48 protein-coding genes and 1 pseudogene (1 of these 49 running past the window's edge) are annotated in these 57671 nt (G+C 47.2%); 9 read left to right on the top strand and 40 right to left on the bottom strand.

Features of this window, described 5'->3' with window-relative positions:
• A protein-coding gene (locus tag ACO1NU_RS02410) for a metallophosphoesterase family protein (protein ID WP_448816858.1) crosses the window boundary here: on the top strand, positions 1 to 941 show its 3' portion. It extends 181 nt beyond the left edge of the window; 941 of the gene's 1122 nt are visible here — the last part of the coding sequence; its start codon lies off the left edge, out of view; its stop codon occupies positions 939 to 941.
• Positions 942 to 1040: 99 nt separating this feature from the next.
• On the top strand, positions 1041 to 2630 hold the full coding sequence (locus tag ACO1NU_RS02405) for a M1 family metallopeptidase (RefSeq protein WP_448816857.1): 1590 nt from the start codon (positions 1041 to 1043) through the stop codon (positions 2628 to 2630).
• Here the strand turns inward: ACO1NU_RS02405 and rhaM are convergent.
• The 10 genes from rhaM to ACO1NU_RS02355 form a co-directional block, all read right to left on the bottom strand.
• The gene (rhaM, locus tag ACO1NU_RS02400) at positions 2627 to 2920 is read right to left on the bottom strand and encodes an L-rhamnose mutarotase (RefSeq protein WP_448816856.1); all 294 of its coding nucleotides are present in this window, start codon (positions 2918 to 2920) and stop codon (positions 2627 to 2629) included. The genes ACO1NU_RS02405 and rhaM overlap by 4 nt on opposite strands.
• Before the next feature lie 36 nt (positions 2921 to 2956).
• On the bottom strand, positions 2957 to 5962 hold the full coding sequence (locus ACO1NU_RS02395) for a DUF4982 domain-containing protein (protein ID WP_448816855.1): 3006 nt from the start codon (positions 5960 to 5962) through the stop codon (positions 2957 to 2959).
• Positions 5963 to 5967: 5 nt separating this feature from the next.
• Positions 5968 to 7113 carry a glycoside hydrolase family 88/105 protein gene (locus ACO1NU_RS02390; protein ID WP_448816854.1) on the bottom strand — a complete coding sequence of 382 codons (1146 nt, stop codon included), beginning with the start codon at positions 7111 to 7113 and terminating at the stop codon, positions 5968 to 5970.
• A 27-nt stretch (positions 7114 to 7140) separates the two neighbouring features.
• Positions 7141 to 7926, bottom strand: a complete 786-nt coding sequence (locus ACO1NU_RS02385; protein ID WP_448816853.1) for a rhamnogalacturonan acetylesterase — start codon at positions 7924 to 7926, stop codon at positions 7141 to 7143.
• A 30-nt stretch (positions 7927 to 7956) separates the two neighbouring features.
• Positions 7957 to 9858, bottom strand: coding sequence for a rhamnogalacturonan lyase (locus ACO1NU_RS02380; protein WP_448816852.1), 1902 nt, complete (start codon positions 9856 to 9858; stop codon positions 7957 to 7959).
• Between the two features lie 153 nt (positions 9859 to 10011).
• On the bottom strand, positions 10012 to 12879 hold the full coding sequence (locus ACO1NU_RS02375; protein WP_448816851.1) for a glycoside hydrolase family 2 protein: 2868 nt from the start codon (positions 12877 to 12879) through the stop codon (positions 10012 to 10014).
• Positions 12880 to 12937: 58 nt separating this feature from the next.
• Positions 12938 to 14548, bottom strand: a complete 1611-nt coding sequence (locus ACO1NU_RS02370; protein WP_448816850.1) for an arylsulfatase — start codon at positions 14546 to 14548, stop codon at positions 12938 to 12940.
• A gap of 25 nt (positions 14549 to 14573) precedes the next feature.
• Positions 14574 to 15863, bottom strand: coding sequence for a rhamnogalacturonan acetylesterase (locus ACO1NU_RS02365; RefSeq protein WP_448816849.1), 1290 nt, complete (start codon positions 15861 to 15863; stop codon positions 14574 to 14576).
• 84 nt (positions 15864 to 15947) lie between these two features.
• Positions 15948 to 17294 (bottom strand): glycoside hydrolase family 88/105 protein, encoded by a 1347-nt coding sequence (locus ACO1NU_RS02360; protein ID WP_448816848.1) that lies wholly within the window; start codon positions 17292 to 17294, stop codon positions 15948 to 15950.
• Positions 17295 to 17421: 127 nt separating this feature from the next.
• Entirely contained in the window at positions 17422 to 19854 is a 2433-nt protein-coding gene (locus tag ACO1NU_RS02355) for a hypothetical protein (protein ID WP_448816847.1), read from the bottom strand.
• A gap of 326 nt (positions 19855 to 20180) precedes the next feature.
• Between ACO1NU_RS02355 and ACO1NU_RS02350 the strand changes: the two genes are divergently transcribed.
• Positions 20181 to 20369, top strand: coding sequence for a hypothetical protein (locus tag ACO1NU_RS02350; protein ID WP_448816846.1), 189 nt, complete (start codon positions 20181 to 20183; stop codon positions 20367 to 20369).
• A 14-nt stretch (positions 20370 to 20383) separates the two neighbouring features.
• Here the strand turns inward: ACO1NU_RS02350 and ACO1NU_RS02345 are convergent, their stop codons facing one another.
• Entirely contained in the window at positions 20384 to 21604 is a 1221-nt protein-coding gene (locus tag ACO1NU_RS02345; protein ID WP_448816845.1) for a family 1 glycosylhydrolase, read from the bottom strand.
• A 110-nt stretch (positions 21605 to 21714) separates the two neighbouring features.
• On the opposite strand from ACO1NU_RS02345, the gene ACO1NU_RS02340 reads away from it, so the two are divergent.
• Positions 21715 to 22848 carry a glycosyltransferase family 1 protein gene (locus ACO1NU_RS02340; RefSeq protein WP_448816844.1) on the top strand — a complete coding sequence of 378 codons (1134 nt, stop codon included), beginning with the start codon at positions 21715 to 21717 and terminating at the stop codon, positions 22846 to 22848.
• A gap of 74 nt (positions 22849 to 22922) precedes the next feature.
• On the top strand, positions 22923 to 24815 hold the full coding sequence (locus ACO1NU_RS02335; RefSeq protein WP_448816843.1) for a family 1 glycosylhydrolase: 1893 nt from the start codon (positions 22923 to 22925) through the stop codon (positions 24813 to 24815).
• 28 nt (positions 24816 to 24843) lie between these two features.
• Here ACO1NU_RS02335 and ACO1NU_RS02330 read toward each other — a convergent pair whose 3' ends face one another.
• The 5 genes from ACO1NU_RS02330 to ACO1NU_RS02310 form a co-directional block, all read right to left on the bottom strand.
• Positions 24844 to 25713 (bottom strand): manganese catalase family protein, encoded by an 870-nt coding sequence (locus tag ACO1NU_RS02330; RefSeq protein WP_448816842.1) that lies wholly within the window; start codon positions 25711 to 25713, stop codon positions 24844 to 24846.
• A 117-nt stretch (positions 25714 to 25830) separates the two neighbouring features.
• Positions 25831 to 26706, bottom strand: a complete 876-nt coding sequence (locus ACO1NU_RS02325; RefSeq protein ID WP_448816841.1) for a cyanophycinase — start codon at positions 26704 to 26706, stop codon at positions 25831 to 25833.
• A gap of 193 nt (positions 26707 to 26899) precedes the next feature.
• Positions 26900 to 27163, bottom strand: a complete 264-nt coding sequence (locus ACO1NU_RS02320) for a hypothetical protein (RefSeq protein WP_448816840.1) — start codon at positions 27161 to 27163, stop codon at positions 26900 to 26902.
• Positions 27164 to 27305: 142 nt separating this feature from the next.
• The gene (locus tag ACO1NU_RS02315) at positions 27306 to 28466 is read right to left on the bottom strand and encodes a baeRF7 domain-containing protein (protein WP_448816839.1); all 1161 of its coding nucleotides are present in this window, start codon (positions 28464 to 28466) and stop codon (positions 27306 to 27308) included.
• Between the two features lie 58 nt (positions 28467 to 28524).
• A complete protein-coding gene (locus ACO1NU_RS02310) occupies positions 28525 to 28752 on the bottom strand; it encodes a hypothetical protein (RefSeq protein WP_448816838.1) in 228 nt (75 codons plus the stop codon).
• A 229-nt stretch (positions 28753 to 28981) separates the two neighbouring features.
• On the opposite strand from ACO1NU_RS02310, the gene ACO1NU_RS02305 reads away from it, so the two are divergent.
• Together ACO1NU_RS02305 and ACO1NU_RS02300 are read left to right on the top strand one after the other, a co-directional pair.
• On the top strand, positions 28982 to 30136 hold the full coding sequence (locus ACO1NU_RS02305; protein ID WP_448816837.1) for a zinc-dependent alcohol dehydrogenase: 1155 nt from the start codon (positions 28982 to 28984) through the stop codon (positions 30134 to 30136).
• 11 nt (positions 30137 to 30147) lie between these two features.
• Positions 30148 to 30636, top strand: a complete 489-nt coding sequence (locus tag ACO1NU_RS02300) for a hypothetical protein (RefSeq protein ID WP_448816836.1) — start codon at positions 30148 to 30150, stop codon at positions 30634 to 30636.
• A gap of 62 nt (positions 30637 to 30698) precedes the next feature.
• Here the strand turns inward: ACO1NU_RS02300 and ACO1NU_RS02295 are convergent, their stop codons facing one another.
• The 24 genes and pseudogenes from ACO1NU_RS02295 to ACO1NU_RS02180 form a co-directional block, all read right to left on the bottom strand.
• Complete coding sequence (locus ACO1NU_RS02295; RefSeq protein ID WP_448816835.1) at positions 30699 to 31760, bottom strand: sensor histidine kinase; 1062 nt, start codon at positions 31758 to 31760, stop codon at positions 30699 to 30701.
• A gap of 101 nt (positions 31761 to 31861) precedes the next feature.
• The gene (locus tag ACO1NU_RS02290) at positions 31862 to 33583 is read right to left on the bottom strand and encodes a PAS domain-containing protein (RefSeq protein WP_448816834.1); all 1722 of its coding nucleotides are present in this window, start codon (positions 33581 to 33583) and stop codon (positions 31862 to 31864) included.
• A gap of 71 nt (positions 33584 to 33654) precedes the next feature.
• A complete protein-coding gene (locus tag ACO1NU_RS02285; RefSeq protein ID WP_448816833.1) occupies positions 33655 to 34065 on the bottom strand; it encodes a hypothetical protein in 411 nt (136 codons plus the stop codon).
• Positions 34066 to 34147: 82 nt separating this feature from the next.
• A complete protein-coding gene (locus tag ACO1NU_RS02280; protein WP_448816832.1) occupies positions 34148 to 35095 on the bottom strand; it encodes a glycosyltransferase family 2 protein in 948 nt (315 codons plus the stop codon).
• Positions 35096 to 35212: 117 nt separating this feature from the next.
• A complete protein-coding gene (locus tag ACO1NU_RS02275; protein WP_448816831.1) occupies positions 35213 to 36106 on the bottom strand; it encodes a polysaccharide lyase in 894 nt (297 codons plus the stop codon).
• Positions 36107 to 36174: 68 nt separating this feature from the next.
• Positions 36175 to 36657, bottom strand: a complete 483-nt coding sequence (locus ACO1NU_RS02270; protein WP_448816830.1) for a glycosyltransferase — start codon at positions 36655 to 36657, stop codon at positions 36175 to 36177.
• Positions 36654 to 37097: an oligosaccharide biosynthesis protein Alg14 gene (locus tag ACO1NU_RS02265; RefSeq protein ID WP_448816829.1), complete on the bottom strand. Its 444-nt coding sequence runs from the start codon at positions 37095 to 37097 to the stop codon at positions 36654 to 36656. The genes ACO1NU_RS02270 and ACO1NU_RS02265 overlap by 4 nt, the downstream gene beginning before the upstream one ends.
• Before the next feature lie 31 nt (positions 37098 to 37128).
• Positions 37129 to 37323, bottom strand: a pseudogene (locus ACO1NU_RS02260) (DapH/DapD/GlmU-related protein); the annotation flags it as partial.
• 350 nt (positions 37324 to 37673) lie between these two features.
• Positions 37674 to 38633: a glycosyltransferase family 4 protein gene (locus tag ACO1NU_RS02255; protein ID WP_448816828.1), complete on the bottom strand. Its 960-nt coding sequence runs from the start codon at positions 38631 to 38633 to the stop codon at positions 37674 to 37676.
• Between the two features lie 10 nt (positions 38634 to 38643).
• A complete protein-coding gene (locus ACO1NU_RS02250; RefSeq protein WP_448816827.1) occupies positions 38644 to 39876 on the bottom strand; it encodes a hypothetical protein in 1233 nt (410 codons plus the stop codon).
• 17 nt (positions 39877 to 39893) lie between these two features.
• A complete protein-coding gene (locus ACO1NU_RS02245; RefSeq protein WP_448816826.1) occupies positions 39894 to 40904 on the bottom strand; it encodes a glycosyltransferase in 1011 nt (336 codons plus the stop codon).
• Between the two features lie 24 nt (positions 40905 to 40928).
• Positions 40929 to 42260, bottom strand: coding sequence for a flippase (locus ACO1NU_RS02240; protein ID WP_448816825.1), 1332 nt, complete (start codon positions 42258 to 42260; stop codon positions 40929 to 40931).
• A 22-nt stretch (positions 42261 to 42282) separates the two neighbouring features.
• Positions 42283 to 44655, bottom strand: coding sequence for a GumC family protein (locus ACO1NU_RS02235; RefSeq protein WP_448816824.1), 2373 nt, complete (start codon positions 44653 to 44655; stop codon positions 42283 to 42285).
• A 1-nt stretch (position 44656) separates the two neighbouring features.
• The gene (locus ACO1NU_RS02230) at positions 44657 to 45442 is read right to left on the bottom strand and encodes a polysaccharide biosynthesis/export family protein (RefSeq protein ID WP_448816823.1); all 786 of its coding nucleotides are present in this window, start codon (positions 45440 to 45442) and stop codon (positions 44657 to 44659) included.
• A gap of 326 nt (positions 45443 to 45768) precedes the next feature.
• On the bottom strand, positions 45769 to 46959 hold the full coding sequence (locus tag ACO1NU_RS02225) for an ATP-binding protein (protein WP_448816822.1): 1191 nt from the start codon (positions 46957 to 46959) through the stop codon (positions 45769 to 45771).
• 2 nt (positions 46960 to 46961) lie between these two features.
• Positions 46962 to 47972: an ATP-binding protein gene (locus tag ACO1NU_RS02220; protein WP_448816821.1), complete on the bottom strand. Its 1011-nt coding sequence runs from the start codon at positions 47970 to 47972 to the stop codon at positions 46962 to 46964.
• Positions 47965 to 48378: an anti-sigma regulatory factor gene (locus tag ACO1NU_RS02215; protein WP_448816820.1), complete on the bottom strand. Its 414-nt coding sequence runs from the start codon at positions 48376 to 48378 to the stop codon at positions 47965 to 47967. The genes ACO1NU_RS02220 and ACO1NU_RS02215 overlap by 8 nt, the downstream gene beginning before the upstream one ends.
• On the bottom strand, positions 48359 to 48766 hold the full coding sequence (locus ACO1NU_RS02210; RefSeq protein WP_448816819.1) for an STAS domain-containing protein: 408 nt from the start codon (positions 48764 to 48766) through the stop codon (positions 48359 to 48361). The genes ACO1NU_RS02215 and ACO1NU_RS02210 overlap by 20 nt, the downstream gene beginning before the upstream one ends.
• A 13-nt stretch (positions 48767 to 48779) precedes the next feature.
• On the bottom strand, positions 48780 to 49634 hold the full coding sequence (locus ACO1NU_RS02205; RefSeq protein ID WP_448816818.1) for an STAS domain-containing protein: 855 nt from the start codon (positions 49632 to 49634) through the stop codon (positions 48780 to 48782).
• Between the two features lie 94 nt (positions 49635 to 49728).
• Entirely contained in the window at positions 49729 to 50178 is a 450-nt protein-coding gene (locus ACO1NU_RS02200; protein WP_448816817.1) for a BLUF domain-containing protein, read from the bottom strand.
• Between the two features lie 52 nt (positions 50179 to 50230).
• A complete protein-coding gene (locus ACO1NU_RS02195) occupies positions 50231 to 51352 on the bottom strand; it encodes an acyltransferase family protein (RefSeq protein ID WP_448816816.1) in 1122 nt (373 codons plus the stop codon).
• Positions 51342 to 52529, bottom strand: a complete 1188-nt coding sequence (locus ACO1NU_RS02190) for a glycosyltransferase family 4 protein (RefSeq protein WP_448816815.1) — start codon at positions 52527 to 52529, stop codon at positions 51342 to 51344. The genes ACO1NU_RS02195 and ACO1NU_RS02190 overlap by 11 nt, the downstream gene beginning before the upstream one ends.
• A gap of 170 nt (positions 52530 to 52699) precedes the next feature.
• Complete coding sequence (locus ACO1NU_RS02185; protein WP_448816814.1) at positions 52700 to 53884, bottom strand: helix-turn-helix domain-containing protein; 1185 nt, start codon at positions 53882 to 53884, stop codon at positions 52700 to 52702.
• A gap of 790 nt (positions 53885 to 54674) precedes the next feature.
• Positions 54675 to 56075 carry a UDP-glucose 6-dehydrogenase gene (locus tag ACO1NU_RS02180; RefSeq protein WP_448816813.1) on the bottom strand — a complete coding sequence of 467 codons (1401 nt, stop codon included), beginning with the start codon at positions 56073 to 56075 and terminating at the stop codon, positions 54675 to 54677.
• Between the two features lie 514 nt (positions 56076 to 56589).
• On the opposite strand from ACO1NU_RS02180, the gene ACO1NU_RS02175 reads away from it, so the two are divergent.
• Complete coding sequence (locus ACO1NU_RS02175; protein WP_448816812.1) at positions 56590 to 57357, top strand: WecB/TagA/CpsF family glycosyltransferase; 768 nt, start codon at positions 56590 to 56592, stop codon at positions 57355 to 57357.
• 34 nt (positions 57358 to 57391) lie between these two features.
• Positions 57392 to 57671 (top strand): GDP-mannose 4,6-dehydratase (locus tag ACO1NU_RS02170; protein ID WP_448816811.1); only part of this gene is annotated, 280 nt, incomplete at its 3' end.

Below are 57671 nucleotides of genomic sequence, written 5' to 3'. Positions count from 1 at the left end.
CAGGATCGGTCCGGAATACGGATTTTCAAAAGGTGGTTGTGTCTAAGATGATCAGGCAATTTGATGCAGATGAAGAGGGGAATCCGATGTTCCTGTATCACCTGGGAGACGTTGTTTATAATTTTGGTGAAGCAAGTGAATACCCTCATCAGTTTTTCGAAGCGTATTCGGCTTATCCAGCTCCTATTTTTGCGATTGCAGGCAACCACGATAGTGACGTAAATCCCCAGTCTTCAGAGCCATACACCAGTTTGCAGGCATTTTGCAGCGTCTTTTGCGATACCGAGTCGCGGGATATCTCTTTCTGTCAGGACCACAAGAGGCTCAGCTCCACGCAACCAAATGTGTACTGGACACTTGAAACACCGATGGTGACGATCATCGGCTTGCATAGCAATGTGCCTAAGTATGGCATTATAACCGACGAGCAGAAAGAGTGGTTCATTGGTGAACTCAAACACGCCTCCCGGCTTTCCGATAAGGCGATCTTTGTATGCCTGCACCATGCGCCATACTCCGCGGACATCAATCACGGTTCAAGTCTCCCGATGATCACTTTCCTGGAGGAAGCTTTTACTGAGTCAGGGGTTATTCCTGATATGGTATTCAGCGGGCATGTACATAATTACCAACGCTTTATTAAAACGTATGAGAGTAAGAATGTCAGCTTCATCGTTGCTGGCGCGGGAGGTTATGATGAGCTGCATCCCATTGCAGATCCGGAAGATCAGGCATATACCGACCAAAGCCCCTTGTTCGGGAATGTGCGCCTCCAGAACTATTGCTTCAGTCAGCATGGGTTTCTAAAACTCGCTGTAGCCAGAGAGAAAGATGGTTTGAAGGTCACTGGAAAGTACTACACGATACCACATCATATGCCGGGGGACAGTGATCTTCCGGCGATTCTTTTCGAGACCTTTGAAGTAACAATCGCCCGTTAATTTTTCTAACTTGCGGCATTGCCAGTTTATACGATGAAATTTTACTACCTCTGTCTTTTAGCTTTATTCACCCTGCCTTGTACTGTTAAGGCGCAACTGATGGTACCAAAGGTTACATTTAGTCGCGCGGACTCGCTGAGGGGACAATTAACCGCGTTGAGGTCATGCTATGATGTAAACTATTATCATTTGGATGTGAAAGTGGATCTGGAGGACCGTTCCCTCAGAGGGTCAAACGAATTCAGATTTACCGCCATAGAAGATTTCAGCAGGCTGCAGCTCGATCTTTTCGCTAATCTGAAGGTGGAAAGAATCATGTATCAAGGAAAGGAGCTCCCCTTTAAAAGGGAGTTTAACGCTGTATTCGTGGACTTTCCTGAGAAGATCAGAGAGGGGCGTAAGGACTCGTTTACGGTTTATTATTCAGGTAAACCGACGGTTGCGAATAAAGCGCCATGGGATGGGGGAATGGTGTTTGCGAAGGATCCGGGTGGAAAACCATGGGTCTCGACGGCTGTACAGGGTATGGGTGCCAGTGCCTGGTGGCCAACGAAAGACCATTTATCTGACGAACCAGACAGCATGCTGATCAGTGTGCAAGTACCCAGTGGACTAAAGAATATATCGAACGGACGATTAAGGGGCGTAACAGAGCAGGCGGACGGATACAGCCGCTATGATTGGATTGTAAAGAGCCCTATAAACACTTACAATATCGCGTTGAACATTGGGGACTACGTCCATCTGAGCGATTCGTATGAGGGAGAAAAAGGCACTTTGAGCCTGGACTACTGGGTATTGCCCTCTAATGTCGAAAAGGCGAAGACTCACTTCGCCAATAATGTAAAACCCATGCTGAAAAGCATGGAGTACTGGTTCGGCCCCTATCCTTTTTATGAAGATGGCTTCAAGCTCATCGAGACGCCGTATCTCGGGATGGAACACCAAAGTGCGGTTGCTTACGGGAATGGTTACCAAAATGGCTATCTGGGGCGCGACCTGTCTGACACGGGATGGGGAAAGAAGTGGGATTTCATCATCATTCATGAATCAGGGCATGAATGGTTCGGCAATAATATCACGTGTTGCGACATTGCTGATATGTGGATTCACGAGAGCTTTACCAGCTATTCGGAAGGCCTTTTTGTGGAGAGCATGTTCGGGAAAAAAGCCGGAGCGGAGTATATTGTGGGAACAAGACGGCAGATCTTAAATGACGTGCCAATCATCGGCCACTATCACGTTAACAAAGAAGGGTCAGGGGACATGTACTCGAAGGGGGCCAATATGCTTCACATGATCAGGGCTATCATCAACAACGACAGCAAGTGGAGAATGATTCTACGGGGTCTGAACAAAGAGTTCTACCATCAGACGGTGACCTCGCAGCAGATCATAGATTACATTAGCAAGCATGCCGGAATGGAACTGGCTCCTATATTTGAGCAGTACCTGCAGTTCACGAGTCTCCCAAAGCTTGAGATGATCAAAAAGGGGAGTGAAATATGGGGCAGGTGGAAAACAGATGTTAAAGACTTTTCCATGCCTGTAAGAATACGAAAAAAGGGAGCTGAGTATCAGTTCGTGACACTCAGCTCCGGGGCTTACGGTCCGGTAAAGATCAAAGGACTGACTTTGCAGAATATAGAGGTTGATACCACGAACTTCTATATTGAGCTTGCCCGTTAATCCATATGAAAGACCTGCATTAGTGGTATACTGACGGGCGAGTTATCCGGATTTGTATCCATAATATCGGCCATATAGGACCACCAGCGTTGAACGACTTCTGTAGCTCCCAGGTCCTGAGAAGACTGTTCGCCGCGCTGCTTTTGAATGGCAAAGAGAATATTGGTTTCTTCGTCGAGAAATATGGAATAGTCGTATATCCCGCTGCTTTGCAGCAGATCCTTCAGCTCAGGCCATATCGCCTCGTGACGCTTCTGATATTCTTCTTTACATCCGGGCTTTAGTTTCATTTTAAATGCGACACTTTGCATAATTGGTTGTTTGGTTTATATAGTTGCCGGCTTTAATAAGCCAGAGTTCTCGGTTAGTCGTTCATAGATTTCCACTTCAAGGATACTGATGCGCCCTCTGGAATTTTTATCATCGCGGGCTACCCCGTCATCGAGCTTCTTGCCCGTCAATTCTACTATTCCGAACATGTCCTTCGCTTCAGCTTTCGAATCGAGAAGTTCGATCTTAAGGCTTTTGCCGACTGTTGGCTGGAACCTGACAGTACAATATCCCAGGCTTCTTTGCGTGGAATCTCTGTAAACCTCTTTACCGTCCACAGTAATGCGCAATGGATAGCTTCTCGTACGGAAGTTGTTCATCTTCAATGTCACTTCACTTATTGGAGCGGAACGATCGAGGATGTAGTTGATCCATGCGGTAGCCAGGTTTCCGTCGTTAAACCAATCAGACAATTCGTTATCGTCATAGCTCATTTTCGCTTTATCCTGATTCGATCCAGCTTCTGCCTTCACGACATGAAGGGCCTTTCTGGAGGTGACGTAAGACGGGTACGAAGGTGTTGCTCCTCTTCCGAGGTAGACCGGAAGCTCTGATCCCGGTAGCTCCCTGGACAGGCCACCGGCATTTTTGACCTCAGCAGAGCTAAGCGTAATATCTGACGTTTGCAGTCCTTCAGCTCTCGCTTTTAACTTGATCTTACCGGGCTTTGTTGAAGAACGGATGATCACTCTGTTTATTCCACCTTCTACCGGCAGGCTCTTAGACAGGATGTAGTTGTCTGGTCCCTGCGCTATTCCTCCGCGCCATTCGGCGGGACCGTTCAGTTCGAAATTGATCATATTGAGTGCAGTAGGACAGCGATTGCCTTCTGCATCTACAACTTCCACATCTACCAGTACGAGGTCAGCACCATCTGCTTTGAGGCCGCCCGGCCCCTGGTGCAGCGTCAGACGAATAGACTGAGGTTTTCCGGCTGTGGAGATATCCTGTCTGCAAAGCTCCTTCCCTGCCTGATCATACCCTACTGCAGTTAATTTACCCGGCGTCCAAACGATCTGATCAAATGTGTACAGGAAGCGGCTGCTTTGTTTACCCTGGCCAAGAGACTGACCGTTCAAGAACAGTTCAACCTTTTCAGCACTTGAGATCACATGAATGTTCTTTCTGGTTCCCGGTTCGTAGTTCCAGTGGCCGATGATGTGTATGCGGGGTTTCTCTATGTCGACCCAGCCGTCCCACATCACCTGATGAGCATAGTAGCCATCTTTGGGCAGTCTCATGGGGTCTACCTCACCGCTTCTCCGGTAGTTCTCAGCTCCGCGGAAGTGCGTGTTAGAATCTGAGAAAATAATATTTACCCCTCCCGCGCTGGAGCGTTCTCCTGTTCCCGGGCGCTCTGTCCAGTAATCAAACCAACGTCGCACATTTTCTATAGCGTGGGAGTCCTGATTGCGGTTATAGATACTCGCATCCTGCCCTTTATACAAGGGCCCGTCTCCGTCCTTATGGAAAGGAGGTGAATATTCGTCCCAATATTTTCGAAGTCCCTCATCTCTGGAGTATTCCATTGCCCACATCGGTATGTGGGCACTTTTATTGATATAGAGCATTTCACCACCGTACTCCGCGACTTTGCTGTCGAGCATTTCTCTGGATCCGACCGCTCTTCCGCCATGGGGATCATAGCGGTCGCGGATTTCTTTCATCTCCTGCATATGCGCCTCGCTGATCGACTCATTACCTGACTCATAGAACAGAATACTTGGATTATTCCGGTTGTAAATGATAGCATCGCGCATGAGGGCCGTTCGCTGCACCCATCGGGTCCCTTCTACATCCTTCTCAGCGTCGCCCGCCTGCATAGCCTGGACGAGACCTAATCTGTCACATGACTCGATATCCTGCTTCCAGGGAGTGATATGCATCCAGCGGACAAGATTCGCATTGTTTTCGACCATCATCCGGTTGCTGAAGTCGGACATCCATGCAGGGACAGACATCCCCACGGCAGGCCACTCGTTACTGGTACGCTGGGCATATCCTTTCATCTGCAGCACACGATCGTTCAGGCGGACCATTCCTCCGGAGAAGTCTGTTTTGCGAAAACCTGTGCGGGTTGCGACTGCATCAATGACCTTCCCCGAAGACTTCAGCCGGGTTACGACGGTGTACAGATAGCCGTATCCCCAGCTCCAGAACTCAAGCTTCGACAGCCTGGCTGAAGCATGTACGACCTTTGTTTCACCCGCAGCTATTTGAACATCATCTCCATGGAATACCTTCAGAGATTTCCCTTTCAGATCCATAACTTCCACTTCGTAGGTAAAATTCCGCGTCTCCGGGTGATCGTTCCTGATCTCAGACTGAGCGGTTATAGTAGCCGATTTGCCGGGAATGTCGTAGTCCTGAGCATATATATATACGCCCTGTGTTTTCAGATTCGAATACAGCGGAAGCGTTTGGTAAAGCTTGTCGGCGATATGCAAGTAGACATTTTTCGGAATTCCTCCGTAGTTCGCATTGAAGTTCTTATCGATCCATTGGAATTTCGTGTTGGTAGCCACTTCCTTATAATCCCAGGAATTATCGATCCGCACAGCGAGGACGTTCTCCTTTCCGTCATATTTCACCTGATCTGTTATATCGAACCCAAAGGCCATTGCTCCGTTTTCATGTTTACCGATATACTCGCCATTCAGGTAGAAATCGCCGGCCTGACGAATGCCTTCAAACTCTAAGAAGACCTTACGATTTGCCTGTCCCGCCGGTAACTTGAACCGTTTCCTGTACCAGACTATACCTGTTGTATGCTGATCTATGGCCACCTTAAAGGCGTCATCTTCATTAAAAGCACGCGGCAGTGTAACAGATTTCCAGGGAGAATCGTCAAAATCCGAGTTCTTTGCCTCCGTTGGATCACCGACCATATACTTCCAGCCAGCATTAAAATTATATTTGCTCCGCTGAGCGTAGACAGCATCTGCAAGCAGAAATAAACAACAAAGACAGGCAAGAAAGACTTTTCTGTTGAAGAACATCATGATGTCTATTTTTTGAGCTTGTAAACTTCTGTTCCGGCTAAAAGAAAGCAACCCAGACCATAATCTTCAAAATCAGGCATAGAGGTATAGCTTACAGGCTGACCATCCTTGGGCTCCTTACCGGTTCCCTGTACATACCCGAGGAAGCCGTTTTTATGGACCGCCTCACTGCTCATGGCATTCCATGCTCTGATAACAACCGGCAGGTACTGCTCACGACTGAGAATCCCTTTGTTGATCCCCCATGCCATACCATACGCAAACAAGGCGGTTCCTGAGGTCTCTTTGCCTCCGAAATGGCCGGGATCATGAAGGCTGACGTTCCAGAAGCCGTCGGCACGCTGAACAGGGAGAAGAGCCTGCACCAGATCCTTATAATCCTGCAGATATTCACTATAGTGGGGATCCGACTGCGGAAGCAGATCAAGAGTCCTCACCAATGCTGCTACTACCCAGCCGTTTCCTCTGGACCAATAGCAATCTTCGCCGTTAGGCTCGGTATATGGAGGCACGAAATCTTTATCTCTCCACCAGAGCTTGTCTGCCGGATTATAAAGTCCTTTGCCACCGTGTTGATACTTTGCGAAGCTGTAGAGATCATACATCTTATCAAAATACCGGGTATCATTATGCAATATCCCCAGCCTGGTAAAAACGGGCATGGCCATTTGCAGCGCATCAATCCAGTGCCAGTCGTCTGATTTTGGGCTATTGACCATATTGTCTATGGTCGCTTTGATATCAGCAAGGCGCTCCGGGCGGGGATCAATCAGGTAGAGGTCAATATAGGTCTGACCACAGGCCTGGTCATCAGCGTTTCTGGTAGTCGTTCCATTTCGCAGGCCCCATTTATGTTTTTCTCCCCATTCCACGGCGTAATCATAGTAGGCTTTCTTTTTATCGATGCGGTAAAGATCCATGAGGCCTTCATAGTACACTCCCCTCGTCCAGATATTACTGGGGCGTACCCTGTTGGTCATGATCTCCTTACCCGGGTCCGGCCACTTCTTCATGAAATAGTCGTTCGTCGCACGCATCACTTTTAGAACGCGTTTTTTATTGGGTAGCTTTTGAGCTTCAGCTGTAATTGCACATCCTGTTAAAATCAGAATGGCGACAATGGCAGATAGCCTGCATGGGAGTATTTTCATGGTTGTATTTTTTTATTGATTAGCCTTTTATTTCCGGAACTTGTAGAGTCCTATTCGCTTTTGCTTCTTGAGTCCCTTCAATACGGATTCCGCGTTTATTCGTGCACCTTCAGGGTTGGTATGGGTATGATCGGTAGGAAAAAGCCCCTTCACCTGAGCAGGTCCCATCTTATCGTATCGTGCAGCTGTGATCCCGTTAAGATCAATAAAATATGCACCCTCCTGTTCTGCGACCTGTTTGGCCCAGAGTCCGAAGTCTTTGTCTGCTCTTACGACCTTTCCATCCTTCCAGCTATTTCGGGGGATCATAGACAAAACAACAGGAATAGCTCCTTTGGATTTTGCTTCCCTGATAAAATGGCGAATATACCAGCCATAGGTATGAACTGTTTCGGGCGTCCCGTCCGGCCAGACGAGGTCCTTTGTTTCTTCTCCAATACCTCTCAATACGCCCCGGTATCCACCTTTGGTTGTATCGGGCACACTGCCTTCATTATGCCCAAATTGCATCATGAGGTAGTCGCCGGGCTTAAGCCTCGAGTAAACAGTGTCCCATCGTCCCTCTTTTAGAAAAGTCCGGGTACTCCTGCCAGCCATGGCGTGATTGCGAACGCTGATCCGGTTGGTATCAAGCAAGTCCTGAATAGCTGTCCCCCAACCCATGAAAGAGGGGTTGCTATTACGGACAGTAGAATCACCGATAATATAGAGTGTTGGATGTTGCGGTAGCGTAAAACCTGCAACGGTCAGGGCTAGAACAATGAGAATAAACCATTGATGCGGATATAATTTGCGGCGACTAAATTTCTTCATCGATTATTGATTGCTTAAGGATGAGTGTTGCTATTTTTTTCTTGTATGAAGCTTAGGAACGCTTATGTGAGGCCGTGGAGGGGTCTTCATGTTAGGACCGATGTAGAAGCTTGTGTGAGGCGGCTGGTTGTAGGCCACATTCTGCCAGGCTATGCTTTGGCGATATTGCGGATCATGCATAAAGGTATATAGTCTGTTTTTTGCGGGAATGGTCGTAGTAAAGATTCGCAGCTCTTTCCCATCACGCGTTCTATATATAACTTCTTCACGCCAGTCACCGAGTAAGTCGGCACTCAGGGCAGGTGTTGATTTCGTGCCGTTGTTGCTCACACAGTCATACCTGGCAGCATCAAATAAAACATTTGACTTACCGGCAAGGTAATCCCATTTACTGATTGTAGTGCTATTAAGAAGCTCGCTGAGCATATCGTCATCCCAAAAGACTCCGAAGTTTACGGATGGATTGGTCTCGGAAATTTTATTTCCTTTTACGTCGAACATGCCTGTAATTCCTGCGCCTAGCACCCAGGATTCAAAACCCTCATAGCGGGGATCAACGTCGAGAGATAAGCCCCGTCCCGGGCCTTCGCCATCATCACCTGCCTTTATTGATGCCTTCTTCCAGATAACCTCACCTGTTCGTGCATCTCTGAAGCTCGCACCAGCGTCGTCAAATCTTTCCTGGATATCAAATACTTCCAAACCTGGTCTTGAAGGATCCAGATCGGAGACATGCAGGGCATCACCATGCCCTAGTCCCGTGCTGTAGAGGCCCTGCCCGTTATCATCCAAAGTCATAGCGCCGTATACAATCTCATCCTTGCCGTCAGCATCTACGTCAGTTATGGTCAGGTTGTGGTTGCCTTGGCCGCGGAACTTCCGATTTTCCGGAGTGGCGTCACTATCAAAAACCCAACGGCTTTGCAGCTTCTTGTCTTTGAAATCCCAGGTAGCAATTACCGATCGGGTATAATACCCTCTGCACATGACTAAACTGGCATTCTTGCCATCCAGGTAGGCCACTCCTGCAAGAAAACGATCCATTCTATTTCCTCTTCCATCTCCCCAGATCTCCTTCAATTCTTCGGGTTCAGGATCTGTTTTTTCGGGATGGCGGCCAGGTATATATTTTACTGTACTTATCTCAGCTCCGGAAAGACCATCAAACACGGTAAGGAACTCCGGCCCTTTTAAAATATAGCCTCTGCTATCGCGCCAGTCCTTTGTTGAATCGCCGATACATTTTCCCTGTCCGTCAATAGTGCCGTCGGCTGTCTTGCAAGCGATCTCCGCCTTGCCATCTCCATCCAGATCATACACAACGAACTGCGTATAATGCGCTCCCTCCCTGATATTTCTGCCGAGATTAATCCTCCACAGGAAAGTACCGTCCATTTTGTAGGCCTCTAAGATCGGAGCAGTGGTAAAGCCTGCATGAGAGTTATCTCTGCCTACTCCTACCTGATGCACAATGATCTCATATTCTCCATCACCGTCGAGATCGCCTACCGAGGCATCATTTGGCGTATATTTTTCGGGAGTTTGTAGCGGAATGGATAAATACGGCAGAGCGGGTGCATGAGCGGATAGTGTATAAGAAGTGCTTGCTTCGGCTTCTTTTCCTTTGATGACTGTTCGGACGAAATAGGCGCTTGATCTGCTGATATCGGCTTTTTTATCTTCGAAGTCGGTGGTCTGCCTAAGCGGTTGCGTGTTTAATTTGACGGGTATACCGCCCGCGATTGTTCTATACAGGTTGAAGGCGATATCTTCAGGATCCGTTCCAAGTAAACGCCAGCCCACATATACTACGCCGCCACCTTTATTCACCGCTATTACGCCGCGACCGAGGTTTTCCATCGTACGCTGGGCATGGGAAAAAAGGGAACACATGACCAGCATTACAGTCAGGACTAATGACTTAGGTTTCATATCTAGGTTTTAATGATAATTATTAGTCTTTTGGTTAGTACGTCACGCTGATTGCATGGGCAGTATTGCATCGGTTGGCGGCAAGCCCGGAGATCAAAACAACTGGCAGAATCTTCAGTATGGATTCTGCCAGCTTGTTCTACAGCGGCTTGATTAATCCGTCAGAATGTTCTCTTTTGGCATTACAAACTGCTTGTTTTCAGTCAGCGGTTTCGGCAGGCCAAAGTAGAAATACAATGTTCTCTTTGTGCTTCCTGCGATCTTGTTTGGCTCGCTCTGCGGGCCGAGCGCAGAGGTGTTATAGTTAATGTTCAGCGCCAGCTTGCTTCCGACAGGTGGAATCCTGTCGAGGAAGGAGATATCACCCGACGGCAACTCGGGAGACGGCTTCGCACCTGACACCGCATAAAAGTCGAATAAGCGTACGAATAAGTTCTCATCAGCACTTGCGACGGTGAACTTACCCTGCACGGTGTTGAGTTCCATCCAGGTAATATCATCGTAGTATCCCTTGAACTCTGGATAGATCCACGGAGCACTGCCGGTATGAGTGTTGTTGTATCTATTCTGCCACACGTTGTGAGTTACACCCTGCATCCTGTTCTTCCAGACCCGGTAAGGACCACGTCCCAGCCATTTAGCTCCTAAGACAAAGTTCTCTGGATAGTTAAACGTAACACCCGCAAACGGATAGGTCCCGTTCAAGGCGTATTCATATGTCATCTCCAGCCAGCCGCTGCTATGCATTTTCCAGCGTACATATTTCATGTCGCCTGTATAGCTTGCTTCCACAACATGTCCATCCTCTTCTTTGAAATGTCTTATTGCGGAGAAGGTCGCGTTACCAGTAACTAATACCGGACCGTTAGTAAAGGATAGTTTTGCACTGAAATCATTCGCAAGATCGGCAAGTCTGCCATTCTTCTTGTTAATAGAGACGGAGATACCACTTGCTTTCATAGTGATTAAGGTGTCAGACTCGGATATTGAAACTGCATCTGCACCGGATGTCACAACCATATTTTTAAGCAGCTGGGTATTTGTCTTGACCTTCCACACCCATTTATAGAGTTCGTTTCCTGACGGATCAAACGCCGCTAATGTAAGTGCATCATAGCTCTTCCAATCGCCTGGCAACTTCAGCTTCAAAGTGCCCTTTGCAACCGGAGCAATAGACGGGGCACTTAAGTTACCCTCCTTTTTCACGGCATAGCCACTTGTTTCGTCTTCGCGGGCTTTGAAGTTCACCAACTCCCATTTGAAGGTACACTGATTTAAATTGGTATAGTGGAAACGGTTTTCAACCGGGATATCACCTTTAAAGTTTTCAGGAAGGTTTTTCAACGTAATCTTAACAGGTGAATATATTTCTCTGATTGCATTGAAGCTTCCCTCTTTCTCTCTGTGAGGTCCAACGAGACCATCCGGTGCATTAACCCCGTTTACGTCAATAATGCCGTTCTGATCCGTCCGCACAACACCTTCGTCGGCGAGATCCCAAATAAAGCCTCCTGCACCTTTTTTCGAATTCCAGTGCAGATCCCAGAATTCGTTCAGGGCAACTGCCCCTCCTCCGTCATCCTGAGCGTGCAGGAACTCGGTAGGCATATAGATATTGGTATCGGCAAGTATTTTTTGTGTGCTATAGAAGTCCTCATAATGGTTGCAGTCAATACCACCGAATGCGTTACCCGGTTTGTGGTGAGCATGGATAACAGGCCTGTTAGAAAGATCGTACTTACCGTACTCTTTATCCAGGTCGAAGTTATGTCCGCCTTCATTTCCATTGCTCCAGATAATGATGGAAGGGTGATTAACATCCCGTATAACCATCTCCTTTACAAGAGGTAAACCCGCCTTTGTGCTATAGGCTTTCTGCCAACCTGCAAGTTCATCAAGGACATATAAGCCCAGTGAATCACAGTATTGCAAAAAGGCCTTGTCCGGAGGATAATGAGAGCAACGAACGGCATTCATGTTCATCTCCTTGATGAGCTTCACATCGTTGAGATCTATTTCATTGTTGACCGATCTGCCGGTTTCCGGCCACCAGACATGGCGATTAACGCCTTTCATTTTGATCTTGGTACCATTTACATAGATACCGTCGCCTTTGCGAACCTCTATGGTTCTGAAACCGAACTTTTCTGAGGTTTGGTAACTGAGCTTGTCCGCATTACGGATACTCACATCTGCCCTGTAGAGATTGGGTGTTTCGGCTGTCCACTGAAGGGGCTTGCTAACCTTAGTTCTGAGAAGCACAACGGAGTCTCTCCCCTGAGTTTTGGCGCTTGCTGTACCGACTACCCGCCCTTTCACATCTTTAATTTCAACCCGGATATCACGTCCAGCCTCCACATTCCGCAGGAACACGTTCATTGCGAAAGCGCCATCTGCCTTTGCGTCGATAGCCGTGTAATCTATATGCTCTTTTGGAAGTGCCTCGAGATAAACGGGACGAAAAATCCCCCCAAAGATCCAGTAGTCTGCAAGACGTTCTGCGTTATTGACCGAATTGTCTGCAGACATTTTACTCACCATCACCTCTATCTGATTGGGTTTATCGAAATGAAGTTTATCGGCGATATTATATTTGAATCTGTAGAAAGATCCCTGATGAACAGGTCCCGCCAGCTTTCCATTAATTTTCACTTCGGTATCGGTCATAGAGCCTTCGAAAACGATGAATACATCCTTTGCCTTCCAGTCCGACGGAACGGTAAACTGGTGTTTGTAAATCCCCTTTTCATCGGCAAACCGGAAGTTCTTTCCGTAGGTAACGTAATCCCGTCCATAGTTATATGATCCGAATCCCTGCTGTTCCCAATGAGAAGGAACCTCTATTTTAGACCATACACCGCTTTTCCGACCGCCTGTACACCAGAAGTCCCACGTAACCGTGTTCTTGTTATCTGTACCTGAAATATAACGGATCTCCTTCGTCTCTGCTTTTTGCGCCCAACCCGGAAGTGAGAGCGAAGCGGCTAAACATACTGTCAGAAAGTTCTTTCTAAAACTCATTGTGTTTATAATTATCGTATAGTTTGTGTGCAATTCTTATTTAGTTCGGCAAGAGTGATCAAAACTTATCTGTGGCACGTTGCGTGAGTTGCTCAAACGGTATCACTTCCGATCTTGCTGCCCATTTCTCGTAAAGTTCACTCAGCTCTTTTACCTTGTCCGGATTCCTGCCACTCAGATCGTGAAGTTCAGAGCGATCTGCTTCCATATCGTACAAATGCCATCTATTATCCGGGAAGTTGGAAACCAGCTTCCATTTTCCCCTGCGTACTGCCCGGTTGCCTTCATGTTCAAAGAACAGCGCATCATGGCCAGCCCAGCGCTCGCCCTTCATCAGGGGAACAAGGCTCAGACCTGAAGTTGGCTTTACCGACTTCCCTTTGAAACTCTCCGGGTAACTGCCGCCGGCAAGATCCAGGCAGGTTGACATCAGATCTATAATATGCCCCGGCTGTTCACTGACTGTTCCCGGCTTAACGATAGAAGGGCCAAAAGCCAGAAACGGTGTTGCTGTTCCTCCTTCATACTCCCAGTGTTTAAAAAGGCGAAATGGCGTGTTGCTTAAGTTCGCTCCATGAAACCCGTAGGCTGTAAATGAATCGGCAGGACCTGCAGGTCTCTTGCTTGCCTCTATAATGGAGGGTAAAAACCCATTGCCCCGGATACTTTCGTTGCTCGCACCATTATCTGAGAGGAACATGATGACTGTATTATCATCCTCGCCTATTTCCTTTAACCTTGTCCTTAGCCGACCGATATTCCGATCCATACGATCGATCATCGCCGCATAGACCGCCATACTCTGGTCCCAGTTTTCCTGCTCGGCTTTTGACAGCGTTTCCCATGCGGGAACACGTTCATCTCTGGCTGAGAGCTCCGCGTTTTCATTCAGAATACCTTGCTTTTTCATCCGCAGGAAGCGCTCTTTACGAAGCTGATCCCAGCCTTTCAGGTATTTGCCTTTGTATTTGGCAATGTCTTCAGGTAATGCGTGAAGTGGCCAATGTGGCGCTTGATAGGCCAGGTAGAGAAAGAAAGGTTTCTTTGTTGAACGTTTTTCTTCTATGAAGCGAAGGGCATAATCTGTATAGGCATCTGTGGAGTAATATCCATCCCCCGGCTGTACTGGTTTATCATCAAGCGCAATGGTTATAGTTTGATTAGGGCGATAAGGGGCAAGGCCAAAATAACTCCCCGCACCATCAATCAGGCCAAAATATCGATCGAACCCTCTTTTCAAAGGCCAGTTATCGGGAGCCTGACCTACGTGCCATTTACCAGCCATAAAGGTGTGGTATCCGGTTATCTTCATAGCTTCAGCAATGGTGACACAGTTATCATTCAGGTAACCCTGATAAGCTGGCTGCGGACGCGTATTCATCATATCACCTACACCGGCCTGATGCTGATATAATCCGGTGAGCAGAGATGCGCGGGTGGGACAGCATCGAGAGGCATTGTAAAACTGCGTCATCTTAAGACCCTGGCTGGCCATCTCGTCGAGGTTCGGGGTATTGATTTCCGACCCAAAAGACCCGATATCTGAGTATCCCATATCGTCTGCAAGAATAATGATGACGTTAGGACGCCGCTTTTCCTGAGCCATTGACATCAGGCAAAACGCAGATAAACTGAGTGCGAGAACTATTTCTCTTTTTATATTCAACATACGGTACAGTTAAGGGCGTAAATTATTAATTGCCGTCAGGCTTAATAACACTGACTTTAGGGCTTGGCGGCCAGGAGAAAGATGAAAAGGGATCCGGTTCAGCACTGTTGAACGCAGGCATATCTACGAGATAGTTCGCGAGACTCAGTTTGTTGTCCCTGATGCTTTGAGCTACAATCTTTGCAATCTGGTAGGCTCCGTATGGATTGAAATGCGTATTGTCATTCAGGTTCTGTTCCGGATAGATGACAAAGGCGTTTTTCGACCCCTCGGAACCAAGTGCTTCATACATTTTGGTAGTTAGCGAGGTTAGATCGATAAGTGGCAGGCCCTCTTCAGAAGCTACCCTCCTTGCTGCATCAGGATAGTCGCCATGCGAATTAACCATCAAGCCTGACGGATCAAAGGACCTGCGCGCTGTAGGTGTAAGTATAACCAACTGAGCCCTCTTTGCCTTCACCTCTCGGGCAAAAAGCTTCAGTCTTTCGGTATAAGATTTATATGGACCGGCATTGGGTCCTTTTTCCTTTTCATCATTATGGCCAAACTCCACGAAGACATAATCTCCTGGTTTAATAACGCTCAATATCTTTTCCAGTCGCCTGCTGCTGATGAAGCTACCAAGAGAAAGTCCGGATTCTGCATGATTAGCGATAGCAACGCCAGGCTTGAAAAACCGGGGAATCATTTGACCCCAGGATGCCCATGGCTCCTCTTCCTGATTTACAACGGTTGAGTTTCCAGCCAGGAAAACGGTAATCTGATTGTCGACCCTCTCTATTTCGATGGTTTGAAGAGCTGTCTGCGCGCTAAACTCAAGGGTTAATTTGTCATCCCAGTCCAGCTTTGTCAGCTCCCTGGGCTTGAGACTAACCTCCTGACCTTTATTTATCTTTCTGTATTTTATGTTGACGATAAAGCTCTTTCGCAACATTTGCCCCGGGCTAGTCTTCACACCTTCCAGCATCAGCCGTCTGGATTCTGCCTTTATTGTTGTGTTCGAATGCGCTTTTTTATCTCCGAGCGTGACGGTAACCCGGTAGTTCCCTTCAGGCACTTGCACAGAAAAATAGAAAGGTTTGTCTGCTTGAGGTTTTGAATTAAAGTCGAATCCGTAACCACTTCCGGGTGAATAGACATCCTCCGGCTTTACGGCCAGGAAACCGGGTTTTGCTTTTCCGGCTCTCAGCTCATATTTCCAGGAGCGTTTTCCTGCAGGATCACTATTTTGCTGAGCGAAAGCTGGGGAAGCAACGATCAGCAGCGCGATCAGAAGCTTATTATACATATACATCTTTTTGAAAGATAATTTCATTGGGAAAGTCTTTTTTAGCATGATGACCTCTCGTTCGGTTCTGCCTTCTTCACCTCGGAGCCATTCATCCAGAACTGCATGCAGCTATCGTAGAAATTGAATGGAACTGTCGTTAATTTCATAAGGATGATTCTGAAGCAATCGAATCATTTCTGCTCCTGCAAGCAGAGCTGGACCATAGCCGTGAGCTGCATAGTTGTTAACGGGACGGTAGTAGTAAAACGCGGGATCGAATCCCATGCCTGTGCCCACGCAGGTACCTTCAACCTGTCCTTTTTCATTCACCTTTGAACTGACCGCATTCCACGCCAACAAAGCCATTGGGGCGTATGCTTTTGCATCAAGCCATCCCTTGTTTACCGCGTGGGCAATGCAATATGCATATATGGCAGTGGCAGAAGTTTCGAGGTAGGAGTCATTTCTGTCCAACAGCTGGTGCCAGAATCCTGTTCCGTGCTGCAGTGATGCCAGCGCTTTTATATGCGACCTAAATTGAGATAATACCTCCTGCCGACTCGGATGGTCTGCAGGTAGAGCATCGAGCATTTCGATCTTGGTAAGCAATGCCCAACCATTTGCCCGGGCCCAATGAAACTGGGGATGAGGATCCATGTCCTGCACCCACCCGTGCATATACAGTCCTTTTTCTTTATTGAACATCCGTCCGGAAAATAACCTGAACTGATTTATCGCTTCGTCATAGTATTTGCGTTCACCGGTTAATTTCCCCATCTGCACCAATGCGGGCAAACTCATGTACAGATCATCCAACCAAAGGGTATTCGGTTGGGGACGGTTTCTCGCGAGCGTTCCATCGGCCAGGCGGAACTCCTTGGTTACTATATAGTTGATATAATTATCAACGACAGGCCGTATATCAGACTTTAGAGAGCCCGACAGCGAAGCCTTAATCATCGCTGCGCACATCGATCCTGCATCATCAAGCGCACGTGGCTCAAGAACCGATCTTACCGGTGTTTCCGCTTTGGGAGCTTCGTTATACACTTGTCGGTAAGCAGATGCTACCTGAGCAATGAGGTCTATTCGTTTGGCCGAGTAGTCAGTGAATTTCCGGTCGCCAGTAATCTCCCCCGATAGAAGCATCCCTGAATAAGTAACACCCCACTCATAACTGATGAGCCTGAAATCGCCTTGTTTAAAAACATAATTTTGATCTGCTTTTTTAAGATCGCGGATCACCTCTCCAGACTGTTTGTTAACGAGTTCCGCTGGTGTCGCAGCATCTAAATAATGATAAATTCTATCCAACACCACTTTGATGTCCTGGATTTTCGTTTCACCATATCGTACAGGATAATCCGGTTTTAACAGGTGTAACGGCGTGGTAACATCATTCCCGGTGTGCTGGGCCTGGGCAAAGCTCACGCCGTTAAATAGAAGAATGGTGCAGGCTATTGGAAAAAATTTCATTGGTTACTTAGGTTGTATAACTGCGAACCTAAGCTAGAAAGTTTTTAAATGGTTCCTGTCCTGTGGTATCCTGCCATTTAGAAAAAATCAGCTGATCAATCCCTTTGAAACATACATGTTACATATTCTATTTCATCCCCGACTTTTTACCGGTAAAAATAGCATGATTGCGTATTCTTCCAACACCGCTCTCCGCACTCGATGTCGTTGTTTTTTGCTCGTCCGACTTGACGCCCTTGATGGTTTTATAAGACGATGAGGTTTTGTGGCTCTCTGACCAGCTTCTGGAATCGAAAGAATAAGTAAGACTAAGTCCTCCGAACAGACGCCCCTTAAGGGTATTTTGAAACAATTTGTTCGCCCATTCGCCGTCGTTATATCCTTCAATGGTCTTGTTATTATAAAGCCCCACGGTCCCTTTTAACAAAAGTCCGTTTCTTTGAATTCCCAGATGTATTGCGGCAAAGTTACTGGCTGCATAAGAGGCCTTAACATCCCCGTTCAGGATCATTTCAGTAGCTATTGCATGGTTATAAACGCCACCGGGATGGGCTCTATCGTAATCCCGCCTCCATTCACCACTACCTGTCTGGGCTGCCCCGCTTTGGGTATGGGTGCGGTTAGGTGTACCTTCATTATTGGTTTCACCGGCAAATTCCGCGTCGATGACGAAGCGAAGCCGATCAGACTTAACGATGCTGCCAAATGGTTTATTAAATACGTGCAGAAGTACTCCGTAGCGATAGTAAGTCATCCCGCTTGAAAGATCAAAGAACCGTTCATAAGGATCATCCCTCTCAGATGTGGATAAAACTGTTGCATCCGCAGATAACACCAGCGGCCCAACGTTAAGACCGATGTGTCCACCCCAGTTCCAATAGCTCGAGCTGTATTGAGGCACTGCTCCATGTGGTCCGACAAGAGCTTTTTTATCGTAACCCACTTCTCTTCTTCCATATCCAGCCACAATCCCAAACTCCGGATATATAAAGGGCTTTACTCCCCCTGCAGCTAATTTCTCGATATCTGAGAAGTAGATATCCGACTCAAGTCTTATTTCTAAACCATTCAAAACCACACGCGAGCCCTCTTGACCTATGGCTGCACCATTGATCACTTCAGGGACGAAATCAACCGGATCATATGAACTTCTGTGCTCTATATGACGGCTGCCTGCGATAATCCTCGGATTGAACAATACTGCATATCTTTTCTCGTGCGTCTCTGTGACCGAATAGTAGTTAACGACGGTTTCGCCTGCTTCCTGCAGGCTCAGGTATCCTGGGCCCGATCGTGTGACCGGTACTTCCGGAGCGGCAACTGCCAATAGAACAAGATCTGAGAAAGTTATTCCTGCGGTCTTATCCGCTCCGTAACCAAGTGACTTGAGCTTCTCTGTTCCATGGTCTTTCAGTTGTCCGAGACGTTTAGCCGAGAAATCCCCCATAGTGCTGGCTGAAAGTTCTCCTCTGCCTTCCAGCAGACGCTTAAAGAGCTTTACAGCATCCCGTTCTCCGTAGTGAAGAGAGGTCAGCATCATGAGCTCCATCGCTTTCGAATCTGCTTCACTTTTAATCTTATCAGGATCGATAACATCCGTCTCAGTCAGCAAAACCGGTCCAAGGTTCCCCGGTACGTTAGCGTCGAAAAAACTACTTCTTCTAAGCGATTGTACCACTTTGCTCCCTTTACCTTTACTTAGATCTTCTTTCAGCTGCTGAAGCAGCGCCTTTGTTTGAGGATGACGCTGCATATCCCCCTCCTGTAACCGCATGAGTTCAAACAGAGCACGTCTGTAATTTTCGTTTGCGCTTTCCTTTGACATCTGTTTGCCAGGATATGTTCTTGATCGAAACTCCGCAACGGCGGCTTTCTCAGCTTTCACTCTGTCTCCCGTTCTTAGTTGTTCCCTCCTCAATATCTCCGCCAGGGTAATGGCTCCGCCGTTGAAGTCAATCAATTCAAGATCAGGCGTTTCCCTTATTTCTCTTGTTGCCGAGGTGATCGTAATGGTATTATGTAAAGTGGTACCGTAATCACGAGCCATATACGCCTGGAACACATGTTCCTGCCATTGGCGGGCATCACTTTGTTTCGTGACAGGGTGAGCCGCTATGAGCATCCTGAGATCTCTTAGGACGAGCGGGTTTTCTGCTGTCACTACTTGCTGAGAATCCGTTCTGAAGACCAAAAACTTTCCTTTTGGCAGGCGAGTATTTACAAGCTCAAACAAGGCGACTGCACCGTTAAGACCTTGACCCGTAACATACTTAAGATCCGCATTAGAAAACACAGAGTCAACCGAAAGGCCCTTCCTCGTGTTATACCGGAGTGTATCCATCAGCAGGTCTGCAGCTTTAACGGCAGCTCCAGCCAGCCTTGAATCTGCCTTCAGGAATGTTGAGCTATGATAGCTCGAAACGGCTTCGTTGGCAGAACGCTTCAATCTGACGGTATCCTGAGGTGCTATGTAAGTGCTTTGAGCATTTAGCGCAGTAGGGTTGGCAAGTAAGAAACAAAAAAATCCGTTGATGGTAAAAATCCAATATTTTCTGAACATCGCTGATATCATAACTGTGAATAATCCATGTAGTTTCTGTGGCAAACCTACCAAACATTACACATGATTATCAGCATATTATAATAACGGGAAGTATGTTGAGAAGAATCGTGTAGATATTAAAAACGTTTGGAGATAAATTCTACTCTCATGATGATATCATCCATATAGCAGATTCATTTTTTTAAGGCAAATTCTTTTACTCCTCTACACAAATGCGAGAAAATCAGGTAACATTCTGTGAATTAGTGACATTTAGTAAGAAAAGTTCCTTTTCTTTGAAACAAACCTTCTACCAAAGTGTTAACAACGTAAATACAAAAGTTATGAAAAGCAGATACGAAGCAGGAGAAAACTTGATGAAGATGTTCCCGGACCTGAGTCAACATAATCAGCCGGAGGCTACTTATACAGCGCATGGATCATGGTATTGCACAAAAGAGCTAATTCCAGAGGATAAGCCGGCTGCTAAATTGAATCTGAACTTTAGAAAAAACAAAAAGAAGAGATCATAATCTCTTCTTTTTTCTTAGCGGTAAATACCCGATTTAAAATGCAATACATATTTTTCGTCTTCTAATGCTGGCTGCCATTGTCTGATCAGTTCCTTATAGGCTTGCCCGACTGGTCTTATTTTTCTGTCCAGATCATAGAGGCCCAGGCTATTTACCCTCCCCGCATCATCTCGTAAGGCAGAGTCCCAGTCAACCTGGTCCGTAAGACTGTACCACGTAAATCCATATATCGGAATTCCGTCTCTCTTGAGTCGTCGAACGTTTGCCCATTGCGTTTGCAACCATCGTACAGCGTTTGGCTCGGCAATATTCGTTTCCGTGTGCATAATCGGCAACTTATACCTGCTATAATATTGATGAGTAATCACATAATACCCGAATATTTCCCCTGCAGCAGAAGTGGATCCATTTTCGTGAACCATATGTTCGTTGGTCACGTAATAATCATTACCCATGACGCAACTTCCTTTGATTACACTGCTTTCAAACCATTGGTATTCTTCCTTAGTCATCCCGTTTTCAAGAAGATACTCGTACATCGACACACTGATTGGATATCCATAACTGAGGTCGAGTGATAGAAACCGCCGCTGATTCAGGAAGGTCGCGAGTTTATCGCAATCAGGTGTCTCCGGGTGGAAATACTCAGACGATTCACTTTGAACAAAAATAGCGTCAGGCTGAACGGTCAGAATCGCATTCATGGCCAGCACGTTCGCTTTACAAAGGTTCTTGAGCGCGGTAACGAACGTCCTGTCGGAGGTTCCCTTTTCATTCCACCAGCCATATTGTCCTGAAAACGCCGCCGTCACAAATATCTCATTCACGGGAGTATAAAACTGTATATATGGATAGCGTTTCGCGAATGCAAGCGCATATTCCTCAAAATGCCTCGGAAAATCTTCATTTTGGAAATTTTCAAGCCAGTCAGGCAATCCGAAATGGCACAGATCCACGATGGGCGTAATTCCAAGCTTCTTTAGATACCTGAAAGTCTCATCAACAAAGCTCCAGTTATACTGTCCTGGACCCGTATTTACACTGAAATACGGAGGACCGTACCTCAGAAACTCAATCCCCATTTCTTTTACAAGATCGAAATCTTCCTTCCAACGTTGATAATGCCCGCACTTTTCCATCTCGTCTACCCGTTTTCTGGTACCATCTGGAAGTGTGATCATGGGATAGCTGTTTTCTATCCCGGTAGCAAACATAAACTTATTCTTAACATTCATAAGCAGCTGATTATTCGGTACTAGCTAACAATCATTCACAGCATTGCGTTTTAATTTTCTCACTAAAACCATTTCTGCGCATCTGCGTTATTCTTTTAACTTCTAAGATTATGAAAGAAATACCGCCTTATTTGATGTGCTTTTCGCACTTGAGATGGGACTTTGTATATCAACGTCCGCAACATCTGCTAAGTCGCTTTGCAAACGACTGCATAGTTTATTTTTTGGAGGAGCCGCTGTTTACTGATGAACCGGAATCGACCATTCAGTTCAGCAGAAAGCTTCCCAATCTCTGGGTAGGAGTTCCTTTAATTTCAAACTCAGCAGGGACTGACGTCGACGCTGTACTTACTCAATTACTCGACAAATTCTTTGCCACCAAGAAAGTGGAAGATTTCGCCTTTTGGTACTACACTCCAATGGCTTTAAACTTCACATCCAAGTATAATCCCAAGATCACGATCTATGACTGCATGGATGAGCTTTCTGCTTTCAAAAATGCACCAGCCAAACTGAAGGATCTTGAAAAACAACTGATGAACAAAGCCGACGTTGTATTCACCGGCGGACAAGCTTTATATGAGGCTAAGAAAAATCAGCATGCAAACATCTTCCCTTTTCCAAGCAGTATCGAAAAGGAACATTTCGCAATTGCCCGGACAGGTACATTGGAACCAGAAGATCAGGCGAATATCAAAGGAGTCAAACTCGGCTTCTATGGGGTAATCGATGAACGATTTGATATCGATCTGATTAGGAACATAGCGGATGCGCGACCAGATTGGCAGCTCATTCTAATCGGTCCAGTGGTTAAGATTTCTCCTGATATTCTACCTAGAAACAAGAATATTCATTACCTCGGACAGAAGAACTATAAGGAGCTTCCGGCGTATCTATCCGGGTGGGACATTGCATTGATTCCCTTCCTTCTGAATGAATCCACCCGCTTTATCAGCCCCACAAAGACTCCCGAGTATATGAGCGCCGGCCGGCCTGTAATATCAACTCCCATAAGGGATGTTGTTCACCCTTACGGCATTAACAAACTGGTTCATATAGGCAGCTCTGCGGAAGACTTCATCAAGCATGCTGAAAAGGAGCTGGCGGAAACCGACAAGTCCGCATGGCTCGCCAAATCCGACGCCTTCCTTGCCGACAATTGCTGGGATAACACCTATGCAACCATGACCGCGAGGATCAGCAACACTGTGAAAAACAAGGGTAAGATTTCGCTCGCAAGCTAGCCCAATCCACTTTAGAAGAATCAAGTTACGATACTGTCGCACCCCTCAACGGTGCGACTTAATTTTTTTAAAATATGGAGATTTGGGGAGGAATAGAATGTACGATAAACCGCGTTGGCGACAAGTACATGGACCAGCTGGAGTATGCCGGCCACTATGATCGGGAGGGCGATCTCGATCTACTCGCGGGCTTGGGTATAAAAAAATTGCGATATCCTGTCCTTTGGGAAAGGCACCAACCTGAAAAAGATCAGACAATTGACTGGACGCTCACATCCGAACGGCTCACGCGCCTTCGGGACTTAAAGGTAGAACCAATCGTTGGACTGGTACATCATGGCAGTGGTCCTTCTTACGTAAACATCTCCGATGAATCATTCGCCACAGGACTTGCTGAGTATGCCGGCCACGTTGCGACAGCCTTCCCCTGGATCCAGTACTATACACCTGTTAATGAACCTTTAACCACAGCGAGGTTCTGTGGACTATACGGAATTTGGTATCCACATGGTTTAAATGCCCGTACATTTCTGAGGATACTGATGAACGAATGCAAAGCCACGGTACTTTCGATGCAGGCGATCCGTAAAGTTAACCCAGACGCGCGGCTCGTTCAAACCGAAGACATGGGTCGCACGCATAGCACACCAAAGCTTCGCTACCAGGCAGATTTCGAAAATCAGAGACGCTGGCTCAGCCTGGATCTTCTTTGTGGCAAAGTGGACGAAACCCATCCTTTATACCCGTATCTGTTAAAAAACGGGATAACTCCCGAAGATATTTCCTTCTTTCAGGAAAACCTTTGTCCGCCCGATGTTATCGGCATTAATCATTACCTCACCTCCGAGCGTTATCTGGATGACAGACTTCATATCTATCCGGAACATACACATGGTGGAAACGGACGACACCAGTATGCAGACGTAGAAGTTATCAGAGTAGGCTGTGCCAGACCTTACGGACCCTACCGCATCCTAAAGGAGGTATGGAATCGCTATAAAATCCCTACAGCAATAACAGAGGTTCACCTTCACTGTACGCGTGAAGAACAGATGAGGTGGTTCAATACCGTTCTTAAAGATGCACGGAGATTAAAAAAAGAAGGGGCCGATATAGTTGCTGTGACCCCTTGGGCCTTACTGGGATCATTCGGTTGGAACTGTCTTCTCAGACAAGAGTGCGGCGACTACGAGGCGGGAGTCTTTGATGTCTCTTCAGGCGTTCCAAGAGCTACAGCCTTAAGTACACTCATTTTGCAGGCCTCGAGTGGTCTGCGTCTTAAGCATCCGCTTCTCAAGCAAAAAGGATGGTGGGAGCGTGAGGCTCGAATTCTATATCACAAGACTATTCCTTTAGGAGCTGCAGGAAAAGAGACGCCTGGCCCGATATTGCTTATCATAGCTGATTCAGGCGCTATGGCAGGCACATTCTCTCGTTTGTGCGAACTGAGGAACATACCTTACCAAATAGTTAGCCGGGAACAACTCCAGTTGACAAGCAAATCCGATCTTGCTGCACTCTTACCGGGCAGGGAAATTTTGGGAATTGTGGATGCGGGCGAATTCCTGCTGTCCAACCAGGGAGCTGGATCCGGTAAGGAGGCTGACTTAAATGTGATCCGCAAGTCCAGCAATTTGGCTGCCCTTGCGAAATCCTGCAATGTCAAAATGATGACGTTCTCAAAGGATCCTTTAACTGAACATCATGTCATGCTACAGAATCCGAAAATACTGATGATTCGCACAAGTCTTTTCTCTCATGAAGAATATGAAGCGACATCCAACACGTCGTCAAGAAGGGTAAAGTGGCTTACGTTCACATCTACAGATATACGTGAACTCCTGAATTGCGCACTCGACCTTATGCAGGATGATGAGCGCGGGGTCTGGCACCTAATTAATCCAAAGCAGAACTACCACCCGGCTCTTACCGGAACAAGCGACTCAATACGGGCGCATCGTCTCTGATGGCCTGACAATATTTAATAAGAGCAGACTACAATAAACTGCCTGTGCTACTGCTGCTATCATCTTTAGATCTCATTTGCTCCGCCTGAGCATACCCTTCCGGAATGGGAGGACTCAACTTAGGCTCCTCACCCATCGGCGCACCGTGAACAAACTTGAACTCGCCCTTGCCATCTACAGACGTGCCCTGTGTCCACCTGGCTCCGGGATTAGCCGGCCTATCCAAATTGGTCGATACGAACGAATAGTTAAATTCGCCAGGCTCTTCTGCCTGCGGGAAAGTGTTGGGTATTGGATGAACACCTTTTATTCCACCGAGCTCTTCCGAAACAGCCAGCCACTGATTCTGATGCATAGTATCCCGCGCAATCAGGAAAGACAGCATATCCTTCATCCCGGGATCTTCCGTCGAATGCCATAATCTCGTAGCTAAAACTCTTCCGGTAGATTCGGCCATAACATTCGCATACATATCCGCAGCAAGGTTTCCACTCGCCACTACCCACGATCCATTGAACGGAACACCGTTAGCATCCGAGGCCATGGCTGCCAATCCGGTCGACAAGTAATGGCGTGGGTCCATTCCTCCCATAATTTCTTTTACAACAGGGTTTGCAGTGACAATATGATCAATCACTCCCCCTGATGCACCCTCCAGGTTTAACGCTACAGCAGTGCAGAGCATTTCGATGTGTGAAATTTCTTCGGTACCTGTTTCCAGGAGCATGTCCCGGTATTTCGCCGGCCCCCGGTTCCCCCAGGCCGGGAAAAGATACTGTAAGCAAACTCTGATTTCGCCCTCTATTCCGCCGATAGCCTGTTGAAGCAGTCTGGCGAACTGTGGATCTGGTTTGTCGACCCTTACGGTGTATTGGGTCCTCTTGTCGTGAAAAAACATAGTGTAGATGTTAAATGGTGAATAAATATTTTTAATAACCACCTGAACAACAACTCTATAGCGAACCGGCTTAAGGGATAAATACCCTTTCTGAAAGGAAACTACGTATCGGTCGAATCACCAGTGCGGAGGACTGTTTCTCGGGATCTTGTAAATGCATCCCGAACACAGCATCCTGACGTTAAGATCATGGATATATATTTTCTCATCTGCGCCGTGGTTCAGAATATTTGAATCTGTTAGCCCAAAGCCCTCCACAATAATCACGATCCCGCTTCCCAATACCTCCGCCTCGATACCCCTTCTTATCACTATGGCCGTATCTTCCTCTATTCCCATCCCAATACAGGTTGGATTACTGGCAATAACCTGCGCCATCCTGACAAACCTGCTCCGGTCCACGAAATGAGTATCAATGCAGACATCTTTCAGAAACTCAAGTCCCGTAGTTACCTTGATCTCACCTGCAATCTGTTGTACCCCTTTGTTCCCGGCGTAGATCATGGGGGTCGACATCGCCATAGCACCGGCACTCGTCCCTCCTACTACAAGTTGATCAGTAACATAGCGCTCTTTCAGCGTACACAAAAACGTGGTGCCCCCATATATGGAGGTGAGTTTAAGCTGATCTCCGCCACTGAAGTAAATCCCGTCGGCAGCTTTTATCCGGTCAACAATCCCGTCCCCTGATTCGTCTTTGATAATCTCCGCGCGGGTATCATGATGTATATGCCCCAGCTGACTAACTCCGAGCTCTGAAAATGCGCGTTGGTAATCCTCATAATAAGCACTCCCGTCAGCACTTCCCGTTGTAACCAGCTCAATTACCGGATCCTTCTTACCTAAAAGATCTACGAAAGCTTTCAGCACCTCCGGGTGCTTAGATTGTCCCTTTTTTTCGAGGTCCTCAGCACCCTTATCTTCGTGTCCTCCTACCAGGAATAAAGCTCCTGTCGGAACGGGAGCAGAAAATTGCTTGATCTCTTTTTTCATGTAATAGATAGAATGTAGTACTAGTTTATCTGATGCTTGTGCACAGCTGAATCCGCCTTATTCGTGATAGTGAACTGTCTGATTTCCCCACGCTCCCAGGCGTTCGCTCCTCTGACCACAGGAGGAGCAGAAATATCTTTCCGCTGCTCACGGGTTTTCGCCGTAGAAACGCCGAAACGCTTGTCACGCTCCTCTACCAGATGAGGATGTATCTGTCCGTCCTGTGATACGCTTCCATCTGCGCCTTCGGATTGCCATTATAAAAGTGAAAGCCATCCAGATACGTATTGAACCGGCTTAAAGGACTCTTGTCCTGCAGGATGTCTGCGCCTGTTTCCAGGACGCGATCCTTAGCCGTCTTTTCTCCCCCGGGCGCCTCCACTTTAGAGGGCGTATTCTGCCCTCCGCATGAGGAGAAAAATATCATGGCCAGAAAAAAGATATGTGTACTTTTCATAGTCTGCATATAAATACCCATTAACAGAGCGCGGCACCGCTTGGTTTATCATCGCAAACAAAAGAGGTATTTGTCACCTGAAGATTGCGTGAAACACATCCTCGCGGCACAAATACCTCTTTATCTGATTAGTCGGGAAAAACTAGGCCTTGAAGCGCAGGAAAGCCGCAATAGAGCTTTCCTTCGGCATCTTCTCCTGAGGAAGCACGTATACTGCGCCGCCGTTCGCCAGCGTGTTCACGATGGCCTTATTCACTAAACACTCGTCCCCATCCTGTTTCTCGGGATGAATACTCAGCTTGTTGTCCGTTTCATTGAACGTCCCCCATACATGATAATTCTCCAGTACGAACAGGTCTGATATTTGCGCATAGTAGCTAGCCGGGATAATCTTTTCTGGCATGGATGATGTCAGATCTGTCGCCACCTGGTTATAGTAGTTCAACAAAGCCTTTTTCGTCTCCTGCTTCAGGAGAGGCTCGGCAATTTTTCTCGCTCGTTCATACAAGGCATTGAGACCCTCATGATCATAATTACCGGTGATATTCTCCTCCGCAATATACTTGTACCGCGAAATCTGACGGTAATAGCCGACCATGTACTCCACGGATGACAGGATCAATGGTGCTTTTTCATTAGCCAGGACTTCTGTCCAAAGTGTCTGGTCAACTTCTTTCAGGTACTGAGAAATATACTCTTTCTCATCAGCCAGGCCGCTTCCATGTCCGTGAAAGTTCGCCTCTGCCCCCGGCGCATTGCCCCCGCCGCGGAATAGCTTTCGCTCATCTTTCTCTTCAAAGTGGATAACGTCATCCATCCCCAGCGGCAAGCCTTCCACTACCACTTTCTTCATTCCATAGCCATTCCCCTTATACAGGTTGCAGGCATCCTTACTGTATACCAAAAGATAGAAATACCCGGTATGGGTCACATAAGGCACAAGCGGGCTCAGATAGAATGAGCTATTGACATGGAGCTCCTCTTTCACTTTTACCGGAACACGGTACGCTTTGAAAAAACCATCTGCAATGAATACAGCCAAACCGTCCGAAAGCTGATACCAGAATGTCTCGTGTTTCAGCAATTCATAGGCCGGCTGCAGCAGCTGCTCGATCTCCGGCTTCTCTTTACCATTTGCGGCCAGTTGCCGCGCACATTCTTGCAAGTTATTTTTAAATACGATTAGGTCTTGCTTCTCATTAATCTCCGAACCTGATTTATGCGTTGGGAGATAAATAGAAATACAGGTCGAAGCCTTATAGTTCGTGAGTTCTGAAAATTCTTCTTTTACTAAATCTTCCATATCATCATGTTTATACAAGGCACGCAGGCCCCGTATCTGTTAAACCAATTGGCCGCGATTACTCCTGAGCGTCATCCTCGCGCCCCTTATTCACATTCCTGTTAGGATGTCTGACACTAACATTATCTGATGTCTCGTCAGGCCCTTCCATAAAACGCTCTGCCAGTTCTTCGTCTGTCTTCAGATCAGTAACTGCAAAAGCGTCTTTCAGTCCTGAACCTTCTCTTCCACTGCCGGATGGCTTTCCCTTTGGCGGCACAAACACGCCGTTTTTAGTCTTTCCCATAGTAATAGATGTTTTCATAAGCAACAAAAATTCATGGGAGCTGCTTTAATTATTTTCAATTTTCAGCCTCTTCCTCAAGGGCACATACCTTCAGGCGGAACTCCCGTTCAATTGTACGCTAATTTCCAACGGCGCAAACATCATGGGTTTTTATTCGTTTCCACTTCATCTGCTTACCTAAAAAACGTAATATGAAAAACAGTCAATATCTAAGGAAGAAAGGACTTCTATGTTAGCGATGAATTACCGGGGCCCGTTCAGGGTCCGTGTGGATCATAAGCCCTACCCGGAAATCATGCATCCGGAAGACGCCATCGTTCGCGTAACCAGATCCTGCATTTGCGGATCTGACCTCCACCTTTACCATGGCCTGGTACCCGACACCCGTGTCGGTATGACTTTTGGCCATGAGTTTATCGGTGTCGTTGAAGAAATCGGATCAGAAGTGACCAAAATAAAAGTTGGCGACACGGTCATGGTTCCCTTCAACATCGCCTGTGGTAAATGCGCTTTCTGCAAACAGGAACTTTACGGCAATTGCCACGAATCTAACCCCCAGGCTACTGCCGTGGGTGGTATATTCGGATACTCCCATACAGCAGGTGGTTATGACGGCGGACAGGCTGAGTACGTACGTGTACCCTATGCCAATGTTGGTCCTACAGTCATCCCTGAAGGCATGGATCCCGACGACGCCGTCTTATTGACAGACGTCGTACCCACCGGATATCAGGCTGCAGAAATGGCCGGAATTCAGAAAGGCGATACCGTAGTGATCTTTGGAGCCGGCCCCATCGGCATCATGGCAGCTAAATGCTCCTGGCTCTTTGGTGCAGGGAGAGTGATTGTGATCGATCACCTCGAATACCGGCTGGAGTTTGTCCGGAACTACGCCAATTGCGAAGCGTATAATTTCAAGTCGCTGGAAGATCCCGTTGTATTTATCAAGAAAACAACCGACTGGCTGGGTGCCGATGTCTGTATCGATGCGGTAGGTGGCGATGCGGCCGGTAATACCATGCAAACCATTACCGGCAGAAAGATGCTCCTGCAGGCCGGTTCCGCTACAGCACTGCACTGGGCAATTAACGCAGTAAAAAAGGGTGGTATTGTATCCATCGTGGGCGTGTATGGTCCAACAGACAATCTCGTGCCGATTGGCAACGTAGTCAACAAAGGAATTACCATCAGAGCCAACCAGGCCTCAGTGAAACGCTTGCTGCCTAGGTTAATTGAACATGTGCAGGCAGGAAGATTAAACCCGAAAGGGATTATAACCCACAGGGTACCGTTGGAGGAAGCTGCAGACGCCTATCACATCTTTTCGGCCAAACTCGATAACTGTATAAAACCGATCCTGATTCCTCCAACAGCACGAACTTAAATCCGATGATCATGGAAAACGCTTTAAAAGAAAACCATAAAGACAATGCCGGATGGGCAATTGATGCTGATCCAAAGAACGACCCCACGTATCCTATGAAGAACCGTACCAACGAAGAACATAAGGGATACACCTGGGAACGTCCTACACAACAGTTCGTAGATATCGAAGTGCTGCATTCGAATGAGCGCCCGAACATTACATCTGTTTTTGGAACATCCACTCCTCCGTCGGGGCTCAGTGGAGTCATTCGTCGGCAGGCATTCAAGTACAGCGAAAACCACTACGGTCACTGGCTGCCGCTTATTTTGGCGGACCGGATCAATGTGGTTGAAGGTATTGTAGACGACCTGAAACGCGGACACATTCCAAACGTTTTTGCCGAACGCGGATGGAACGCTGAATGGAAGTATAACCGTAAAGCGGCAGTAACCAAAATTGCCGTAGGGGTAGCACTCACGGCCCTGCTGGTCTTCAGGCTTAGCAAGAAGAACAAATAAAAAAGGCGGGGTCTACCCCCGCCTTTTTTATTGATCAACCCCATGTCAGATACCGATGCGGCCTAATCAAAAGATATGATAAATGTAGCTCCCTCTCCCGATTTACTTTCCAGTTGAATCCGTCCCCCCATCGCAATCACATGATGATGCACCAGATACAAACCAATACCTTTACTTTCTTGATGATCATGAAAGGTCTGATGTAAACCGAACACCCGGTCCTTGACCCGATCCATATCAAATCCCTGACCTTCGTCCGAAAACAGCAACTTATGCACCCCGCTCAGAACTTGCGTGCGGATAAAGATCTTTGGAGTTTGACCCGTCTTGGCATATTTGATAGAATTCGTCAAAAGGTTCAGAAAGATACTTTCCATGTAGATCTCGTTAAAAGAAATTACTCTGAATGCACTGAAATCCATGCGAATTTCCGTTTGAGTATGCTCAATCAACGATGACAGCGATTTCATTACCGATCTCAAAGTCACTTCCAGATCAAGCTCCTGTGCGTCGGCTCTCAGCACCTCCTTCTCTGTGAGCATATCCACATAGCTGTCCAGGGTAGTTCGTAGGTTATCGGTAGCCAGCTTAAACATATCGATGAATTTCCGCATCTCCGGGTCCTTGACCTTCGACACATCCAGTAGGCTGAACACCGCAAGAAGGTTATTGACGGGCGACCGGAGATCATGCGAAGTCGCCCAGGTCAGCTGTTTCAGGTCTTCCACACTCTTGGTCATATTGGTCAGCAGGAGATTCCGGTCTTCATCCAGCTTTCGCTGATGATGAATATCACTGGCCACACCAAAATACACTTGTTCACTGGCGATAGGAATAGCGGTCCACGAGAACCAATGAGGCTCACCGTCGCGAGTCATAAACCGGTTTTCAAAGGCCGTCAGTGTCTGGAGTTGCCTCATGCGTTCAAAGGCGTCCTCTGTTCGCGCCTGATCATCCGGATGAACAATATCCATGATCGACACCTTCGGAAGTTCCCCAGGGGAGTATCGAAGCGCATGACTAAAAGCCGCATTCGCCCTTCTGATAATTAAATCATGTCCAACGATGCATAAACAGTCTGTAGACTGTTCAAAATACTGTTCCAGATCGAAAGTACTAGTCATAATTCAGGTTGGTATGGTATACCAATTTACCAATTATTCTACCGCGGGCCTTACACGTTATAAGCACACTTATTCCCATCCCCCTCACATTCCCCTATATATCAAAGATTATCCGTTTTCTCCACAATATCCCTCACCACATCATCCAGTTCGTCAGCAGCCTGATCCAGCAGGCCGAGTAAGGCCTTTACCTGCGTCGGATCGGTCTCATAATTCGTAATTACATCGGCAAGACCCTTGATCCTCATCAGCGGGGCACGCACCAGATGCGATTGAATAAACGCAATATCACGCAGTCTCTTGTTTTGTTCTTCTATCGCTTTTACATACTCCACCCGCTCCGTCACATCCTGCGTATTGGCCACCAGTCCACCTACCGCCGGGTCGTTGGTCATATCGGTGACTATGCTTTCTATCCAGCGGTACTCAAAACCATTCCGTTTGAAACGGAAAGGAGCGAGATAGACCAATTTTTCTTTAGTGGTATTCAACAGCATGGAAGAAACACGGTCGAGATCGTCCGGATGAACAAATTCCAGCACATTCCTTCCTATCCAGAAATCCGGGCCACGCCCCAGCGTAGCTTTCGAAGAGGGACTCATATACAGGTAGTTTCCTTTCCGATCCAGAATCGAGATCACATCAGAGCCATTCTGCACCATGGCCTTAAAACGTTGCTCGCTCGCCTCCAGCGCCTGTTCTACTGCCACACGTTCCGAAATATCCTTGAAATAAACAGAAAGACCATTAGGCGAAGGAAAGATCGCCACCTCCAGCCAGCTCTTCAGTGCCTGGGAATATTCTTCATAGCGGATCGGGATGCGCTCATTAAGCGCACGTTGCTGACTGGCATAAAACCGTGGAAACAGGTTACTTGACAACACATGCCAGATATTCTTCCCCACCACATCATCACTATCTACCCCCAGTACCCGCTCAGCCTCCCTGTTCCAATACTCTATCACCCCATTCCGGTCCATCGCAAAAAAGCCGTCGCGGATACTCTCCACGATACTGGCTAACCGCAGGTGATACTGCTCCAGTTGCTTCTCCGCGTTCCGAAGGTTGGTAACGTTACGGGCAACAAAATGCACGCCTATAATTTCCTGCTGGATCTTGATGGGCATACAGCTTACGCTGATCACGAACCGACTACCCTTTGTACTCACAAAATGCGTTTCAAAGTTTTGAGCCTCGCCCCCGATTATCTTCTGGAAAGATGAAAAGACATGAGTAAAGCTTTCCATCGGGATAAAGGGAACAAACGAATGTCTGAACAGTTCCTCCCTCGTACACTCTGTCAACTCAAGCATGGCGCGATTGGCACTTAGAAAGTTACCCTTTATATCCAGAGAGCCAATAGCATCGGGGCAAGAGTCGATCAGTGGATCACGGGCCTTCTCTTCCGCCTCGGCCAAAACGCTGTCTGTCACGTCCACCACATGCTCCAACAGATAGCTTACATCACCAGCATCATCCAGTATCGGCGCCACTTCGTAGTTCCAGAACCTGACTCCGAATCCCTCCCCATCTTGAAGATCGTAACGTTGCAGCGAACACCGATGTTTCTTCTTCAGGATCACAGTACGTTCAAGGCAGTCCCTCAACACGCGAACACCCTTCTCATTCTGCTCACCACTCATGGCTTTAAACCCGTCAAAAATACTTTTGCCCACAATATCCTCACGCTTTCTGTGCGTAATCTCACATAAAGCCCGGTTAGCTTCTAAGATGGTAAAATGCGGTCTGTCGGGGCGCAGGATGAGATAGGCATTGGGAGATGCTTCAAGAAAGGGCCTGATGTTATCGAGGTCTTGCGTCATTTTTTCACGATACCATAAAGGTACGTAAATTCATACATCTATAAGTCAGCAAATTCAGTACTTCAGCAGGATCATTCTTCAACCCGATAGTTAAGCTCCGCGCTATACGTTCCCGCAACAGATTTGAGTTCAAGAGGCAGCGTGTATTTCCCTTTGTAAAATGCATAAGGTTTGATGTCGTTCCTGGAACTTTTTACGGTGACCTTTACAGTTTCCCCAATGGCTGGACTGAAACCATAATCAAAGGACACGCCGGTATTTTGATTCACCTCGATCTGATCAATAGCTGCAGAAGCACCGGACGCCGGTCTCTCTCGTTTGATACTGACACTATAAGGGGTATTCGAGTCTGAATTTACTTTTACCCTGAAAATCTTGTACTCAGTATCATAACTACCGGGGTCCCCCGGCTCATAATCTGTTCGTTCACAACTTAAAAGAACCACTAAACAAGAGCATGCAATAAAAAAAATGGATTTCATAGACTGTAGTTTGAGACAAAAATAGACAACACCTGTTGCAGATACCATCACAACATTTGACCATTTATGTAGCAGACTTTCACTATTTAAACAACTTGCTTCGCATTGTGCGATACAATAGGTACACAGCTACCTGAAACTGTGCACGCTCCTGATCAAGCTGACTCGCAACATCCACTGCCATTACATATTTCTCTCTTAAGCTAAAAGCCTGGCTGACTACCAGTGTAGATATTGCCCATTTCAGTTTAGCGAATGGCTTTAATGAACTTTTCAGGCCATGCTCCTCAAAGTAAATTTTTACCCAATTCAGATGATCGACATTGGCTTGCACTTTTCTTCGCACAATGGCTTTGTCCCGGATGTTCGAGGATATATTCAGACCGCCACTACGCCAGCTTACATTGGCACCAGGTATGGTAACGATACCGGTTTGTCGCCCTAACTTTATCCAACTCGCATCATCAGAGCACCACGCAAGATCATTATTCTTGAACCCACCTTCCCGTTCATATGCCGTTCGGCTGAAGATGTATTCAACAACAGTGCTATTCAACCGGAACCCCACCCTGCGGTCAAAAAACTCAGCGACAGACAGATATTCCGGGAAAGCTTTACATATTTTTGTCACGAAACCACCGTGGTCTATAAATTTCAGATCAAAGTGAAACAGTTCAGCGTTACACACCTGGGTCATACATCCATAAAAGTTCTTCACACAGGATGCTTCCATGACATCATCATCAGAAAAAAGCCAGATCCATTCCTCACCCTCCGTCATGGAGATGCAGCGTTCCCAATGGGCAACCAGGTCGTTCCCGCCAAGATTTTCCTCGAATCGTCGATATACAATCGGGATCCGGCAACTGTACTCATCTACAAGGGAGGCAAGATCTTCAGGACTGGCATCATCACCGATATAGACCGTGAAATCCTGACACTCCTGGGCAGACATCGATTCCAGAGTCTCTCTGAAATAAGTAAGCTTATATGCCGGGATAACAATAGCAAGGCGATTTTTTTCAATCATAATGCGGTGATAATCTGTTAAGTGGTATGGTATAGACAAAAAAAAGCGATAAGGTGGCTTTGCCACCTTATCGCCTTAAATATAAGTACGTTTTGATAAATTGGAGGAACGAAACGCCTAACGCTTCCGTCCCGGGTAAACCCCATTATAACCTGCTGCTGCAGTGCCAATGGTTAGCTCGTCTAAAAAATAGACGCGCTTCTGTACAGATGGGCTTGACTTCCAGGCCCACTCCCATTTATATATTCCAACTTTGAAATACGGATCCAGCTGGTCATTGTAGCTGTTCGGCATGTTCTTTCGGCTCACAACCAGCTTATTATTCTTCCAAACTTCTAATATACCTGTATTGTCCCAGGCCCATTTCACGTGAAATACCCAATCATTCCACACTTCTTTGTCAACAGGACCAAGATCGATCCGGGTCAGCTTTAACTCACCTGTTGTCACAGCCCGTGCGTCAGTACGAAGATCAAGGATAAAACGATCGTTCAAAATAATCAGCGCAACCGGCGGACTTCTCCAGGCTTCTCCCTTGTTCACGTCAGGATGCGCCTGAAATTGCATAACAGCCTCCTGTACAGGATCCTTTAGGTATGATGAAGGAAAAAAGTTCGAAAAACCTACCCATACTTCCTTTCTCACGCCAGGCTTTTCTCCAAGCTCCGTTCTGTGACCATACTTGGAATCATTACGTCGTAGTTCAAAACGGAGAGCCGATTTACCAACCCGCTTCGCCTGCCCATGCAAGAAAGCAGACCAGGAGTACCCCAGGCTACGTTCATACCAGGTTCCTACACTTTGCTCAAAATCGAGAAATGTGGTAATCGGATTTAACAAAGATGAATTGGTTGGAGATACCGCTGAGATTTGTTCCGATAAACGGATACCTGTACTCTCCTGTGGTGCCAGTTCTTCGGAATCTGTTTTTGAACACCCCATAACGAAGCTAGATAGCGTAATGCTCAGAACGAGAATAAAAGCTTTCGGATATTTTTTATAGATAAACATGAAGATTGTTTTTCCAACTGATACGGAGAGCATAAGACAAGGTTTCAAACAATTTCATTATCTGTCTGTTACACCTCGATGTATTGCCTGATTGAACCAATCAGTTCAGGAGATGCGCAGTCTCCGATACGGTGTAAAGACTTCAGCTTGCCACCTATAAAATCATGAACCATCCTTCTCAGCGTCTCTTCATCATAGGCCACATGCAGGTACTTAAGTTTGTCCAGCACCCGGGCTGTAGCCAACTGATGATCATTCCGATGCTCTCCCAGCTCGGCCAGCCTCGGAAAAATAATAATCGGCTTCTCCAGCTTCATAGCTGAGATGATTGTTCCCATACCAGCATGACTGACAATCAGATCGGCCTCCGAAAACTGCTTGCTGAACTCCTGCGGAGCCAGAAAACTGAAGGCCTTCATATTCCTGATTGGATATTCCGTGTGGCTTACCTGCGCTACTGCCTCAACAGCATCGAGCTCTGCAACCACCTTATCCATACACCTGACCAGGCGGTCAAATGGTTCCTGCGTTCCTATTGTCACAAATATCATGATAGTACATTACCTTTAAACTGAATCTTGTCTGTTGCCAGGTTCTCCCACTGTGTGTAAACCCGGTGCGCGAAATAAGCGGCAATCTTTCCGCTAAGGGAGATTTTTTCCGCGTTTGCGATACTGTCTATCCAGATCGTCTTTGCCCCGATCATCCTTCCGATAATAATCCCCATAAGTCCCGGCGCCGCTCCCGTAGTGATGATCACCCGCGGCCGCTGCCGGATAACGATTTGTGATACCCGGTAAAAACATTGGATCAGCCGGAACTTTTCCCGCTGATTGGCGTCTGGTACCGCATAAAAGGCATAATCCTTCACGGTAGTGCCGAACTTTGGATCAGTAGATATAAAGGAGATATCCTGATCACCAAAAGCCGGCACCAGCCGCAATAACTGCACCCAATGCCCCCCTGCAGAAGCAATTGCTAAAACTCTCATAATGGTCTATTTTGAAGTGATCGATGTATTCTTACGCTTCCAGAATGATGGAAGACTGCTGTTTTTGATCGGCCGCACGGTATCTGATAAGCCTGGCTGGCACCCCACCAACGATCGCGTATGGAGGAACATCTTTGGTAACAACAGCTCCCGCCCCTACAACCGCGCCCTCGCCTATCCGGATGCCTGGCATCACCACTACGTTGCGCCCTATCCATGCACCATTCTCAATGATCACCGCACGAGACGCTGTGGATCCCTGCAGCTTGATATAAATGTCCCGGCGATCCATCACATGCGTCACGCTCAATATGGCGACCCGCTGTGCAATAAGCACATAATCCCCGATTTCGGCAGACTGGATATAGACATCCTCATTGATCTGACAGTGATGACCTATCTTCAATATCCCCTTCATTCCGAACTTAAATCCCGGCTCAACAATCGTATGGTTGCCAACGTGGAATAGTCGGCGAAGTAAGACAAGCCTGAACGCATTGAATATTTTACCTAATGGAAAATAGCTGGCCGGCAGATGCCTGGCAAACAGATAAAAGAAAAGAAGCCAGACCTTTTTCATAAACATTCCTCATAAACTTGCTTCACTGCACGGGCAACCTGGTCGGCTGCTAGTCCCATCTTGTATAGCTTATCGCGCCCGTCCGACCGGCGTTCATGCAAGGGCAGAGACAGGATTTGGCTCACCGGACCGATGAATGTCTTCGCATCAAAAGATTCGACCAGATAACAGTTCCTGACCCCCTCCAGAACATCCGCCACATCTCCCACGTTAGTACTCACAACAGGTCTGTTGCAAGCCAGGGCCTCCTTGATGATCTGCGGTGATCCTTCCACAAGAGAAGTCATCAAAAGAAGGTCGATGGAATTGAGGTTTCTTACCACCTCTTCCCTACTTTGATTGTGAAACTCAATGACCCGCACATCAAATTGCGGACGCAGCATGGCGACTATTTCTTCAAAAAGTGCGAAGTTCTTCTCTGGCCTCGCCGGATTACCCGGAAATCCAATCCTCAATTTTCTGTGAGGATCTGGCGGCAGGCTCCTCTCCCTGAAAAGGCCCAGATCGGTGCCGCAGGGCTGCTTCACCAACTTTGGTGCATGTGGTTGCAGGAGACGTACCATGTCATCGTTCAACACAACGATCTTCCGCACCCGCCTGAGGAGTGCCAACGTGATATTCTTTTGCATCAGGTGATTCCAGAATCCCTTCTTCCTATACAGCTCACCGCTGTGGAGCGTCATAACAACAGGAATAGCAGGCTTGAAAAAAAGCAGGAACAATCCAGCCAGGCCGTAGTGAACATGAATAAGATCAAACTTCTCCTCCTTCACCCGCTTTCTGATCCCGGCTATGCTCTTAAGGTAGTTCAGCTTGCCTGCCCTCCCGTTAATAAAGTATACCGATTTCTCAAACCCACCAAGAGCCTCAATGGCCTGAATCTGCTCTCGAACGTGGATGCCAAAGTAGATATAGTCCGGTACCGGAAACATATTCGTAACATACAAAACTTTCATTCCTGATAAATTAGAGTAGTGAACCTGCACGCTGATGCTGCAGCACAATCGGATAAGTATGTTTTACCGCCCGCTCGCGCTCGAAGAGCACTTGGAGGGCATAGAACACAAAAATATTGGTCATCATGAAGCTGATCGAGAATATAGAATCTGATGTCAGACAGGTCGCCATGATGTAAAACAGATAATACTTCAAATACTGAAACTCCGCAGGCACCCGCATGGTCAATCCCCGGGCAAAAATCATGAGATAAGCAAGCAGAGGCAGAATCCCGAACATCGCATACATGCCTACCACGCCGACATCGGTCAGATAGTAGCCATAGTTATCTTCCAGCATGGATACGTATTGACCATATCTTGAATTCAGATTGGGAAACCCATTGCCGAATATCTGGCTGACTGTGTTGGGCGAAAACTCTGTAAGAAAATACAGGCTCCCTTGCACTCGGATGTTCTGTCCGCCGTCCGCCACGTTCTCTTTTTGTGATTCAATAATACCCCTTGAAACCGGATTGTCTGAATTCAGCACAAGTACCACTCCTCCGATGAAAGCGGCCATGATCAGCAGCCTGGAAAAAAGCGAGGTTTTTCTCAGCAAATGAAAAAGGGTGATACCCAGTAGCAGCACTATACTTTGCTTGGTCACCTGTAATACAGTAACCGCGATTCCCGCCAGGATAAAAAGAGCAAACACCCAGCGGAACCGAACTTTTTCCATAACCCTATTCAACGATATGAAATAGGCGAGAAAGAAAACTCCCGCGCCTGGAAACAGAATCCGGATCACTCCCCGGTCCTCTTTAAACTCTTCTTTAAATCCAAAATACACCTGTGAACTGTTCATGAACTGGAAAATGAAAAGAAGGATATATACCCAGCCCCAGAAAAAAACAATCTTTTCAATCACCGGGAGAGGAAATCGGATGTGTAGCAGATAGAAAAACACAAACCAAAGCAGATAGGGAATCGTACTGACAGCAAAAGAAAACTCCTGCTTCCATGAAACGTAAGACAGCAGGACGGATGCCAGCACCGATATACTGATAAGCTGCAAGGACAAAATAAATCCTTTCCCGCCTCTGAAAAAGTAGGGAATGGATAGAACGACAGCCCCGAGCATATAGGCCATGCAAAGGTGCTTCAGGGGAGATGCCATCACGACCTTGGCGAAAAACATGTTCAGCGAAAAGATCACAAGAAAAAAGATCAGAAAAGCCTGAAAGCGCCATTTGGTATCCATCGCCACCATCGTCTGCTTTATTTCTTATTTAAAAATTGCTGATTATTCAATTTTCCGGTTAGTCCCTGCAAATAAGTAGCCGTGAAAAGAGACAATAGAAGCCTGTTATTGGACTTTGAAAGAAGCACATAGGACATGGCACGTGCTATATCTTTGACCAGATAGGCTGCCAGTGGCAGGCTCATTCCATCATGCTGCATGATCGTCCATATCCAGTTCCGCTTGCTGATGAACAGCGTAGGTTTGATCCTCGTTCTATCCCTGTATTTTGTCCGTTTATCTTCGAGAAACTGCAGGATAGTTCGGCGGGCCTTTGCCGGCGTCACCGGCACATCCCGCTTTTCTGTAAAATACTCCACCGGTAGCGTACCTTTCTCCTTGTGATGTACCGCTGCGTTCTTCACAAGAAATATCGGGTACCCTGCCTTCACAATACGGATCGAATACTCCAGGTCTTCCTGGAAGATATAATAAGAGGAATCAGGAAATTTCACATCAGCTACAATCTCCCTGCTGATGAACATCCCGATGAAAGATGCGAATGTGATCTGCATCTCTGGCCCCGCATTACGGACAAGCCGTTCACTCGTGTTGATCTGAAGCGGAAACTGTATTTTTTTGAAGTTCACGAACCCCCTATGCTCATGGTCCACACGGTCCCCCTGGATCACCAGCGGCGCCAGCACGAAATTCTTGTCCCCTTTTCGGGCAGCGGCTTCTTTCAATATTCGCAGGCAGTTCTTCTCCGGGAAAGCATCGTCATCTAAGATCCATATCCAGTCGAAATTCAGCTCATAGGCCGTAGAGATCGCTTTCTTGAAACCGCCTGAACCGCCCAGATTTTCAGGCATGGTTAATACCTGCAAATCAGACTGGCCGGCAAGCCATTCACCTGTTCCGTCAGTGCTGGCATTATCTACTACCAATATATGGTCAACAGCAAGGGTTTGGCCCCTCAAACAATTGATACATTCTTTCAGTAGTGAAAGACGGTTATAAGTAAGTACAATGGCGATGGTCTTGTTCATATTGTTAGAGTAGAAATGAAAATATTATCGGTTGAGTGCAGGCACAAACCTGGCTTTAAAGGCACGGAAATAGCGTTTGTAAGCAGACAAGCGGAAGTTGTTGATATCGACCGGGTGCACCCCTTTCCGGTGCAGTATAATGAACATCGTGATGCAGATCAGGAGTTCCGTCATGATCCAGTTCACAGATGTTCCGATATAGCCCCAGTGCCTGATCATGATCACATTGAAGAATACACTTAGTGCCGCACCGCAAGCGGTCACACGGAAGAAAATTTTATCCATTTTCAGGTTCAGCATGATCTGTATACCCATGATATTACTAAACCCGATAATCAGCGGTAAGAACATCAGTACCTGCAGTACCGGTACCGCCGGGGCAAACTTTTCTCCATAGAAGAGCTTTAGCATCAGGGGCCCCAGCGTCATAATGCCGAGCACCGCAGCACCCGTCAACAGCGCTACGATGGGCAGTATCCGCTGCACCATCCGGATACCTGCGTCGCGGCTCTCCGCAAACGCCCGTCCGATATAGGGATACAGCGCCTGTGATAGCGGATTGGTCAGTATAGACTGGATGATAATGATCAGTCGCTGTCCCGCGGCATAATAGCCAACCTGAGTGGGACTTTGATAAAGCCCCAGAATGAAGACGTTCGTAGATGTATATAAGCTCACTACCACCAGCGAAAAGAAGATCGTACGCTCCCTCCAGAGTACCAGGAGGCCTTCCATCATATTGACCGGCACAAACCGCAGACGGTACTTCCGGTAAGCCCAGAAAAATGACATCAGCGAAACACCGATCTGAATAACGCCGATGATCAGGGGCTGCAACACGTAATCTTCCTTATGCCTGATGAAGACCAGAATGAATACGGTAAAAAGAAGCTTGGTGACCAGATTGAAAAACGCCACCTTAGGCATGTCCTGCATCGCCAGAAAAAGCCAGTTTTGCGTAAATAAGGCACTGATACAGATCAGAAAAGAGAAGATCATCAGCAATGACTCCAGCCTGAACAGTGGCACCGAAACCAGCAAACCTGTAAAAATACAGGCTGAGAGAATCAGCAGGGCCGCCTGTATATAGAACACTTCACTGAAGACGCGATTCCTGAGCTCCTCATTATGAGGGTCTGCGGCTATCCTTCTGGTTGCAGAGAGATCGAAACCGTAGCCGATCAGGAGAACGAAGTAGCCCACAAACGAGGCGGCAAAGTTGATCGCACCGAACTTATCCGGACCGATGATCCTCGATATGACCGGCACAGAGAGCAGCGGCAGCACGTTGTTGGCAATCTGTACAACCGAGAGCGACAGTATATTTCTGGTTAAGGCTTTTTTTTCTGAAATCATAGATGTAGATTTTTCTTCCGGATTAATCCAGGACAAACCGGTTAGAAAAATTGCTGAATAGGAAGGTCATAGGCGTGTTCTTTTTACCCTGGTCATAGTAACCATAGTTATAGTTGAAGCCGTAACCAAATTTGATGCGGCTTATACCATTAAAAACAAATCGCATTTCACCAATCTCATTCTGCTCCTTAAGCTCCTTGATAAAATGCAACTCAGCCTTATCGGTGAAACCTTGCCTGATGATATACAAGGTAAGGTCGCTCAACCGGGAAAGGATCAGTCCGTCAGGAACAAGGTGGACAGGCGGACTATCGACGATGATTTCATCGTAGCGCTCACGCAGAGCGGCGAAAAGCTCCTCCAGACGCGGCGTTTCCAACAGTTCTGCCGGATTACCTGTAACAGGGCCGCTCCCGATGAAGTCCATACCAGGTACTCCCGGATGATGACGCAGGATATCCTCCAAACGCGCCTTCCCCCTTAAATAATCACTCATCCCTGCACGCCCGGGCTCCATCTGAAATACCGAAGCTATCTTCGGCTTACGCATATCAAGTTCTATGATCAGCGTCTTCCTGCCTGAATAGGCCATGGCTACTGCAAGGTTACTGCTCACGAAGCTTTTTCCTTCTCCCGAAACACTGGAGGTGATCAGCGTTACCCGGCCCGTTTCCTTTTTCCGGTTCAGGTGATACAATTTCGTACGAAGCAGACGGATCTGTTCACTCACTACATTCGCTCCCCTGTCATTCACTACGATAGGGTCCGTACTGTCGGCCAGTTCGATATGCCCAACTACTGGTACATCAACCACCTCCCGCACTTCAGACATGTCAAGTATACGTTCCCGCAGGCTGCTCCTGACAAATAGAACCCCTGCCGGCAGCCCCAGTCCAAGGAAAAACGCAAACGCGAAGGCCATCATCTTCTTCAGTCCCCTCGCAGGCACCGCATAAGCTTGATCTACCACCCGTTCGTTTGACAAGGACGAGGCATAGCTCACTGAAACTTCCTCACGCTTCTGCAAGAGGTAGGTGTAAAGGTTTTCTTTACTGGCCTGCTGTCTCTTTTTACTGATAAACTGCCTTTCCTGGGTAGGCATATCCTTGATCGATGACTCAAACCGCGAATTATAAGATAGTAGCTTATTTCTCGTGCTTAAAAGGGAGGCCTTCATAGAAGCGACATTCTCTCTTATAGCAGCACGTGTCATCACAATCTGTCTGTCCAGGGGCTCAAAGTCGGGATTGGTCTCTGGAGTCGTTGCCAGAAGCTGCTCTCGCTGCAACTGTAGCTGCGACAGCTTTTCAATCAGGCTGCTGAGAGCCGGATCATCTATACCGAGCGTTGCAGGCACTCTGCCGTTGCCCTGATTCTGGGAAATATATCGTTGCAGCCCTTCAACAACGCTGATCTGCACGTTCACCTCGTTCAGCTGCCGGTCATTCACCTGCATATTCTCCAGACTTACCTTCGAGTCGGCACTTAGCTCGGTCAGCCCTCTGCTGCTCTTAAATTGTTCAATACCTGCTTCCGCATCACTTAGCTCGCCACTTAGAGAACCCAGCCGCTGATCGATGAAATCGATCGTACTCTGCGTCTCTTCGTTCTTCTTCATTTTTGCCGACAGATTATAGTGCTTCAACAAACTGTTTAGAATATCCGTACCCCGCGTAGCCACCTGGTCGTTGATGCTCAGCAACACAGCCGTACCCAGTTTATTTAATAAACCCACGTCTAATCTGGCTTGATAACCTAGAATAGTCGCCTCAGGATCAGCTACTTTTATCGTGATCTTTTCACCTTCGAAATCTTTAATATTCTCTCCCGGAGAGAGCTTCCATGTCCCTGATTCATTCCGGAAAGTCTTAGAAAAAGGATATTCCTTTGTGCCTTCAGGGCTCTCGAGGATAAACGTTCGATTATCTTTAACCACCACGTTGATCTCTCCTGCCTCAAAACCTGATCGAGGGGAGACAAAGTGAAATTGCACGGGAGTGTTCTTGTACAGGTCTTTTGCCCCGAAACGACCCTTCTGCAGATAAACAACAGCCAGGTTTAGCTCCTGCACAACTTCCGCCATCAGATCCCTTGATTTCAGGATCTCCATTTCATTCTCTATGATCTTTGGCGAGTTCGCCAGGTTCAGTTCCTTCAAAGCAGTCTGCTGTTCAGGTGTTTTCTTCTCATCCTGGATCAGGAGTGTTGCCTTTGCCTCATAACCCGGCTTCAGAGTCTGGCTGTAGATCACCGCGACTAGCAACGCGATAAAGAGCGAAATCAGGAATAATGGCCAATGGTACAGATAACGCACCAGTATCTTCACCAGTTTATTTCCCTGGCCCGTATTCTGCGGAGTAGAAAACGTCGTCAGTTGAGCTTGCTGAGTGATCATATTAGCGGTATAGATTGGATAAGACAATGGCTATTATAGATAGTCCCGACAAGACCAGCGTCGCTGTCCGGTATCCACGGTCTACCGTCGCATACTTGGTTTTATCAGGCTGAACGTAGATCTCGTCATTGTTTCTCAGGTAGAAGTAAGGCGAATCAAACAGCTTCTTAGAGGTCAGGTCTATAGGTATAAACCGGCGCGTACCGTCCTCTTCACGAACGAGGAAGACCCGCTTACGCATGGCCGTGATATTCAGATCACCCGCCAGGCTTAGCGCCTGAGTGATCGTCGTCCGCTCGTTCTGCAGTGTGTAGATATTCGGCCTGAGTACGTCTCCATATACGGCAACCTTGAAATTGAGGATCCGGATATTAACAACAGGATCCCGGTACAGCTTCGTCAGCTCATCTGTGATCTGATCCCGCAAAGCCGAAACGGTAAGTCCGGCCGCTTTACGCTTCCCGATCAGCGGGAGATGGATGAAGCCCTCCTCATCCACCATGTAACCGGTAACGGGACTATTCTGCCCGTTATCCGTGTAGGTATTATTCGTGCGGTTCAGGTTGTAGTTGAAGATAGCCGCCGACTCGGGATTTCTGCTGTTCACATGAATCCCCAGAATATCGGCAGGTTGTATGGTAAGCGGACTGAAGTTTCTAACCGGCTCGGCAACCGCAGCTGAGGTGCCGAGCTCCTGGAAATAAGGAATATTCTTGTAGGTGTTGCAAGAACTGAGAAAAAAGAACATCATCAGCACCGCGAAGTAGCTTGTAGTTTTGTACATCATAAGAATTTTTGCTGGCTTAGGTCAGTTAGCGCGACATAGCTTCGCCACTCCGCTTACAGATCCTAAGAAATCTTGTTAACACATGCGATATTTTACCGGCAGGTTAGCAGATCTTTCTGATTCAAAACTAATTACAAATGGCTATGAATGCTCACGATGAACACACCATGTATACACGAACGTGACAAAATGGGAATAACTGGCACAAAGAATATTTTCGTGAAATATTTGGTCCTCAGTCGTTTAAAGAAAAAAGATCATCCAGAAGTATGAAACTGCACGAAACAGGTGCGGGAAACCGGGAATTCCCAAATGGTCCGAAAAGCTTATTCGCAGGGCAACTCTACATAGAAAACGGACCCCGTTCCTTCTGCACTTTCTACCCAGATCCGGCCACCGTGATCAGTGACGATCTTCGAAGCTACGTAGAGCCCCATACCCAGTCCGGAGTGTGAATGGACCACATCCTGAGCACGGTAAAATTTGTCAAATATCGACTTCATGCTCGCAGCCGACATGCCGATTCCATGATCGCGAACAGATATCTGGATATGGCCAGAAGGCAAACGATTACAGTTCACCTCGATAAGCGTATCTTCCGCGGAGTACTTGGCTGCATTGGTCAGAATATTCGAGAGCACCTGTTCCATGCGCAGTCTGTCTACCTGTACCCAGGCACTTTCACAGGGCTCAACATACACCCTGTTTTTCGGCAGAATATGCTGGATCACCTCTACTGCCTCAGTCACAAACTCGTTCATTTCAAGGCGCTCCGGACTGTACTGCAGGCTGCCATTCTCCAGCTTAGAAACATCCAGCAGCTGCTGCACCAGGGTCAGCAGTTTCGAGGTCTGGAAGTCCACCTTCCCCAGAATCGTCCGCAGTTCATCGCTCTCCCGTGCACAAAGAGACTTCGCAATCTGCGTATACGCTTTGATAATAGTGATCGGTGTTTTGATCTCGTGACTGGCAATACTGATAAACTCCGTTTTGCGCTCATCGATCAGCTTCGATCGCCGCAGCTCTTCCTCCTGCTCCTCCGTAATACGGTTAAGCGTCGAGTTACGGAACTTGATTTCCTCGTACGCATTAAGGGGAGCCGACTCCTTGAAATAGTTCGCCATCAGGCGTACCTTCACGGGATCCAGCTTCAGTGAGCGTGGCAACCCGATACGGATCATGATCAACTTGTTATTTCGCTCCTCAGTCAGGCTGAACTCCGGCACCAGCTTCTGCGCATAGTAGAAGCCCGTATCATAGCTATTGAATTCAGCTGCACTGTCACAGGTAATGGTGGCTTTCAGCGCATAACGCTGACCGCTGCTTTCCAGCCCGATGCTCAGCACTCCCGTATCCGTATGCTCAATCACCGTACGCGAAATTTCCGAAACTGCTGTCGAAAAGGTAGTCTGCGTCGCAATCGTTAAGCCTAGCTTGCCCGCCACATGAATAGACTTCCGGTGAGCCAGCACCAGGTCCATTTCATTCTCCAGGGAGGTTGTCACAAGTGTAATCATGGTTATTTTATTTTTGCCAGTACCACCGACATATCATCATTCCTTCTTCCGTGATCCTTGTATAATGCCGCTGCCAGCACCGTCTGATCATATTTGTACATCTGCGGATACCGCATCATATCAATCCGCGTTTTCAGCCCGTCAGAGCAGAGCATCACCTGGTTGTAAAGCTCCGCCGGATACGTCTGATCATTCATCGTTCCCGGGATGTTATGCCCCACGATGCCGTTATAAGACATGTGGTTCTTAAAGCTGGCCGGACCGATGATCCGCGCAGCAATGTTCCCCACACCGGTCGCACTCCAGGTTCTCGTCCTGAAGTCAAAAGCCGTAATGTTGATCACTGCACCGCGCGTTTTTTTAATGGCCTGATGAATAAAGCGAAGTGTGTCGGTAGGACTGAAATCCGGGAACACCCGGAACGCCGCAGCCGCCTCATTTACCGCTTTATTGGCCTCTGGGCCGTGACCGAGACCGTCTGCAAGCATCATTTTGACGTAGCGCTCCGTTTTTTTGAACACAAAGCCATCGCCACTCACCTTTTCACCCGGCTTGAATACGACGAGTGGCCGGATGATCATCTTGGAAGGAACCTTCGCCTGCTCCGGGTCATTGTAAACCCTGCTCAGTACAATAGTGCCCCAGCCAATCTGCGAATAAAGTTCAAACGTATCCGAAAGGCGTTTCATGCTGCCCAGACCGTGTCCCATGGTATTACTCGTAGACACGCCATCCTGCATCATTTTAGAAGGGTTCACCATACCAGGGCCATTGTCGATACTGATGAGCTCCACATACGGTGAACCATTATTGGAGAAAGTTCCCATCAGGATCTCTCCGTCATTACTGTATTTAAAGAGGTTGGAAGTCATTTCTGCCACAATGAGGTCCAGTACGTTGATCCTCGCCTCGTGCATCCCGGCTTCCATCGCCAAACGATGGATCTCCTTTTTGATCAGGGAGAAATAGCTCCTGTCATTTGCTATAAAGCTAACATGCGTTGCATCAACCATTTGCCCATTTTAAAATCGTCACCTTCGTGCCCTCACCAACTGTACTCTTGATATCGAACTCGTTTACCAGACGCTTCGTCCCCGGCAGCCCCAGCCCGAGGCTCTTCCCTGTCGAGAAGCCGTCCTGCATGGCCTTAGCAATATCCGGGATACCCGGACCCGTATCGGTAAACGTCAGCCGGATGCCATTCATCCGTCCGCTCGAAACCACCTCAATGGTGCATTTTCCGCCATTTGCATAGCGCATCATGTTCCGCAGGAGCTCACTGGCAGCCGTGATCAGACGCGTCTGGTTTACCAGACCCATCTTGATTCTCACCGCTGCTTCCTTCACCCTGTTCTTCACATAGACCACATCCGGTTCCTTGGATACTTCTATCGTATCTTTACTCAGGGATAAGGTCATCTTCAGTCAGATCTTGATCAGGATCTTCATCAAGATCGATCATGGATTTAAGCAAATCCATACCCTTTTCCACGTTTAGTGCGGTATGTACCCCCTTAAGTGGGAGGCCGAGTTCGATCAGCGTGATGGCTACAGCGGGTTGCATACCCACTACTACCGTTTCCGCATCCAGAATTTTAGACATGCTGGCAATATTGCCAATGATACGGCCCATAAAAGAATCCACTATGGAAACCGCAGATATATCAATCAGTACACCCTTTGCTCTGGTCTTGTCAACCATCTGAATCAGATCCGACTCCAGATTTAAGGCCAAACGATCGTACAGGTCAACCTGGATCGTAACCAGCAGAAAGGATCCCATCCTGAGAATAGGAATTTTATCCATACTGTTTATGCTATTAAAAAATTGTATTCGATTTCTGTGCCGCACCCGCTCTACGCACTTCCAGGCGCATGCTCTTGAAGGCATAAGCCAGGGCACTGGCCAGAGAAGCCTTGGTAATGATACTGGAAAGATCAATTCCCAGGTGAACAACAGTTTGTGCAATTTCCGGACGAATACCGCTGATGATACATTCAGCACCCATCAGGCGGGTAGCACTTACTGTTTTGATCAGGTGCTGCGCTACAAGCGAATCCACCGCCGGCACTCCCGAAATATCCAGGATCGCGATACTGGATCCCGTTTCCACGATTTCCTGCAGCAGGTTCTCCATCACGATCTGCGTACGGGCACTGTCCAGCGTACCGATGATCGGCAAAGCCAGAATGCCATCCCACACCCGGATCACAGGGGTAGAAATATCGGCTATCTCATCCGTCTGGCGGAGGATCACCTCTTCACGCCCCTTGATGAAGGTCTCGAACGTCACCACGCTCAGGCTATCCATCAAACGGTTAATTTTCAGACTTTCCTCGAATAGCAGCTGCGGATTTTCCTTGATCTCACTTTGCAGGACGGTTAAAAGCGCCTCCTTCAAAGAAAATACAAAGTTTCCTGTTTCACGCGGACTAAAACCCTGGCGGGCACGCGTAATGGATATACCACCCAGGATCTCCACCACAGGGCTCCATTCATCCGAATTCAGATCAGAAAAGTCAGCAAGCTTCAAATTGCCCACCAGAGCCGAAATTAATTCTTCCGACTGGCTGCGCAGTTCTTCGTTGCTGATCAGGTCTTCCCGCAATCCATCATCCGCTAACTGATTCTTCATCCACTGTTCCAGGATGGCCTTCTTTTTCGATTCTAGCAATTTGTGTATGTTAAATGACATAGAGTGAATCCCAATTATCGCGGAAAGGTACTCAACCTATTTAACATTCAGAAATCTTGTTTAAAGAAAGCATCTACAGCCCTTCCTGCCACTCCTCGTAGAAGCTCCTTAAAAATTCCAGCGGAGCATCAGAAGCCAGGAATTCATCCGAAACGGAAGGATCATTAAGCGCGAAGAAAGCCTTCATTTCAGGATATTTTTCCAGATCAATCTGCTCAAACCCCATATCCCAGGTCCTGAAGTTCCGTTTGCTGATCGCTGCCCGTTTAAGCACCACCACATCGCGATGCCGGCTGTCACGCCTGATCTTATCAAAGACGCTCTCCACCACAAAGCGCGAACCCTCCAGCACCTGCATAAAGCGGGCCTGAGTGTCTCCCACGCTGGTTCCTTCCACATACACCAGCATACCGGTAATCACCAGTTCGCGATTCCGCGAGCGGGCCTGCTGCAACAAAAACCGTAAGGCGTCAGGCGTCATCAGTTCGCAGGCCGTACTGCAATAGATCAGGTAGTATAACATATCCGATGTAACTTGCGTTTCATAAACAAAACAGCAATATACGACATCTCAGCTAAACCTCCTGCGCCTTTAAATCCCCGGAGGCTGGTACTTTTTTCAACAATCTCTTGTTCAGATACTTCAGAACAGGACGCTCCACGTACCGGTAGATCAAAACCCCTCCCCCCACGCAGAGCAGGAGTACCGTCAGGTAAATACCCTGAAGGGCCAGGTAGCCCGAAATATTCAGCCGGGTAATGGCTGTTTGGAAAACGCGCAAAAACAGGCTCAGGAAAATAATGTGCGACAAGTAAATGGAATAGGATGCCTCTCCGATCAGGAGGAGAAGCCGCGGACAGTCAACACGGCGCTGCAGGTCCAGACTCACCACCTTATACACGATCAATCCGTTGATCAGCGCCAGCATCAGAATCCCGACGCCCGTTGCCACCCAGTTCGGATAAAAAACAAACAAAGCCCCGATTCCTAAAACCAGCAACGTGAACAGCAGAAAGTCAGAAATCCGGCGCGACTTCAGAATCAGATACGCCACCACACATCCCGTCAAGAACTCCAAAATGCGCACGTTCAGCAGCAGGATACCGGGCATAGCCACATCCGGGGCCAGCACTTCCGTGCCCACCCGCAGCAAGATCACACCCGCCCAGACAAAAAACAGGTACTTCGCCCTGTTAAAACCCAGTATGATCCCTAGCAGAAATACCAGGTAGAACAACATTTCGTATGAAAGCGTCCAGGCCACACCCAGAAAAAAATCATGTTCCTGAGGAATCAGCAGATAACAGCCCAGTACATAAAACCATCCCTCGGCAGAATGAAGATCGATCTGATAATCATGATGACTGGTCTTTCCGTTGGCAACGAACAACAACAGAAAGAGATAAGCCGTCGCGATGAGCCAGTAGATCGGATAGATGCGAATGAGCCGCTTTTTCAAAAACTCCCATAGCCTGGAGCGGTTTACCAGATCTCTGAAATGGACATAGGTAATAATAAAACCGCTCAGCACAAAGAAGAAATCAACCCCGATGTCGCCGTGTTCAAAAAACCGGTCCAAAAATTCAGCAGAAAAGTAGTTCGGCCCCGAGCGGGTCAAATGAAAGGCCACCACCAGAACAGCCGCCAGCCCTCTGAACACCTGCAGCAGGCCCAGTTTTTTACGATCAGCCGACATGTTCATAACGTTTAACCTGACCAAACACTTCTTTCATCACACCTGAATTTACATCATCCCGATCCTGCCGATCCCCCTCCTTCATCTGCTGTATCATGTCCAGGTACCGTTCATCCTTCAGCAGGGCAATAATTCCATCGCTCAGCGCCGAAGGATCATTTGCTGCTACAAGCCCTCCATTGACGCCCTCGTTGATATACTCCGCAAAAGCTCCCGTATCCGTCGCCAGCACCGGCGTATGCAAGGCAAAGGCAGTCATCACGACCCCACTTTGGGTCGCTTCCACATACGGGCACACCACAAACTTAGCAGTCGTGATCAGCTCCACCAGTTCCTCATTGGGAATATACCTGTTCAACACGGTAGTTCTCCCTCCATGTGCGTCCACCAGCCGCTGATCCGGCTCATATCCATTGATACTTCTCCCTGCGATAATCAGCTTCTCGTCAGGATATTCCGAAAAAACAGAGGACATCGCTTCCAGCAATACATCCACACCTTTATAGGGCGAAAGCCGGCCGATAAAGAGGATGTGCCCCCTTTCGGCAGCAGGCGCTTTAACATAATTTTTAAGATAGCTGTAAGGCTGCATCCGCAACGCGTAGGCCGGACATGAGCGGTACTTCGGAAAAGCCCCTTCAAATTGCTGTTTCGCGAACTCAGAATAAAAGAAAAAAGTTTTTTTGATGGGGAATCTGAAAAATGCCGAGTTGATCAGCCTCAATCTCCAGTCACTTTCCCCCTGATGAGCGATCGGATCGTGTATAGTCAGGATCATCTTCTTCAAGTGAAGTAGCGCAGGAATGAGTCCCGTTGCCCTCACCGTGATAGCCTCCAACTGAAGCACGTCAACCTTCAGACCTCTGATGTATTTCAGTACTTCATACGAAGCCTGCAGTGATGCCGGTATGCTCTTTTGATTATGCACAACGAAATGCACGCTCCTGCACCCGTCAAAGTAAGGTTTCAGATTTTCATAAGAGGCAGGATCCAGCACTTCTTCCGGAGTATAGAGCACTTTCCCAACAGGCAGAGAAGCCACATTGATAATCGTCCGGTTTTTAGATCCCGGGGTAATCTCAATCAGAACATGTAACGAAACCTGACTCTTCAGCGTCTGGATCATTTCCGCAGAAATATCCATAAAAGATGGAGCAGTATAGTATAAAACATTCATGCGGCAACAGCTTGTCTGCTGCCAAAAGTATCCAGAATGATCATGAGCTGCACCGTTCCGTCAGGATATGCTTACTGCTTCGTAGCGTTTTGAGAATTTTTGAGAAATCACAATTAAAGCAGATAAAAAAACACCCGGGCATAAAATGGCTCCGGCACCAAAAAGCAGGATCAAAGCCGATCCTGATCGCCATCTCCCAATCCAGCCATATAGGCAGCAGGAGTCGAGTTGATGCGCTTCTTAAAAGCCGCATAAAAGGCGGTGCGTGAAGAGAATCCGCATTCCTGGGCCAGGCCTTCCATTGATAAAGCCTTCCAGTTAGGATCATTCTTCATGCGGTTGATCACATGCCTGATGCGGTAATCATTGATAAAATCGTTGAAGTTCTGTTTGTAATGATGGTTTAGAAGACCAGATAAGATGTACGAAGGAAGATCGAGCTCAGCAGCAAGCTCACTTAAAGTCAGTCGTTTTCTAAGAAAAGGTTTTTCAGTCAGCAGATAAGTCTCCAGCATATCACAATACTCCGTTTTCGGGAGGGAGACCGGCACTTCACGCGTTGCCTGAATCTCCTTCCCACCAGCTTCTTTCAATTGAAACTCCTGGCCATACAGGAGCGCTGGTTTGAAAAGCATATAATAGCTGATCACCGCCAGAGACAATATCATCAACACGGCTATAAACTGAAAAGACCGTGCCGCTAACGGCGCCTGCGAGAGGTCTTCGCGATGCCGTCCAAAAACCACCATCATCAGGTTCCCGGTGTAAAGAAGCGTTTCAAACAAACTCAGGCCTACGATCCATAACCAGTCAACGCCCTCCTGCAGACTCTTCCTTGCAGAAATGAGCAGGCGCCATTGCAAAAACAGGTAGATCACACTCTGCAGAACCCGAAAATAGAAATGCGATATCGCCGGCAGAAAGCCTGCACCTGTGTCAAAAATCAGAATTGGAGATTTCTGTACACGCCAAATCTCCGACATCTTCTCTTCTGCGCTCATCCCAAAGTAGTAAGCACTCATATCCACCAAAGCGAGAGCAAACGGAATGAGATGCAACCCATCCGCCTTCCGGAGATGAGATTTTCTTTTCAGCGAAAATTGAATATAGAGGTAAAAGCAAGGCGGAATCAGGTAGTAGAAGGGACAGCCGATCCGATATACAAAAGGAAAATTAATCAGATTACCCGTACTGACAACCAGATAAGTAATCCCGTACCAGATCAATCCAAGAAAACAAACGCCCAGAATCTTTTGCGGCAAATGCTGCTTGCCTCCCCTGACCAGTAAGACCAAAGAGATTATACTGATCAGAAAAAGAGAGCCACCCAGAGCCCATTGATTGACGTAGTACATAAAGGGGAAGAAAAACACAATGTTTCATCCCAAATATATCAATATGTTCAAAATTTCACAATTGCACACACATGGACATTGCAAAAATGTAAACAAATGTGGCATTCCAGCTACTTTTGCAATATGCAAACGCAAAGTTTCACTTCATCACAAACGCTCAAACTTCCAAAATGTCCTAAATGTAAATTGTCAACAGACTACCGGATACCCAGGTCAGGCATAATAAAGACCCTCTTGCCCTGGTGGAGGGTAAAGAGGTATTGGTGCCCTAAATGCAATAAGAAATTCTACACAACGGGCGTCTGAGCCCGATATGAAAAACGCTTCCAGACAAAAGCGATGATTCCCTGCCCCCATGGCGGGGTTTCTTGTTTAAACTACCGTGCAATAATATAAAATTGATGCTGGCAGTCCGTGCACCGATACCTTTTCAGAGACATCCAAAAAAAGTACCTGTCAATAAACTTAGCGTTTTCGATACGGAGGTCCGTATCCGCTTGACATTTAGGACAGGAGTGCAGAGGAGCACTACGGTGCCCTACTTCGAATTGTTGATTAGGGTTAAATCCTGATATTGCGCTCATAGTCTTACAAATATAATCAATACAATTACCAATCAAGCATCAAATTGTTTTAAATAATATGAATTTAATATTAAAATAAACGAATCTATACAATAAATGTACAAATGACACACTCGGACGACAAACCCGAAAAGGCATAAACAAAAAACTAAGCACAAAAAAAGGGCCCCTGATCAGAGGCCCTGGCAAATTATTTTCATACAGAACTACGAAGCAGAACCGATAGAACTCACTTTGAAGCCAATCGCACGCAATTGTTTTGCGTCCAATATATTCCGGCCATCAAAAACGTTAGCAGGTTTCAGCATATTATCGTAGATCTTCTGCCAATCGTAGGTTTTAAATTCATCCCACTCCGTTAATACAGCAATCGCGTGAGCACCTTTGCAAGCCTCATACGGATCTTCAAACACCGTCACCCCGGCTTTATTCTCCTCCGCATCACGGGTACGCAGGTAGTTCAGATCACCATAAACCTGGTTCTCCTCTACTTTCGGGTCATACACCGCAATCTGAGCCTGCTCATTCAGCAAATGATCAGCCACGTATATCGCAGCAGACTCACGCGTATCGTTGGTATCCTTCTTGAAAGCCCATCCCAGGAAAGCAATCTTCTTTCCGTTTACGGTATTGTAAGAATTCTTGATGATCTTGTTGGCAAAACGTCTTTTCTGATGATCATTCATGATGATCACCTGCTCCCAGTAATCCGCCACTTCCTGCAGCCCGTAGCTCCGTGCAATGTACACCAGGTTCAGAATATCTTTCTGAAAGCAAGATCCACCGAAACCAACAGAAGCCTTCAAGAACTTCGGACCAATGCGGCTATCAGTACCGATAGCTCTCGCCACTTCCGAAATATCCGCTTCCGTACGCTCACACAATTCCGAAAGAGAGTTGATGGAAGATACGCGCTGTGCCAGGAAAGCATTAGCTGTCAATTTTGACAATTCCGATGACCACACATTCGTGGTCAGGATCCGCTCGCGCGGCACCCAATTCGCGTACACGTCAACCAGCGCCTGCACAGCTTCCTGCCCTTCCGGCGTCTCATCGCCACCGATTAATACGCGATCTGGTGCATCCAAATCCTCCATAGCCGTACCTTCAGCTAAGAACTCCGGATTAGAAAGGATCTGAAACTTCACTCCATTCCCTGTATTATGCAGAATATCTTTTAACGCCTCCGCTGTTCTTACTGGCAGAGTAGATTTCTCTACAATGATCTTATCGGTTTTCGCCACATTTGCAATCTGGCGGGCACACAACTCGATCCATTTCAGATCTGCCGCCTGGCCTTTACCCGCACCATAGGTCTTGGTTGGCGTATTCACCGATATAAAGATCATATCAGCCTCCTCTATCGCCTTATCCACATCTGTAGAAAAGAAAAGATTGCGACCTCTGGCTTCTGCAACCACATCGCTCAAACCTGGCTCGTAAACAGGGATATTATTTACATCCTCATCGTTCCAGGCTGCAATTCGGGCCTCGTTCAGGTCAACTACAGTAACTTGAATATCCGGGCACTTCTTTGCAATAACCGACATGGTTGGACCGCCCACATAGCCAGCCCCGATACAGCAAATCTTTTTGATCTTGGTCATAAAATCTAATATGTTTTTTTAAGATATCGCAATTTATTATAAATTTTCAGCTCAGCCTTGTCCGCAAGCAGACATGTGACTACCACCCTACAAAGTAACAATTTACTTCACGCTAGTCATAGAAGAGCAGCTCACCTTATTTTAAAACAAATATACACAAATGCAATAAACTCCACTATATACCAAAAAAAGTATATCAAAAAGCATATTTTTTTGTGAAATTATAAAACATTGCACTTAAATCGTTGTAATATTAATAATTTTGATTTATTTTTACATCTTCAACATAGCACGTAATTGACAGTAACTGTGAGGTTTACTGAGATTATTATAAGAAAATTTAGATATAAGAGATGAATTCAAATCACAATTTCAGGAGGCCATCCTCTAAATGCTTGATCTTGAACACTATTTCTCATATCTTTACACACAGAATCAAAATTAAACATCTATATCTACAATTTTGAGTGTACTGAATCAGCTGCCATCAAGACATTACTTTAATTCTCAAAGTATGCTTCCCAAAAAAACAATTCTATCAATTAACGTCTCGCAAGGAAAATATCCTGAGTTTGTAGACAACATTGTTGAATTGGCCCAAGGTCGAGTCTCTTCCTACGTATGTGTGGCCAATGTCCACATGCTGGTCGAAGCTCACCAGTCCAAGGCCTTCCAGAAGATAGTAAACGATGCCGATATTGTCACACCAGACGGCATGCCCCTGGCGAAATGCTTTCAGCTCCTTCATCAACAACCTCAGGATCGCGTAGACGGCATGAGCCTTCTCCCGGCCTTGCTTGAAGAAGCGAGCAAGAGCGGTCTTTCCGTGTACTTTTACGGGGGATCTCAAAAAATGATCAACGAGACAACGAAGTATCTTGGAAACACCTACCCTTCGCTGAACATTGCAGGTGCATACTCTCCACCCTTCAGGGCGTTGACAGAAGACGAAAAAGACAATATTGCTGCAAGGATCACTGCTTCAGAGGCCAACCTGGTATTCGTTGTACTCGGCTGCCCTAAGCAGGAAAAATGGATGAATGAAATGAAGGGTAAGATCCCTGCAGTCATGATCGGGATAGGCGGTGCCTTACCGGTGCTGATCGGCATGCAACGCCGGGCACCTGAATGGATGCAAAAAAACAGCCTCGAATGGCTGTACCGCTTAATGCAGGAACCCAAAAGGTTGTTCAAAAGATATTTTTCAACCAATAGCACCTTCCTGTATCTCTTAGCGAAAGAGAAAATCACAGTACACAAAAAAGAAATGCCATACGGCTAATCGTCACATACAACAAACTAAATATTATTATTACATGAAAAAAAAGGCTCTTGTAACGGGTATCACTGGTCAGGACGGTGCATACCTTGCTGAATTACTATTATCCAAAGGATACGAAGTTCACGGTATCAAACGCAGAAGCTCGCTGTTCAATACGGATCGTATCGATCATCTGTATCAGGACCCGCATGAAGAAGATGTTCGTTTCATCATGCACTACGGCGATCTTTCTGACTCTACCAACCTGATCCGTATCATTCAGCAGGTACAGCCCGATGAGATCTACAACCTGGGTGCCATGAGCCACGTAAAGG

The sequence above is a fragment of the Arcticibacter sp. genome (genome assembly GCF_053551015.1).
Note: the sequence above shows the minus strand (reverse complement) of the source record. Positions and strands in the feature narration are given on the sequence as shown.

Excerpts from the sequence above, each read along its gene's own strand:
- ACO1NU_RS02325 (WP_448816841.1), bottom strand. The coding sequence starts at position 26,706 with ATGAAAAAAGAGATCAAGCAATTTTCTGCTCCCGTTCCGACAGGAGCT.
- ACO1NU_RS02245 (WP_448816826.1), bottom strand. The coding sequence starts at position 40,904 with ATGAACAAGACCATCGCCATTGTACTTACTTATAACCGTCTTTCACTA.
- ACO1NU_RS02360 (WP_448816848.1), bottom strand. The coding sequence starts at position 17,294 with ATGAAATTTTTTCCAATAGCCTGCACCATTCTTCTATTTAACGGCGTG.
- ACO1NU_RS02210 (WP_448816819.1), bottom strand. The coding sequence starts at position 48,766 with ATGGATAAAATTCCTATTCTCAGGATGGGATCCTTTCTGCTGGTTACG.
- ACO1NU_RS02280 (WP_448816832.1), bottom strand. The coding sequence starts at position 35,095 with ATGATTGAAAAAAATCGCCTTGCTATTGTTATCCCGGCATATAAGCTT.
- ACO1NU_RS02270 (WP_448816830.1), bottom strand. The coding sequence starts at position 36,657 with ATGATATTTGTGACAATAGGAACGCAGGAACCATTTGACCGCCTGGTC.
- ACO1NU_RS02255 (WP_448816828.1), bottom strand. The coding sequence starts at position 38,633 with ATGAAAGTTTTGTATGTTACGAATATGTTTCCGGTACCGGACTATATC.
- ACO1NU_RS02220 (WP_448816821.1), bottom strand. The coding sequence starts at position 47,972 with ATGGTTGATGCAACGCATGTTAGCTTTATAGCAAATGACAGGAGCTAT.
- ACO1NU_RS02295 (WP_448816835.1), bottom strand. The coding sequence starts at position 31,760 with ATGACTAGTACTTTCGATCTGGAACAGTATTTTGAACAGTCTACAGAC.
- ACO1NU_RS02395 (WP_448816855.1), bottom strand. The coding sequence starts at position 5,962 with ATGATGTTCTTCAACAGAAAAGTCTTTCTTGCCTGTCTTTGTTGTTTA.
- ACO1NU_RS02345 (WP_448816845.1), bottom strand. The coding sequence starts at position 21,604 with ATGAATGTTAAGAATAAGTTTATGTTTGCTACCGGGATAGAAAACAGC.
- ACO1NU_RS02340 (WP_448816844.1), top strand. The coding sequence starts at position 21,715 with ATGAAAGAAATACCGCCTTATTTGATGTGCTTTTCGCACTTGAGATGG.
- ACO1NU_RS02275 (WP_448816831.1), bottom strand. The coding sequence starts at position 36,106 with ATGTTTATCTATAAAAAATATCCGAAAGCTTTTATTCTCGTTCTGAGC.
- ACO1NU_RS02305 (WP_448816837.1), top strand. The coding sequence starts at position 28,982 with ATGTTAGCGATGAATTACCGGGGCCCGTTCAGGGTCCGTGTGGATCAT.
- ACO1NU_RS02265 (WP_448816829.1), bottom strand. The coding sequence starts at position 37,097 with ATGAGAGTTTTAGCAATTGCTTCTGCAGGGGGGCATTGGGTGCAGTTA.
- ACO1NU_RS02335 (WP_448816843.1), top strand. The coding sequence starts at position 22,923 with ATGGAGATTTGGGGAGGAATAGAATGTACGATAAACCGCGTTGGCGAC.
- ACO1NU_RS02225 (WP_448816822.1), bottom strand. The coding sequence starts at position 46,959 with ATGATTACACTTGTGACAACCTCCCTGGAGAATGAAATGGACCTGGTG.
- ACO1NU_RS02315 (WP_448816839.1), bottom strand. The coding sequence starts at position 28,466 with ATGGAAGATTTAGTAAAAGAAGAATTTTCAGAACTCACGAACTATAAG.
- ACO1NU_RS02230 (WP_448816823.1), bottom strand. The coding sequence starts at position 45,442 with ATGATGTACAAAACTACAAGCTACTTCGCGGTGCTGATGATGTTCTTT.
- ACO1NU_RS02195 (WP_448816816.1), bottom strand. The coding sequence starts at position 51,352 with ATGTCGGCTGATCGTAAAAAACTGGGCCTGCTGCAGGTGTTCAGAGGG.
- ACO1NU_RS02200 (WP_448816817.1), bottom strand. The coding sequence starts at position 50,178 with ATGTTATACTACCTGATCTATTGCAGTACGGCCTGCGAACTGATGACG.
- ACO1NU_RS02330 (WP_448816842.1), bottom strand. The coding sequence starts at position 25,713 with ATGTTTTTTCACGACAAGAGGACCCAATACACCGTAAGGGTCGACAAA.
- ACO1NU_RS02380 (WP_448816852.1), bottom strand. The coding sequence starts at position 9,858 with ATGAAACCTAAGTCATTAGTCCTGACTGTAATGCTGGTCATGTGTTCC.
- ACO1NU_RS02320 (WP_448816840.1), bottom strand. The coding sequence starts at position 27,163 with ATGAAAAGTACACATATCTTTTTTCTGGCCATGATATTTTTCTCCTCA.
- ACO1NU_RS02390 (WP_448816854.1), bottom strand. The coding sequence starts at position 7,113 with ATGAAAATACTCCCATGCAGGCTATCTGCCATTGTCGCCATTCTGATT.
- rhaM (WP_448816856.1), bottom strand. The coding sequence starts at position 2,920 with ATGAAACTAAAGCCCGGATGTAAAGAAGAATATCAGAAGCGTCACGAG.
- ACO1NU_RS02190 (WP_448816815.1), bottom strand. The coding sequence starts at position 52,529 with ATGAATGTTTTATACTATACTGCTCCATCTTTTATGGATATTTCTGCG.
- ACO1NU_RS02290 (WP_448816834.1), bottom strand. The coding sequence starts at position 33,583 with ATGACGCAAGACCTCGATAACATCAGGCCCTTTCTTGAAGCATCTCCC.
- ACO1NU_RS02385 (WP_448816853.1), bottom strand. The coding sequence starts at position 7,926 with ATGAAGAAATTTAGTCGCCGCAAATTATATCCGCATCAATGGTTTATT.
- ACO1NU_RS02310 (WP_448816838.1), bottom strand. The coding sequence starts at position 28,752 with ATGGGAAAGACTAAAAACGGCGTGTTTGTGCCGCCAAAGGGAAAGCCA.
- ACO1NU_RS02405 (WP_448816857.1), top strand. The coding sequence starts at position 1,041 with ATGGTACCAAAGGTTACATTTAGTCGCGCGGACTCGCTGAGGGGACAA.
- ACO1NU_RS02215 (WP_448816820.1), bottom strand. The coding sequence starts at position 48,378 with ATGACCTTATCCCTGAGTAAAGATACGATAGAAGTATCCAAGGAACCG.
- ACO1NU_RS02370 (WP_448816850.1), bottom strand. The coding sequence starts at position 14,548 with ATGTTGAATATAAAAAGAGAAATAGTTCTCGCACTCAGTTTATCTGCG.
- ACO1NU_RS02235 (WP_448816824.1), bottom strand. The coding sequence starts at position 44,655 with ATGATCACTCAGCAAGCTCAACTGACGACGTTTTCTACTCCGCAGAAT.
- ACO1NU_RS02240 (WP_448816825.1), bottom strand. The coding sequence starts at position 42,260 with ATGATTTCAGAAAAAAAAGCCTTAACCAGAAATATACTGTCGCTCTCG.
- ACO1NU_RS02375 (WP_448816851.1), bottom strand. The coding sequence starts at position 12,879 with ATGAGTTTTAGAAAGAACTTTCTGACAGTATGTTTAGCCGCTTCGCTC.
- ACO1NU_RS02300 (WP_448816836.1), top strand. The coding sequence starts at position 30,148 with ATGGAAAACGCTTTAAAAGAAAACCATAAAGACAATGCCGGATGGGCA.
- ACO1NU_RS02285 (WP_448816833.1), bottom strand. The coding sequence starts at position 34,065 with ATGAAATCCATTTTTTTTATTGCATGCTCTTGTTTAGTGGTTCTTTTA.
- ACO1NU_RS02350 (WP_448816846.1), top strand. The coding sequence starts at position 20,181 with ATGAAAAGCAGATACGAAGCAGGAGAAAACTTGATGAAGATGTTCCCG.
- ACO1NU_RS02250 (WP_448816827.1), bottom strand. The coding sequence starts at position 39,876 with ATGGATACCAAATGGCGCTTTCAGGCTTTTCTGATCTTTTTTCTTGTG.
- ACO1NU_RS02355 (WP_448816847.1), bottom strand. The coding sequence starts at position 19,854 with ATGTTCAGAAAATATTGGATTTTTACCATCAACGGATTTTTTTGTTTC.
- ACO1NU_RS02175 (WP_448816812.1), top strand. The coding sequence starts at position 56,590 with ATGCTTCCCAAAAAAACAATTCTATCAATTAACGTCTCGCAAGGAAAA.
- ACO1NU_RS02365 (WP_448816849.1), bottom strand. The coding sequence starts at position 15,863 with ATGAAATTATCTTTCAAAAAGATGTATATGTATAATAAGCTTCTGATC.
- ACO1NU_RS02185 (WP_448816814.1), bottom strand. The coding sequence starts at position 53,884 with ATGTACTACGTCAATCAATGGGCTCTGGGTGGCTCTCTTTTTCTGATC.
- ACO1NU_RS02180 (WP_448816813.1), bottom strand. The coding sequence starts at position 56,075 with ATGACCAAGATCAAAAAGATTTGCTGTATCGGGGCTGGCTATGTGGGC.